We start from the raw sequence: 57,671 nt of genomic DNA, 5'->3' as shown, positions 1-57,671 counted from the left end.
GTTGTGACGGACAAGCCTGCCACCAGGCCACCAAGGGCCAGCGAGCCGGTATCACCCATGAAGATCTTCGCGGGAGCCGCATTCCACCATAGGAAGCCCAGGCAGGCACCCAGACCGGCGGAGGCGAGCATCGACAGGTCCAACGGGTCACGCACCGCATAGCAGGCGGCCTGTGCACTGACGGCACAGGAGTTACGGAACTGCCAGAAGGTAATCAGCACGTAGGTGCCCATGACCATCGCGGTCACGCCGCTGGCCAGACCATCCAGGCCGTCGGTCAGGTTCACTGCGTTAGACCAGGCGGAGATGATCACGTAGATGAAGATCAGGAACAGAACCATGCCCACGATGGCCGGCCCGATGGCGATGTCGAACGTCGCAATATCGCGGACAAACGACAGGTGCGTGGAGCCCGGGGTGAGTCCGTGCGCGTTCGGGAACTGCAGGATCAGCAGGCCAAAGACAATCGCGGTTACCAGCTGCCCCACGAGCTTCGCCTTCGCGTTCAGGCCCAGGTTCCGGCCCTTGACCAGCTTGATGTAGTCATCGGCAAAACCCAGCCCGCCCAAGGCAAGCGTCAGCCCCAGCACCAGCCAGCCGCTGACGCCCGGCCCGGCGCCGGTGGTTATAAGACCCACCAGCACGGCCACCAGGTAGCCGAACACGATGCCCGCCAGCACGGCGATGCCGCCCATGGTCGGGGTGCCGCGCTTCTTGAAGTGCGACTTCGGGCCTTCCTCGCGGATCTCCTGGCCCAGTCCTTCGGCGGAAAACCAACGGATCAGCACCGGAGTCAGCAGTACGGACACAAGGAAAGCGACCGCACCTGCGATAAAGATTTGCAACATGGGATTTTTAAGCTCCTTGGTCCTCGCCGATCAGCAGTCCTTCTGCCACGGCCCATAGTCCGTCCGAATACGATGCCTTGATCAGCACCACATCCTGCGGGTTCAAACTCATGTCTAGATAGTTCACCGCGCCGTCGATGTTCTCAACAACGTGGGTTTCCACTCCACTCTCCCGGGCGGCGTTGGCCAGCGCACGCTGGTTCACCCCGTTGCCCACGATCACTGCGTGGTCGATGCGCCGCTGCGCCAACACGTGGCCGAGTTCGGCATGCTCGTCGCTCGCGTCCTCGCCCAGCTCGCCCATCTGCCCCAGCACGGCCCAGCTTTCCGCCTCGCGGCGCCCCTTGGCCGTGTAAGCCAGCGCATCGATTCCCGCGCGCATGGATTCGGGGTTGGCATTGTAGGAATCGTTGATGATGGTCACCCCGTCGGATTCGCGGGTGCGCACGTCCATGCGGTTCACGCTGGCGGCGACGTGAGAGCTCAGCAGAGATGCCACCGTGGCGGCGTCAATACCCAACTCGATACCAACCGCCGCGGCGGCGAGCGCGTTCGAGACCTGGTGGGCGCCGAACACCGAAAGCTCCACGCGCACCGGCTGACCTGCCGGGTGGTGCAGCATAAAGCTGGCGCGGGCCACGGCATCGAGCTCGATGTCGGTAGCGTAGTAATCCGCCGGGACACCCGCGGCACCCGTCGCGCCCTCCGTGGAGAAGCGCACAACGCGCGCCGCGGTGCGCTTATCCATCGCCGCGACCTTGTCGTCGTCGGCGTTCAGTACGGCCAGGCCACCCTCGGCGGCGGCTGGCAGTGCCTCCACGAGCTCGCCCTTCGCCTGCGCGATGGCCTGGCGGGAACCGAACTCGCCCAGGTGGGCGCTGCCGACGTTCAGCACCACGCCCACGCGCGGTGGAGTGACGGTCGTCAGGTGCTGGATGTGGCCCACGCCACGGGCAGACATCTCACTGACGAGAAAGCGCGTGTCGCGGCTGGCACGCAGGGCGGTGTACGGCAGGCCGATCTCGTTGTTGAAGCTGCCGGGCGGGGCGACGGTCTCCCCCGCCTCGCGCAGCACCGCGCCGATCAGGTCCTTAGTGGAGGTCTTGCCCGCGGAACCAGTAACGCCGACGACGACCATGCCTTCCTCGGCGGCCAGTACGTCGGTGTTGTAGCGCGCGAGCTTGTCCACGGCAGCCAGCACTGCGGCGCCGTGGCCTTCCACGTCGAATTCGAAGGCGGTGGCGTTGGAGGTCTGCTCGTTGACCTCTACCGGAGCCGCCAGCAGCGCGGGCTGCTCCACCTGACGGCCGACGATCAGTAGCGCGGCGCCGTTCTGCAATGCAGCGTCGGCGAAGTCGTGCCCGTCGGCGCGGGCTCCGGGCAAGGCCATGAAGATCGCGCCCGGGGTGATCTTGCGCGAATCGAACTCCGCAGGGCCGGTCACTACGGCCTGCGGATCCACGTCGTTAATCAGTGTGCTGCCCGTTACCTCGGCGATTCTCTGGGTTGTTAGTTCAATCATCGCTTCTGCCTACCTTCACCATTATCTGCCTCGCGCTCTTGCCGCACCCGGTTCTGCAGAGCTGCCGCCAGCTCCTCCACATCGTCGAAGGGGTGCATCGTGCCGGCCACCAGCTGCCCCTTTTCGTGCCCCTTACCGGCCACGACCACCGCGTCTCCGGGGCGTGCCCACGCCACAGCCGCGGCGATTGCCTCTGCACGGTCGGGCACGATCTCGCACACGGTCTCGCCGTTTGTTGGTTGTTCTTGTTCTTTCTTCTGGACGCCCTCTCGCGCCCCCGCGTAAATAGCCTCTCTAATCGCGGAAGGTTCCTCATCCCGGGGATTGTCATCCGTGACGAACACCGCATCGGCCAGCTCCGCGGCGATGCGGCCCATGATCGCGCGCTTGTCGTGATCGCGGTTTCCACCGGCCCCGAGAACGATTCCGATGCGGGCTTCCGGATCCGGCAGGTAGTCGTGCAGGCTACCCAGCACGGCCTGAACCGCGCCCGGCTTGTGCGCATAATCAACCATAGCCAGGAAGTCCTGGCCCTCCTCGACCAGCTGCATGCGGCCGGGCACCTGCACGTCTTGCAGGGCCTGTACGGCGGCGCTGTCGCTGGTCAGCGCGTCTCCCGTAGCTGCCTCGATGCAGGCCAGCGCCACCAAGCTGTTGGCCTGGTTGAAGGAGCCCGCCATGCCGATGCTGTAATCCAGCTCGCGGGGTTCGGCGCCGCCTGCGATGTCCAGGCGAATGTGCTGGCGGCCGCTGGGGGTCACTTCGGCGGAGGCAATGGACCATACCGGGCCGCCTGCTTCGGTCGTGTGGTCACCGCCCTGGGGGTACAGCGCCACGGTCGGCGAGTGCTTCGCGGCGATGGCGCGCATGCGCTCGCCCCACTCGTCCTCGCAGCAGATCACAGCGGTGCCCGGAACCCTCCCGTCCTCAACGCGCTCGAATAGCAGCGCCTTCGCCTGGAAGTAGTCCTCCATCGTCGGGTGGAAATCCAGGTGGTCCTGGCTCAGGTTCGTAAACGCCACCACGTCGAAGTGCACTCCGCGCACCCGGCCTAGCTGCAGGGCGTGGCTGGAAACCTCCATCACTAGGTGCGTGGCACCCTCGGCAACCATGCGCGCCAGCAGCGCCTGCAGCGTGGGTGCCTCCGGGGTGGTCAGCGAGGTCGGAATCGGCTGGCCGTTGATGCGGGTGCCGGTGGTGCCGATCAGCCCCACCTGCAGCCCCGAATCCAGCAGAGCCTTCTCCACCAGGTAGCTGGTGGTGGTCTTGCCAGACGTGCCGGTGATGCCAATGGTCTTCAGCTGGCGTGCCGGGTGGCCATAAACCTCCGCAGACACCGCGCCCATCCACTCGCGAACGTCGTCCACGACAATGCACGGTAGCGGCGTAGGGGCGTCATCAATAATGCGCTGGCCTGCGGCGTCGGTAAGAACGGCGGCCGCCTTGCTATCCGCGGCGAAGGTCGCGCCGTGGACCTTCGAACCAGGAACAGCACAGAAAAGGCCGTCCGGCTGCACATCATTAGAGCCGATCGCGGCAGAGGTCACCTCCACACCCTCCCAGGGGCCGGTGAGGGTTCCTCCGCAGATTTCGGCGAGCTGCTTCAGCGATGTCATTGATTTGCCTCCAGCATCAGCTTTGGTCCTGCTTCCTTGGACAGCGGCACGTTGTAGTGGTCGAGCATCCACGCCATGATGTCGTGGAACAGAGGCGCCGCGCTGCCACCCGCGCCCCCGTCAGTACCGCGCTCGGGGTCATCCAGCATGATGCCAACCACGAAGCGGGGCTTGTCGGCGGGTGCGATACCCGCGAAGTTGATCCAGTACTTGGAGTTCGAATAGGCGCCCGTGTCCGGGTCGACTTGCTGGGCCGTGCCCGTCTTGCCGGAAACCTGGTAACCGTCGATGGCCGCCGGCGCACCAGAGCCCTGCTGAACTCCGGTTTCGTCCTTCTGCGTCACCGCACGGAACATGTCCACGGTCGTGCGGGCAGTCTCCGGGGAGACCACGCGGGTCTCCTTCGCCGGGTCGGAATCCAGCTCCGCGCCGTCGGACGTGGTGATCTTGTTGATCAGCCTGGGCTCCACGCGCACGCCGTCGTTGGCCAGCGCCTGGTAGATGCTGGTCATCTGCAGCAGGCTCATGGACATGCCCTGGCCGATCGGCAGGTTGGCGAAAGTGCCGCCGGACCACTGGTTCAGCTCCGGCATGTAGCCGGCAACCTCGTACGGCAACCCCACGCCCGCAGTCTGGCCTACACCGAACTTGCGGAAGTATTCGTACATCTTCTCCTCACCCACGCGCTCGGCGAGCATCAGGGTGCCGACGTTCGAGGACTTACCGAAGATGCCGGTGGTGGTGTACGGAACCTCGCCGTGGTCCCATGCATCCTTCACTGTCACGCCGGACATCTCGATGCTGCCGGGGACCTTAAGCACCTCATCCGGGGTAGTCTTGCCCTCCTGGATGGCTGCCGCGGCGGTCATGATCTTGGCCACGGAGCCCGGCTCGAAGGAATCCGCCGTGGCGCGATCGCCGAAGACCTTCTTGCGCTTCAGCTGCTTTTCGATGTCCCCGTTCGGGTCAATGGAATCGCTAGAGCCCATGGCGATGATCTCGCCGGTCTTCGAATCCAGCACGACGGCCGAGGCGGATTTTGCGCCCGACTTCTCGCGCGCCTGTTGCAGTGCCTGCTGTACATAGGTCTGCGCGTCCAGGTCGATGGTCAGCTCGTAGGAATCGCCGTTGACGGCCGGGTGCACATCGCGGGTGGAGCCCGGAATCTGGTAGCCATCGCCTCCAATGTCCACGGTGCGCGAACCGTTGATGCCCTGCAGGCGCGCATCCTGGGACAGCTCCAGGCCGAACTGCCCCTGGTTATCGGTACTGATCTTGCCGATCATGTTCTGCGCCACCGCGCCGTTGGGGTATTGACGCAGGTCCTGGCGTTCGACGGTGATCTCGGGGAACTCCTCGCCAACCTTCTCAGCAACGTCCGGGTCGACGTTGCGCACCAGCACCTCGTAACTTCTATCGCTGGTCAGTTTGTCGCGGATATCGTCTTCCTCGATATCGTCGCCTTCTTTATTGATCATCTCGGGCAGACGCTTGGCGATCTCTTCGATGCGCTGCTTGGGCTCGGGGTTCTCCTCGGGATTTTCTTCATAACTTTCCTGCATGAGCTTTTCGGCCTGCTTCGGGAGCACAGCGAGGCTGCGTGCGTCCATGGTGTAGGCCAGCACCTGGCCATTGCGATCCGTAATGCCTCCGCGCAGAGCCGGTTCGGTAATCACCGAGGTACGCTGCAGCTGCGCTTGATTAGACAGCGTTGGGCCGGCGACCAGTTGTACCCAGGCGAGGCGCAGCAGCAGGGCGAAAACCGTCAGGAAAATGACTAGGAACACAAGGCGTACGCGCTTGTTAAAGCGCGCGAAGGAGGTATCCAGGATCAACCACGAGTTAGAGTCAACCGTCCGCGGGGAGCGGCGGTCGTTGGGTGTGGACACGTGGTTGCCCTCCTTTCTATTCACTCTTGGTTATTGTCCCCGTAAATACGAAAACAGGCCGGGGTTGGCCCCGGCGTGTCTGAAGTTTTCGGTTTGCTGTCCGCGGTGACCTAGCTCGGCGCCGGGGCCGGCGCCTCCGCCGCGGGCGCTGGAGCAGGAGCCGGTGCTGGAGCAGGTGCTGCCGGAGCCGGCGCGGGCGCCGGTGCAGGCGCCTGACCCGCCGGGCCGCCGGAGTACGGAAGACCACCGTTGCCCTGTGGGTTGTTGCGAGGACCGCTGACGTCTACATCTGGGGCGCGGTCACCTGCAAGGACCGGGTGGTCCGGGTGCAGCCCCTCGACGCGTTCGGTCTTGTTCGGATCACTGGTTGCGCCACGACGCTTAGTTTCGCCGTTGACGTCGACGACTTCCTTGCCATCTTCAGCGTTGGCCGGGCGGGTTTCCTCGATCTTGCCGCCGCGATCCTCCAGAATGCCGGACTGCTTCGGGGTAACCATGCCCATCTCGCTGGCTTCCTTGGCGATGTTGGCGGAGGACTTCGCGTTGGCGACGTCCCGGTTCAGACTCTCGATCTCGTTTTCCAACGTGGTGCTTCGAGACTGCGCATCGGAGATCTGGAACGACTGCTTAGTCGTGACGGCGGACAGCGCCATGATGGAAACCACGCCGAGGATGAAAACAGTAACCGCCAGCACGATGCGGCGGGTGAGCTTCGGGTTCCCGCGCTCCAGGGCAATGATGCGCCGCCCGCGGACCGAGACCTGCTGGCGCGAGCCCACCCGGCTACCGCCGAAGCGGCGAGTACTGCGCCCCGGGGCGCTGGTGCGGTTGGCATCCCAGGCACTTCCGCGGCGGGTCGGCTCGGCGGTGCGCTGGCTAGAGCGCGCCGGGCGAACCTTGGCGCGTGAGCGGTCGGCAACGCCGCGACCGGCTACGGTGGTGCGATCGCGGTCGGTGTGCTGGCCTCGGGTGCGGATGGTGCCTGGTGCTGTCATGTGATTCCTTCCGAATTATCGGAGGTCCGGGTTTGTTTCTATCAGTGGTTCTAAGGTGTTTTGTCTAGCTAACTGGGCGTGTCCAGCGGAAATGTTGTTTTCCCTCTGTCGCTGACCCTGCTGTAGGCCCTCACCCTCACGGGGGCGGCCCGGGAGTTCTGCTCGATCTCCGCCTCGCTGGCCTTCTCTGCCCCGCGGGTTTTGAGCTCGAACTCGGCTTCCATGCCGGGCAGCTCCATCGGCAACCCCGGCGGGGTCTTCGAGGTGCTGAGCTGCACCAATGCCTTCTTGACGATCTTGTCCTCCAGCGACTGGTAGCTCATGAACACGCCGACGGCGCCGACATGTAGCCAGCGGGAGATCTCCGGGATCAGGTTCTCCAGCGACTCAAGCTCCGCGTTCACCTCGACGCGCAGCGCTTGGAAGGTGCGCTTCGCCGGGTGGCCGCCGGTGCGGCGCGATGCCGCCGGGATGGTTGCGTACAGCAGCTCCACCAGCCGCGCGGAGTTCTCGAAGGGTTGCTTCTCGCGCTCGCGGACGACCGCGGAGGCGATCTTGCCCGCGAAGCGCTCGTCGCCGTAGGTCTTCAGGATGCGCGCGATCTCGCCGTGGCTGTAGGTGTTGAGGATCTCGGCGGCGGTCAGCGGGCTGCTGGGATCCATGCGCATATCCAGCGGCGCGTCTACCGCGTAGGCGAATCCGCGTTCCGGCTGGTCCAGCTGCATGGAGGACACTCCGAGGTCGAACAGAAACCCGGAGATGCCGTGCTCCCGCACGCTGGCCGGGAGTTTGCCCTGTTCCATCAGGTCCTCCAGCGCTTCGGTTACTCCATCGAAGCGGGTCTGGTAGGAAACGAAGCGGTCCCCGAAGCGCACCAGGCGCTCATTGGCCTCCGCCAGTGCGTTGGGGTCGCGGTCTAGGCCGACGACGGTTGCGTGGGGAAAGGCGTCCAAAAAGGCCTCGCTGTGACCGCCTGCGCCGAGGGTCCCATCGACGATGACCGGGTGGGCGGGCGCGTTTTCGCTGTTTACGCCCAGCCCCACGAGCTCGACCATGCGGTCGCGCATGACTGGGGTGTGGCCGTGCTCTTCGCGCTGCTCGGCTCCACGTTCTTCGTTCATCGGTGTTCCCTCCTTCCCTCACTGCGTTTCTTGGGGTGCTATGCAGTTCATGTGCCACATAGCTACTTATGTGACTCAAAAGCTAAAGGAGTGCGTACAGGGCCTCACCTGCGTGGGTGCGGGCTTGACATTGGGGAAGTACGTCAAGATTCCGCGTCGTCCACGCAGGTAAGGGCCTGCGCACACTCCGTTTTCACTATGAATTTGTCTTATCTGGTCAAGCGCTAAGGCCTTCGGGGCTACAGGAATGTCGCCAGCACTTCATCGTCGCCGTCCGAGAAATCCTCTTCGTGCTCCGCGCTGTACTCGGCCCAGCTTTCGGCATCCCAGATCTCGATGAAGTCGACGTTGCCGATCACAACACATTCTTTCGTGAGACCCGCGTAGCTTCGGTGCATCGCCGAGACCGAGATGCGCCCCTGCGAATCGAGGGTTTGCTCGTCGGCGCTGGCCGCCAGGTTGCGCACGAAGGCGCGAGCTTTCGGGTTCGTGCGCGAGGCTTCAGCCGCCTTCTTCGCCCGTACCAGAAACTCTGCCTTGGGGTACACAGCCAGGCTGCGATCCTGCCCTTTCACGACCATCAGGCCGTCACCGAGCTCCTCCCGAAACTTTGCCGGCAGGGTCAGTCGACCCTTGTCGTCCAGCTTCGGCGTGAAGGTGCCGAAAAACATGCATCGGCCCCTTTCCGTTGGAAGATCTCTTGTTTCGTTTTGCCGTCTATGTCGTGGATGGCGGGCGATTTCTTGCCCTGACCAGTGGTTTCGCTATGAAGTTTGGAGTTGTTGGCACAGCTTTGCTCCAACGAGCCCCACTTTACCCCACTCTCCCCCACAAACTCCACAACACGAGGTGTTTTTGCGCACCTTTTCTCAATATTTTTCACATCAACAACGTTCAAGCTGGACTTTACCCCTTCGCCCCTCGCCCCTTCACACACAGCCCCTCACCCTTCTTTCTTTGTGACGCCACCATTCCCCCACCCCCTTATCTCAGCCAACTGAGCCATTTGCGCAGGTAGGAATATTCAAGCCACCCCTCCTCCGACGCTTGGATGCGCGCGCCCGCAACACCAGAGGGATCAAAAGGGCTTGAGGTGGGGCGAAGTGGGGAGGCTCCCCCTAGTTTCGACTAGATACGACAAAACCACCGTCCTCCATGCGTGGAGGACGGTGGTTCCTTAAGTTAGATCTAACTGGTGGGCTTGACTAGCGCTCGAAGCGGCGACGGAAGCTATCTTCCATCTTGTCGCCGATGCCACCGGAGTGGCCCGAGCCAGCCTTCTTCGCCGCACCGGGCTTGCCACTCTTGGAAGACTTGGAGCGCTTGATAGCTGCGGTCTCCGGATCATCGTTGGACTGGAATGCCAGAAGGCCGCCGCCGAACATGATCAGGAACCCGAGCACGCTCAACGCTACGAACCACAGCGAAAGCTGGGCCGCAGCAATGCCGCCGACCATCACCGCAAGACCGAGGACAATGAGCGCAATCGAGCGGATGTTGAAGCTGATCGTCTGTTCGCCGCTATTGGAAGCCTGCTTTGCCAAGCGTGGATCCTCGGCGATCAACGCCCGTTCGATCTCCGCGAGCATCCTCTGCTCTTGCTCCGATAGAGCCATCGCGACCTCCCAAATGTTTGCGGCTACTCTTCCTAACGCTTTAGGCGTAAAGAAAGTTTCCAGCCTGGGCGAACTCCGCCCACTTCTCACCCATCCACCCTACATCAACCTGCGGTTTTCAAACAACGCCCACTTTTCGCCCTAGGCAACCTCCGGCAGGTAATTTACTGCCCCGCGGGCGAAATCCACCAGATCGCAGGCATCGCGATAGATCGCGCCACGCGCATTCTCCGGCAGTCCTCGGTTAAGCCCCAACCCCGCCCTACTCGCTACCCGCGCGTGCACCTCAAAGGTCTCTGCCCAACCCTCCAAGTCGGGGCGCAAAACCCGCAGCTTCGCCCACGCACTCCCGGAAGGGCGACGCTTTCGCGTGGCCATCTCCCACTCAATCAACGCACCTGCCGCCCGCAGGGCAGCTCGGTAGGCATAGACGATCGCCTCGGGCTCACGTAGTTCCGATCGAGATAGCTCCAATTGGCGCTCCGCCTCGTCCAGGAACCCCCGCGCCCCGCGACTGAGACTGTAACGAGCCCGCGCCCCCAGCTGCTTGGGTTGGGCCAGCATGTTCTCGTTCATGGTCTTGTCCCCTCTTCCTTTTGGCCTATCGCCTTGACTATTAGACCTCACTCTAGGAAGCGCCTCGGACATCCCACCGAGAACACAACTCAAAATAGAACACCTGTTCTAACTGGCATCTTTCGCGCCAATCTTCCTCCAACGCCTCCCCCGGCAGTGGCACTATTGAAGCCATGCCCCAGGACACGCCCCGCACACCCTCCGCCGCCGATTCCCCCATGCGCGTGTCCGTGGTTCCCGCCACCAATCGCCACTTCATCACCCGGCTCGACGAGCTCATCGATATTCACCTGGCGGCCATGGACTATCCAAACGAGACGCACGCCCAGCGCAAGTCGCTGTGGTTCTACAACGGATCCCAGCCGGACTTCACCTGCAGCATGGCCCTCCTCCACCGCGCGGAGGAACAGCCGGATCCGGGTAACGCCCGCCAGCGCTGCGTGGGCATCGGCTTTACCTTCCGCGGCTCCCCGAACACCTGGTGGTATCGCCAAGTCGCCCGCGGCCTAGTGCTTAACGGGCACTCCCGCGCGGAGGCCACCCGGATACTGCATGCCTACGCCGAATTATCCGAAATACATGTGCTTCCACCGGCGCAGGGTGAGGGCGTCGGCACCACAATCCTGAACGACCTGCTAGAGCGAACGCCACAGAACACGGTGATGCTCTCCACACCCGAGGTGGAAGGCGAGGCCAACGCAGCCTGGCAGCTTTATCGCAAGGCCGGGTTCACCGATGTGCTGCGGAACTTTAAGTTCCCGGCGGACCCCCGGCCGTTCGGGATCTTGCAGCGCACACGCAGCTAACGCACCATGTCGTGCCCCAGCCCCGGCCCCCACGCCGGAGCCATGCCCAGGTTGTGCAGGACCTCCTGGGTGGCGCGCACGTTATTCATCGTCATGAAGTGCAGGTCCGGAACCCCCTCGGCAATGAGGCGCTCGGCCATCTCGGTGGTCACCTCGATGCCGACCTCGCGGATGGCGTCGCGGTTTGCGACCTCGTCGCCGGCTGCAGCATCCAGCAGGCGCTTCTCCAGCTTCGGTGGCAGAGCAGCACCCGCCAGCTCCATCTGGCGGCGCACACTCCGCAGGGATGTGATCGGCATCAGCCCCGGAATGATCGGCTTCTGCCCATGCTCCGGATCCGCCTTCGCCAGACGATCGCGTAAGCGCAGGTAGTGGTCCACATCGAAGAACATCTGCGTAATCGAGTACTGCGCCCCGGCGCGGAGCTTGGCCAGAGTGTATTCCGTGTCCTGTTCCAAAGAACCCGTGCGGTAGTGGCCTTCGGGGAAGCTGGCGATGCCGATATCGAAGTCGGCGCATTCGGGCATCTCGCGGATCATGTCGATCAGTTCCACCGCATAGTTCAAGCCACCGGGGGTGGGCACCCACTCGGCATTTGGATCCCCCGGCGGGTCGCCGCGCAGCGCCAGCAGATTCGTCAGCCCCAGCAAGGCATAGGTGCGCAGCATGTCTTGCAGCTCTTCCTTGGTGTGCTGCACCAGCGTCATGTGCACCAGGGTTGTCAGCGGCTTCGTGCCCAGGCGCTCGGCGACACGCAGGGTGCGCTCGCGGGTACTGCCGCCGGCGCCATAAGTTACCGAGGCGAAGCTCACACCGAGGTCGTGGAATGCCTCGGCCGCGTTCCACAGGCGCTCTTCGGCCGCGTCGTCGCGCGGCGGCATGAACTCCACGGAGAACGGAACGCGCCCGGGAGTGTAGAGCGAAAGGGACTGGGATACGGCAACCTGCCTGCGGATACTAGCCATACCCAAAGATCATATAGACAGAGCTGTCCATTTCAAGACTTTGGCCTACATTTGGCATTTTCCCTGCGCGCGATCACCCCCGCGGCCTGTCCGTTCGCTCACCCGTTCCGCCCGCCCGCCACGGTGGCGTCACCCCAGCACTACCGTTGTTCGCACTTGTCGCGCGAGCCCTTAGAATAGAGAGCCATGAGTACCGATGAGCTGGCCGCGCACCCCTGGCGCCTCGATTCCCCACTGTCCGCAGTTCCGTCCGCCGTCGATGCCCAACTAAAGGAGTACCTGAACCGCTCCCAGGAGGAGTTCTCCCACATCGGTCCCCTCGTCGGCGGCGCCATCACGGTGCTGCGCGACTTCATCGTCAACGGCGGCAAGCGCGTCCGCCCGACTTTCGCCTGGGCAGGCATCCGCGCGGCGCTCGAAGGCGGTGGCGGTTCATCGCCGGCTGCGGGTATCGACCAGGGCGCCATCTTGAATGCGCTGTCCGCCTTCGAGTTCATCCAGGCCTGCGCCCTCATCCACGACGACATCATCGACCGCTCCGATACCCGGCGCGGCTTCCCCACCGCCCACCGCACCTTTGAATCGAAGCACCACGAACGCGGCTGGCTGGGTTCCTCCGAGCACTACGGGATCAGCCAGGCAATTCTCATCGGCGACCTCGCCTTTGCCTGGGCGGACGACCTGTACAACGGCTCGGGGCTGAGCACCACCGCGCTGCAGCGGGCACGCCCGGCCTGGCGGGCAATGCGCACCGAGGTGATCGGGGGCCAGATCCTGGACATTGCCCTGGAAGCCAACGGCAGCGAAGACGTTGCGGATTCCTTTGCCGTGATCAAGTACAAGACGGCCTCCTACACCGTCGCCCGCCCGCTGCACATCGGCGCCGCACTGGCGGGCGCCAACGAACAGACTCAGACCATGCTCCGCAATGTGGGCCAGGACATCGGTGAGGCCTTCCAGCTGCGCGACGATCAGCTGGGAGTTTTCGGCGACCCGGAGGTCACCGGCAAGCCCTCCGGCGACGATCTGCGCACCGGCAAGCGCACCACCCTCATCAACGAGGCATTGCAGCGGGGCGACGAATCCCAGGTCGCGGCCCTCCGCGAGGGGCTGGGCAAGGGCGAGGAGTCCGCGGAGACGGACATCGAACGCCTCCGCGACATCATCTACGACACCGGCGCGCAGGCCGAAGTGGAGAAGCTGATCGAGGCGCGCACGCAGCGGGCCATCGAGTCCCTGCGCGCGGGTGGTTTGGGTGCCGACATCACTGCGGAGCTGACCCAGCTGGCGGAAGAACTAACGCACCGGAGGTTTTAAATGAAGCTATCCACCCGCTCTGCCGACGGTCGCCGTCACCTGAGCCTGCCCAGCCCCTTGGTTCCCATGACGCGCCCCACGATGCGCAAGCGCCTGCCCGGCAACGGCGAGCGCGTGGTCGTGATCGGCGCCGGGCTGGCAGGGCTCTCCGCTGCCCTGCGGTTGCGTTCCGCGGGGCGCGAGGTCACCGTCATCGAGGCCGCCAACGCCGTGGGCGGCCGCTGCCGTAGCGAGCAGCTGACCAGCGCACACGGGGACTTCGTGGCCGACACCGGTGCCACCGTGCTGACGATGCCCGGCCTCATCGAATCCGCCGTGGCCTCCGTGGGCATCGACTTGCGTTCCGAGACCGCCGCCGAGCAGCTGGGCCTGGAGCGCCCGTGGGCACCCCAGCGCCTGGCCCCGGCCTATCACGCGCAGTTCGCCAGCGGCCGCCACGCCGAAGTCTTCGCCGACCGCGATGCGATGGTGGCGGAGATCCGCCGCTTCGCGGATTCCAAGGGTCTGGATCGCACCGCCACAGACGAGCTGGCCGCCGGTTATCTGGCTCACCGCGAATGGTCGCAGAATGTCTTCAGCGCCAGCTTCGAGAACTTCCTAGCCGCCGACTTCGACGGTGCGCTGGATTTGCTGTCCACGCCCGCTGCGGCGTCCGACCTTAGCCACCTCGGCTCCCTCGGCGCCTTCGGCAGCCTCGGCAAGGCCGCGGCACGGCACATCCCCGACGCAGAGCTACAGCGGTTGTTTACCTTCCAGGCGCTGTACGCGGGCGTGGCGCCGAAGAATGCGCGTGCGGTCTACACCGTCATTTCACACATGGATACCTCCATGGGCGTGTTCTACCCAGGCTTTTCCATGAGCGAAGTGCCGGAGGTCATGGCCGCGGCGCTGCGGGCCGCCGGCGGACGCATCATCACCTCGGACGCAGTCGAGCACGTGGACTTCTCGGAGAACCTCATCACGGGCGTGCGCACCAGCTCCGGCGAATACATCGACTGCGACGCAGTCGTGGCCACCCCGGACCTGCCGGTGGTGGGCGAGCTGCTCACCCGTTCCGGCCGGGAAAGCGCGCTGATCTCCCGCTCCTTCGCCCGCCGCATGTGGCGCAAGGTCGCCCCGCTGCGCTGGTCCCCTTCTGCCGTGGTGATTCACGGCAGCATTCCGACGGAAGTCTCCGGCCAGTGGGAGTCGCAGCGCCACCACACCATCAGCTTCGGCGAGGCATGGGACGAAACCTTCCGCGAGATCACCGCCCCGCACGGTCGCGGCAAGCTAATGAGCGACCCGTCGTTGCTGCTTACTCGCCCGGCGCGCACCGTTGCCGGCCGTACCTTCGGCGGTGTTGTTGAGGGTGACGCCACGTCTCCCCGCGCGGGCGTGAGTACGTGCACTGGCACGGGCGCCTACGAACCGCTGAGCATCCTCGCCCCGGCGCCGAACCTGCGTTCGGCGGATATCGACTGGGAGAACGTCACGGATCCGTACGTCCAGGAGCTCCTGGGGGTGTTGGAGGCCCGCGGCTACTCGGGCATTGCCGAGCACTTCCGCGCCGCCCGGGTGGATACCCCGGCCTCGTGGCAGGACGACCACGGTTTCGGCGCGGGCAGTCCGTTCGCGTTGGCGCATTCCTTTACCCAGACTGGCCCCTTCCGGCCTCGTAATGCCCGCGCGTTCGGTGTGGATAACTTGGTGCTCGCCGGTTCTTCGACCACACCGGGCGTGGGTGTGCCTACTGTCATCCTCTCCGGCGCTCTGGCCGCCCGCCGCATCACCGGCGGTGGTGTGTTGTGACGGCGGCTGCGGAGGGCTTTGTGGACAAGGCTCGTTCCTGGCTGCAGTCGGTGGGCTACAGCCGCGCCGTCTGGATGGGGCTTATCGGCAGCATCGTTTTGACGATCACCTCCCACAGCGTCGGTGCCGTGCGCTCGCGCGGTGGCATCATGCAGGTCATCGGCCTGAGCTCCTTTACCTTCGGCCATGCCGCAGGCATGGTGACGGTCGTGATGTGGTTCGCCTTGGCGGCGATGGTGCTCAGTTGGATCATCGTCGGGCGGCACATCCTCGTGCGTGGTGAGCCGCTGCGCCGCTCTGCCATCGCCGCCTGGATCGGCCCATTGGTGCTGGCCGGGCCACTAATGTCGCGGGACATTTACTCCTACCTCATGCAGGGCACGCTGGCCCGCGATGGCTTCAACGCCTACGAGGTCGGCGCGGCGGCCAACCCCGGCCCCCTGCTGTTCGAGGTCAGCGCCGACTGGCGCAACACCACCACGCCCTACGGCCCGCTGCACATGGGAGTGGGCCAGGCCATCACTTCCGTCACCGGCGATAACATCACCGCCGGCATTTTCGCCTTCAAGTTGCTCTCCATCGCGTCCGTGCTGGTGATGGCCTGGGCAGTAGCGAAGCTCGCTACGCATCTGGGCATCCGGCCGGACGTGGCCGTCTGGCTGGGTGTGTTTAACCCGCTGAGCGTGCTGCACCTGATCGGTGGCATGCACACCGAGAACATGATGATGGCTTTGGTGCTTCTCGGCTGCCTGTGCGCGGTGAAGCTGCAGCCGGTTCATGGTGCCCTGGCCGCATCGGCGCTGATCGGTGTGGCGACTGCCCTGAAGGCCACGGCGTTTATCGCCCTGCCGTTCGTCGTGTGGATTCTGGTCGCCCGGGTGGCAGGGGCACTGCCCTACTCCGCGGGTAAGGCCCGCTGGCTGCGCCTTGCAGATACGTGGCGCCGCTTCGGCACGCTGGTGTGGGCGGGGCTGGTCAGCGTGCTGGCATGCGTTGGCATGCTGGCGCTCGTGACCATCCTGACCAACCAGACGTGGGGCTGGGTCACGGAGGTCACCGGCAACTCCAAGGTCATCAACCCCCTGGCTCTGCCGTCCTTTATCGCCTCCTCATTGGAGCCAGTACTGTCGCGCATCAACGACGACCTGACTTTCAACGTGTTGGTGGATGCGATCCGCCCGGTCAGTAGCGCCCTGATGCTCCTCGGCCTGGTCGCCACCTGGTGGCTGTTCCGCCACGACGAGCGCACAGCGTTTACCGGCATGGCCGTCGCCTATGCGATCACCTGCGTGCTCAACACGGTGACGCTGCCGTGGTACTACACCGCGCCCCTGGCGCTGGTGGTGCTGGCCAGCCAATCGCGCATGGTCATCTACCTCACCAGCGTGTTCTGCATGTGGGTGACCTTCATGTTCGACGGCGGCGGCAACAACCGCTTGTACGCACTGTGGTGGGTGCTCGCCTTCGCGGCGATTTTCGCCTGGGTGGTACAGGCCTGTCTGGAATTCCCACCCCGTCGCCAGCCGCAGGCTAAGCAGAGTCAGCAGCAGGCTAAGCAGAGCCAGCAGCAGACACAGTGGGCTATAGAATTGCCATCGCTTGCGCCCGACGCATCACCTCGCGGGCAAGGTGGCCGTGCAGAGCGTCCACCGGGCGCCCCGGCAGAGAGTCGTCCTCAGTAAAGAGGTAATCCAGAATCTCCGCGTCGGAGTAGCCGCCGTCGCTCAACAGGGCGATCGCCCCGGGGACGAAGCGGTTCAGCTGCCCGTCCTCGTCCAGGAAGCGGGCGGGAACGTGCCGCACGCGGTCGATCTCGACTGCCAGCAGCTGCTTCTTGCCCAGCATGTCCATGACCTTGGTGACGACCAAGTTCATTCGCTCCGCGACTTCTGGTAGGGTCAGAACCTCTTCACCAGCGGGAACGCCGTTCACTGGCTCCGCGAGCACGCGCCCCTGACCCTCCTGGCCAGGGCGTGCGCCAGAGCGTGTAAAGGTGCCGTGATCTTCTGCGTGCTTGTTTTCTTTACTCACGGTGGCCACTGTAGCGCGTGGGCGTCAATAAGAGTCAATAGGAAACGAGTAGGGCGCGCACCAGGCTAAACGTATAATGATACGAGTACCACTAGAATAATTCCGTAACACTGAGCACAACTACACACAAGAACATCTCTTGTAACCCCACGCTTAGACCGAAAAACCGCTAGACAACCGCTAGAAAACGAGGCTGAAACTAGACGTGAGCGAGCTACACCCCGGAGACCTGCTGGAGTGGCGCTACCGCATCGGCGCCCAGATCGCCCGCGGTGGCATGTCCACAGTCTATGCAGCCATCGACACGCGCCTGGACCGTGAAGTGGCGGTCAAGGTGATGGATCCGACGCTCGCCCGCGAACCCGCCTTCCGCACCCGCTTCGAGCGCGAGGCCCGCGCGGTGGCGAAGCTCAGCGACCCGTCGCTCGTGAATGTCTTCGACCAGGGCGTGGACGACGACTACGTCTTCCTGGTGATGGAGCTGGTCGAAGGCGGATCGCTCCGCGAACTGCTGAAAGAGCGCGGCCCCATGCCGCCCCACGCCGCCATCGCCGTGATGCGGCCGGTGCTCACCGCGCTATCGATCGCCCATGCCAAGGGCATGATCCACCGCGACATCAAGCCGGACAACGTGCTGATCAGCGACCGGAACCAGGTCAAGCTCGCGGACTTCGGGCTGGTGCGCGCCATCAACAAGGCGATGGGCGACCCCACCAACGCCACCACATCCGTCAACGGGCAGGTCATCGGCACCGTCGGCTACCTCTCCCCGGAGCAGGTGCGCGGCGAGAATCTGACCCAAGCCAGCGACGTGTACTCCGCCGGCATCCTGCTGTTCGAGCTACTCACCGGGCGCACGCCGTTCAAGGGCGGCACGCCCATCGAGACAGCCATGGCGCGCATCAACCGCCCCGTCCCCGCCCCCAGCACGCTGATGCCCGACATCCCGCCGGAGATCGACGAGCTGGTCTTGCGCGCTTGCCACCGCGACCCCACGCAACGCTTCGTGGACGGCGCCGAGTTCCTGGAAGCCGTGGAGCAGGCCGCCGAGGACCTCGACGTGCCTGATTTCCAGGTGCCCGCCCCCACCGAGTCCGCCGTGCGGAGCGCACTGGCGGGAACCGACTTCGGCGAGCGCACCCCGTGGGACGACGAATCCATGTCCACCCGCGCGGTCGTCCTGCCCCAGGAGGATCGCGCCCGGCCGGGGACGCACCACACTGCCGTCACGCAGTTCCAGCCGGAAGGCCGGCCGGGGTACGCGGAGCGGCCGGGCGAACCGGGCGAGGGGCTGCTCCCCCACAACGCCAACGCCCCGCACACCAACCCGACGCGCACGCAACACCAGCCGCACGCGCCGTATGCACAGCATGGCCCTGCGTCACATAACCCGGCGCCGCACGCGCAAAACCGTCACGCACCGCACCGCCCGGGGCCAGCACGGCAGGTGCCGAAGCTCAGCAACAAGTCCCCGGTGGCGACGGTCTTCTGGATCGTCCTCCTCATCGCACTGGTCATTGGCATGGCTCTGGGCGGATGGTGGTTCACCACGGGCCGCTACGGCGAGATCCCGACTGTCATCGGCATGGATCAAGCTACCGCGCAGGCCACCGTCGAAGAAGCCGGCTTCAGCTCCACCTTGGACGAGCGCTACGACAACCAGGCGGAGAAGAACACCGTCATGGGCACCGATCCCGCCAAGGGACAGAAGGCCGTGCGGGGCTCCGAGGTGGCGGTGCTGCTTTCCCTCGGCAAGCCGACAGTGCCGGACCCGGGCACCAACTCGAGCCTGCAGTACTACACGAATAAGCTCACCGACCGCACTCTCAAGGTGAAGAAGGGCGACGACGTCTACTCCGACAAAATCGCAAAAGGCCACGTCGCGGAGGTTCAACCCGCCGCCGGAACCGAGGTGAACACCGGCTCCACCGTCGAGGTACGCATGAGCAAGGGCAAGCGCCCCGTCACCGTGCCTGGCGTGAAGGGCCAGGAGCGCGACCGCGCGAAGAAGACCCTGGAGAAAGCCGGGCTGCAGGTCGCGGAGGAAACCGAGGAGTTCAACAAGGACGTCCCCGCCGGCCAGGCCATCCGCACCGACCCGAAGGAGGGCGCGGAGGTCGAGTCCGGATCGGAGGTGACTCTGGTGCTCTCGAACGCGATCGAGGTGCCGGACGTTAAGGGTCTTTCTGTTGATGACGCCCGTAAGGCTCTGCGGGAGGCCGGCCTCAACCCGGTCGATGGCGCTCCCGTGGAGGACTCTTCCGAGGATTCCGGCGACGTGGCAGAGCAATCGCCTGGCGCAGGGGAACTCTTGGATCCATCGAAGAACACGGACGTGGAGATCCGCGAGTCCACATCCCAGCGCGTGCCGTGGGTTCTGGGCCTCACTGGGGAAAGGGCTCGGGAGAAGCTGGAAGACGCGGGCTTCGAGGTGGAGATCAAGGGGGATCCCAACGGCTTGGTTCTGGGTCAATCCCCCGGCCCCAGCTCTCGTAGCCACCGCGGTGCCGTGGTCACGCTGACCACGGTCTAAAAGCTCGCGCGCGGCCGGCGCGTGCACGCAGGCCGGGTGCTGGCTTGGGCACGCCCCGGGGCTGATACCGGCGCCCGGGCGCTTAGCGCTTTAGTTGCGCAGCATCTCCGCAACCAGGAACGCCAGCTCCAGCGACTGCTGGGTGTTCAGGCGCGGGTCCACGGTGGTGGCGTAGCGCTCCGGCAGATCCAGGTCCGTGATGGACTGGCCGCCGCCGACTACCTCGGTGACGTCCTCGCCGGTCAGCTCCACGTGGATGCCGCCCGGGTGCGAGCCGATCTTGCGGTGCACCTCGAAGAAGCCCTGAACCTCGTCGATGATGCGGTCGAAGTCGCGGGTCTTGTAACCGTTGTTGGAGGTGTAGGTGTTGCCGTGCATCGGGTCGCACTGCCAGATGACCTTGTGGCCGGTGGCCTCCACTGCCTCGACAATGGGCGGCAATGCCGTGCGGATCTTGTCGTAGCCCATGCGGGTGATCAAGGTCAGGCGCCCCGGGGTGTTGTTCGGGTCCAGCTGGCGGACGTAGCCGACGGCCTCCTCCGGGGTGGTCGTCGGGCCGATCTTCACGCCCACCGGGTTGGCGATCAGGGAGGCGAAGCGGATGTGCGCGTCGTCCAGGCCGCGGGTGCGCTCGCCGATCCACACCTGGTGTGCGGACAGGTTGTACAGCGCGTCGTTGCCCTCTTCGTCGTGGGCCAGGCGCAGCATTGCGCGCTCGTAATCCAGCACCAGCGCCTCGTGGGAGGCGAAGATGTCCGCGGAACGCAGGCTCTCGGAGGTCACACCGCAGGCGGACATGAATTCCAGGCCGCGGTCGATCTCGGTGGCCAGGGCCTCGTAGCGGGCACCCGCCGGGGAGTTCGTCACGAACTCGCGGTTCCACTCGTGCAGCTTGTACAGGTCGGCGGTGCCGGAGTTGGTCAGCGCACGCACCAGGTTCATCGCCGCGGAGGAGTTTGCGTAGGCGCGCACCATGCGGGACGGGTCGTGGGCGCGGGCTTCCTCGGTGGCCTCCACGCCGTTGACCAGGTCGCCACGGTAGTTCAGCAGACCGTTGGAGTCGCGGTCCGCGGAGCGCGGCTTCGCGTACTGGCCGGCGATGCGGCCCATCTTCACCACAGGGGTGGAGGCGCCGTAGGTCAGCACGACCGCCATCTGCAGCAGGGTCTTAACGTTGCCGCGCAGGTGCGGCTCAGTGTTCGTCTCGAAGGTTTCGGCGCAGTCGCCGCCCTGCAGCAGGAAGGCCTTGCCCAAGGCCACGTCTGCCAGCTGCTTCTTCAGCTTCTTAACTTCCGGGGCCACCACGATCGGCGGCACGGATTCCAGGATCTTGCGCACGCGACCCGCGTGGTCCGGATCCCAGCTGGGCTGCTGCTTCGCGTCGCGGGACAGCGCGTCTTCTAATTTCTCCGCCATGTCCGCGGGCAGCGGCGGCAGATCGGGGAGTTCATCTAACGGTGCATCAATAGTCCAAGCCATAGGCAGATCATACTGTATGTGGCCTGTTTCATTGCCATTTAGGTCCCTTTCAGCTGCGCGGGGCGCCACGGCTGCGGCCCTTGCGCTGAAGCCCCGACGGCGCGATTAGGACTGCAGGGCCTCCATGGACAGGCGGTACTTCACCACGTTGAAGCGGGCGTCCGCCAGCGCGTCGTGCGCGTTGCTCGGGCTCTCGGGTAGCCGCGGGCGCCCGGCCATCTCCCACAGTTGCTTGAGCTCGTGGGTAAAGCGCGGCAGGTCGGAGGGCAGGCCCGTCATGTCGCCCCACAGCTGAGCCAAGGCAACGTGGTCGTAGGCGCCCACCCAGGCCCACAGTTCGGGCCGGTCACTGGGCTTAGTGCGCCCGCGGCCAGCACGCTCGGGCACCAGGAATTCGTGCAGCTTAGTGCGCAGCGTCGCGCGATCCATCCACGCCTTGTCGGAGCGCGGCGGCAGCAGTGGCAGCACGTTCTTCTTCACCCACTGCCCCGCCCGGTGTTCGTTGAATTCGGTGGAGACCGCGTAGAACTCGCGGCCGTCCTCCGCCACCACGCCGATGGAGATCAGGTCGATCGTGGAGCCGTCTTCGATGAATTCTGTGTCGTAGAAGTAGCGCACGATTGTCCAGTTTAGATCCCTTTGACCCGCGCTAGGCCGATGGGGCTCGGTCGCCGCCTGCGGGTGCACTGTTGCGAGATTGTTGCTGCTTTTCTTGTGGACGCCGCAGTGCCGGCGGGAACAGTACCCAGCCCAGGTAGGGAGTCTTGCCGATCGCATAGCCGATTGCGGAGGCCACCACGCAGGCGCCAATGCCCCACCACAGCTGACCGGCCACGGTGCCCAGGAAGGACAGGGTTTCCGGGTGCGCCTCGGCCAGTGAGCCTGCAATTCCGCCCAGCAGGAACAGGCCCAAGGGGTGGAAGACGTAGACCTGCAGGGTATTGCGGCCGACGAACAGGAACAGGCGGTTGACGTACGGGATGGCGCAGATCCAGACGGCAACCACAATGGCAAACGGCAAGGCAGCCAGGGAGCTCACGAAGCCCGTACCCAGGGTCTGGGCCGCAACCGTGGGCGTCCACTCGCTAAAGATCGTCTTGGACAGCGCGCGCGACAAGAACTCGGAGCCGAAGAACAGTGCCGCGCTGCCAATAACCACCCAGGGGCGGAAGGCCTCTCGGGCGAGGCGGAAGAAGAAGTCACGGCAGTGTAGGCCGATGAAGAACATCGGGGCGTACGTCAGCACCTGGCGGAAGAAGATGTCCTCTCCGCCGCCCAGGAAGGCTCCGACGACCAGCGGGATGCAGGAGACCAGGATCGCCAGCCACGGTGGCTGCTTGCGCAGCGTCCAGGCGAAGATGTTGTAGAGCATCAAGGCGTAGAGGAACCAGAGACCCACGTTGCCCAGCACCATAGCTTTGACCAGGCCGAACCAGGAGAAGTTGTTGTCGATGCTCATGCGCGTTAGCGCGTGGAACGGGTTGAAGACCAGGTAGGGCACCAGCAGGAACCACAGTCGGCGGTACCACAGGTCAGCGAAAGAACGTTCTAGGATGCGGTGCGCGAAGAGCCCGGAGACCAGGAAGAACAGCGGCATCCGCAGTGGGTCGAAGAAACTAGAGAAATGGCCGAGTCCCGTGTCCTGGCCACCGGGAACACCGGTGACGACGTGCATGATGCACACGCCAATGATGGACAAACCCTTGGCTGCATCAGCCCATTCGACTCTCGCTTTAGTTGCCATAATTCTTATAACAGAATCAGGTTCACGCCTGTGAAGTCAAACCAATGAGGGGCGCAAACGCCTGGTGAAAGCCCTACCGAGTAGCTACCGAGTAGCTATCTAGCAGCTACTGAATAGCTAGCTGCGGGGTTCGGAGCCCGGCGGGTAGCCCTTACCGGCCTCGAGAGACTTCTTCACGTCGGCGGCGTAAAAGTCCTTGACGTACTCCTGGCCGGACAGCTCGTGGAGAGCCTCCATAATCGCGTCGGTCAGAGCCCTGGCCTGCGCGTAATCGTCGCCGGCATCGCGGAAATCATCCGGGTCGATCGGGGCGCCGACGTACACCCCACAGCGGGCCGGGCGCGGGATCCAGGTGCCGATCGGGTTGGCCTTGTTCGTGTTGATCATGGCCACCGGGTAGACCTTCTGGCCGGATTCCAGGGCGATGCGGGCCAGGCCGGTCTTGCCGCGGTATAGGCGCCCATCCGGGGAGCGGGTGCCCTCCGGGTACATGCCCAGCAAATCCCCGCGCTCCAGCACCTTCAGGGCGGTGCCCATGGCGGCGTTTTGGGATTCCTTATCCTCGCGGTCGATCGGCACCTGGCCGACAGAGCTGAAGAAGAACTTCTGGATGCCACCGACCAGGCCTGGGGTGGTGAAGTACTCCTTCTTAGCCAAGAAGGTCAGCTGGCGCTTGGATACCAGTGGCAAATAAAACGAGTCCATTACCGCCAGGTGGTTGGAGGCCAGGATGCCCGCCCCCTCCTTCGGCAGCTTATCCAACCCCTTGGTGAAGGGGCGATTGTACACGCGCAGCCACGGGCCGATGAGGATGTACTTGAAAAACCAATACGCCTTGTTCTGCATGTTCTAAAACTTACCGTCCCTTGATGGCTTCCCTATTCAGCGCCACGCTCAAGCTGCTTGCGCGCCAGCAGCGCCACGCCGATCATACCGGCATCGCCACCTAGCTGCGCGGTTTTCACCTCTGCTACCGGGCGGTGGCCTGCGCCGACGATGCTGTAGTTCATCATCGATTCCGCCTGGTCCAGGAACAGGTCCGCGTCGGAGCTGACTCCCCCGCCGATCACAATCAGCTCCGGGTCCAGCACGTCCTGCACCAGAGACAGGCCGCGCCCCAGCCACAGCCCCATGTCCTCGATGGCGGCGCGAGCCAACGGATCACCCTCCCGGGCCAGGCGCACGATCGCCCGGCCGGAAATCTCCTCCGGGTGCTGCGCAAACTCGCGGGTGATGGCCGAATCCGGGTAGCGGCCGGTTGCAATCAGATCCTGCGCCGTCAGCGCCAGCGCCGAGCCGGAACAGTAGCGCTCCAGGCAGCCCTGCTTGCCGCAGGGGCACGCCCGCCCGCCGGGCATGACGGTCAGGTGCCCAAACTCCGGGGCGGTGCCGAAAGCTCCGCGGTAGATCTCCCCGTCCACCATCACGGCACCACCGATGCCGGTACCCAGTGCGAACAGGACCCACGTCCCCGCGTTCTGCGCTGCCCCCAGGTAGTACTCCCCCAGCGCGGCCGAGTTTGCGTCGTGCTCCAGCTCCACCGGCAGCCCCAGCTTCGCGCTCAGTCGCTCGGTGACCTTCGCGTTGCGCCACGGCAGGTGCGGGGCGAAGCGGACCGTATCGCGCTGGGAGTTAATGAACCCCGCCACGGCCAGACCCACCGCCACGATCCCCTCGTTGCGGCGTTGCAGGCAGCCGATGGCATGCACCAGCGCGGTTTCCAGCGCGTACACGTTAGAGGGAGTGGGCAGCTTCTCGATGTCCAGGATCTGCCCGTCCGCGTCCACTACGGCGGCGCGCAGGTTCGTGCCACCGATGTCCACGCCCACGGTTAGGGTCCCAGTCACTAGGCGTTCCACCCTCTCTAGCTTCTTCTGTACCGATTAACCCCCTCATTCTAGCCAGCCGGGCAGCGCATAGAAATTCTGCCGCCGCCATCCCCCGGGCCGCATGCGTATCAGGCGAAGCTGTGGCGCGGCGGAATGCCGCCGGTTCCGGCCATCACCGCACGGCACTGGTGGCCAAGGACTTCCCAGGTCCACTTCCCCGTCACGTACTCCCTCGCTGCGGTCGATAGGCGCTGGCGCGTGGGGGCGTCACCAAGCAAAGAAGAGATACGCCCCGCAACGTCGTCCAAGTTTCGAGAGTCCACGACCAGCCCGGTCTCCCCGTCGATCACCGTCTCGGGTGCACCGCCGCCATTGCCGGCGACAGTGGCCACGCCGGCGGCCTGCGCCTCCAGGAACACGATGCCGAGGCCTTCCACCGACAACCCACCCAGCTGCGTGCGCACCGGCAACGCAAACACGTCGCCGGCCACGAAATGGCCCGGTAGCTCCTCTACATCGACGGCGCCAGTAAAGGTTGTGTTCTTTAGGACGCCCAGCCGACGCGCCAATTTCTCCAACTTCCCGCGGTACGTGCCGGGTCCGACGATTAGCAGGTGCGCATCCGGGTGCTCGCGCAGGATGGCGGGCATGGCTCTTACCAGCGTGTCCTGGCCTTTGCGCGGAACCAGGCGGGAAACGGCGACGACGACCTTCTTGTCCTCCAAGCCATAGCGGGCGCGCAGGGTGTTCCGCATGTCAGGATCCGGGCGGAACAGGTCGGTGTTCACCCCGCCGGGCATGGGTTCCCAGGCAACAGTGGGGCCGAACGCGGCGGCCATGCGGTTGCGGGCGTAGTGGGACACGTAAGTCAGGCAGTCCACTGTGTTGCCGATGCGCCGCAGCACCTGGCGGGAGCCCGGGAACATCGACCAGCCGACCTCGTGGCCGTGCGTGGAGGCGACCACGCGCCGAGCGCCCGCCGCACGTGCGGCCTTCGCCATCAGCGCCAGCGGCGCGGCGGCGCCGAACCAGACGGTGTGGATGTTGTGCTCGCGGATCAGCTGCTGCATCTTCCGCGCGGTGGCCGGGGTGGGCAGCATCACGCTGCGCGGCCAGCGCACCACCTGGTAGGGCTGCTGCGCGTCGAAGGCGCGCGCGTCCTCTGTGTTTTGCGTGGAGGCGAAGACAACGACGTTCTCCGGGTTCAGTGTGGAGAGGTAGTCGCGCACGTAGGTCTGAATTCCGCCGAGGGTCGGCGGGAAGTCGTTAGTTACGACGAGGACGCGCGGGTGGCTCTGCCGGTTTTCTTGGGGCTGGTCTTCCTTTGGCATACGCAAGGATGCTACCGCACGCGCCGGTGCAGACAGGCGGCCTAGTAGCGCGCCGCGCCCTGGATCGGCATGGAGTCCACCGGAACAACCTGGACAGGGATGCCGTAGTCGGAGGCGTGGACGATCTTGCCGTCGCCAATGTACATGCCGACGTGGGTCACGCCCGGGTAGTAGCCGACGATGTCGCCCGGCTGGAGGTCGTTGATGGAGACCGACTGACCGCCCGCGATTTGAGCGGAGGAGGTACGCGGAATGGACTTGCCCTCCTGCTGGTATGCCCAGAACATCAGGCCGGAGCAGTCAAAGGCGTCCGGACCGGTGGCGCCCCAGGAGTACGGAGCGCCCAGCTTGGACAGGGCGGCCGCAACCACGCCGGTGGCGTTCACCGGACCGTCGGAGCCGGCCTTCTTCTTCAGGTCGCCGAGGAACTGCTCCACGTCCACGTCGATCGGGCCATTGCGGTCGACCCAGCGGCGACGATCCTCCGGGCTCAAGCCGTCGACGGCCTTCATGACCTTGTCCTTCAGAGCATCCAGCTGATCGTTGCGCTCTTCCAGGTCCTTCTTACGGTCGTTCAGAGTGCGCAGCTGGAAGTCGGCGGTGGCCTTGGAACGGCTGGCCTTGTTCTTCTCGCTGGCGGCTTCCTTGAGCTGTCGGGTCAGGGCGGTAACGGTCTCTGCACGCTTGTCGCCGATGGATGCCAGGTAGGAGGAACGCTCAACGGCTGCCTGCGGCCCCTGCGAGCCAACGAAGGCGGAGACGGGATCCACGGTTGCGCCACGGTACATGGCCTTGGACACGCCGGAGACGTTCTTGCGGGAAGCCTCTACGTCGATGTTGAGCTTGTCGGCCTTCTTCTGCGCATCTTCGGCGGACTTGTTGGCCTTGTCCAGGTTCCCCTGTGCCTGGTCGATGTCGATCTTCAGCTGCTCGACCTCGTCGGAGGTCTCGGAGGCGAAGCCGGAGATCTTGTCCACGTGAGCCAGCAGGCCGTCCACGTCCTCCGGGATCGGCGCGTCCAGCAGGCGGCGGATCTCGTCGGCGCGCTTCTGCTCAGCCTTCTCGTCGTCCTTCTTCTCTTCACGCTGCTGCGGGTTGCCCTGCTGCTGTTCCTGCTGCGGATCCGCCGCGGCCTGCGGGAGGGAGGCGCCAACGGCGAGGGTTAGCAGAGCCGCGGTGGCAGCCTTAGCGACGGTGCGGGTGCCGACGAGGCGATCACGGGAAGAGGAAGACAACACGTTCACGACTGGACTTTCTTTAATTCTCAACTAATCTAGGCCGCCGAACGGCCAGGCAACGTTTATCAACGTTTGATAACGATAGACATTCTGCCACAAGAAAGGGCAAAAGTGGGACTGGCCCCAACCGGGTTCCAGCCCCACTTAATCACATGCTCACCAGCTGTAACACCAGCCCCGATTACATCTGTCGAGCTGGCGAAACGCCGGGTGGGCGTCACTAAGAAATTTAGAAACGCACCGCGTTGTAAACCGGCATCATGTGCAGGTTGTCGATACGCACCGGGTTGGAGGAGTTCAGTGCGTGGACGATCTTGCCGTTGCCGATGTAGATAGCAACGTGGGAAGCACCGCCGTAGTAGGAGATGACGTCGCCCGGCTGCAGAGCGTTCAGGGAGACCTTCTTGCCTGCGTTAGCCTGTGCGGAGGAGGTACGCGGGATGTTCTTGCCAACCTGGCGGTGAGCCCAGGAGGTCAGGCCGGAGCAGTCGAAAGCGTTCGGGCCGGATGCGCCCCAGGAGTACGGAGCGCCAACCTTGGACTTCGCGATATTAGCGATGCGCTGGCCGACGGAGGAAGCAGCAGGCTTCTTCTTAGCAGCCGGCTTAGCTGCAGGCGCCGGAGCGTTGTTGCCACCGGTGGTCAGGTTTGCCTGCTTGAAGTAGGGCTTGATGGTCGGCAGCAGGTGGTCCGGAACGTCAACGGTGACGCCGGACGGGGTGTGGGTAACCGGAGCAGCCTGGGCTGCAGCGGGGTTCAGTACAGCGGCACCCACACCGACAGCGGCGATCATTGCTGCGTTGCGGGGTGCGTTGTTCTTCTTCAGGCTGTGCTTGCCCATATAAGTCCTCAATTACCTTTCAATCCGTTGTCTGGGGTTCGGAACTCTTCCTTCTCCCCTCGCCCGGTAGCTCCTGTGCGCTACCGCGGTGCGGTGAACTCTTTGTCGCTCACCCTTAAGGTCTCGAAAAGATTACGAAATGAACACAAGCCGTGTCCAGCTCTTCACCAAATATCCTGCGATTCAGTCGCCGACGTGCCGTTGTTATGAAGCTGAGATTTTCTAAACCCTAAAGGCGAACGTGAAAGTTACCAAAGCTTTATAATTCGTTGACCTGCGAATTTGGAGAACGCGGCCCTAGCGACTGTCAAAGAAGCTCGTTTAGGGACTTTTAAGGAACACATTTATGTGATCCTCCTCACATACGCCGTTTCTGGCGTGTTTCTGTCCTGTTATTGACGCCCCTACGACCCCGCGGCGCACCACTTCAGCCACCGCTGCCCTACCCGCCCGCTAGACTTACTCCCCGTGTCCCCTACCCAGCCTCACTCTCCAGATGAATCATCAGGTCTGCACAGCGGCAAGCTGCGCCTAGACCTGCAGCAGACCCTTGAAAACTGCATCGTCATCGACATTGAAACCACGGGGCTACGGCCGCAGGATGAGCGAATCATTGAGATCGCCGCCTTGCGCATCTGCGACGGCGAACTCCAGGATCAGTTCACAACCCTGCTCAACCCGCATCGCGACGTGCCTCAGGAAATCACAGACCTCACGGGCATCTCCGACGGTCTGCTGGCCGACAAGCCCAGCTTCGCCGAGATTCTGCCGGGCTTGCTGGCTTTCCTCCGGGATACGCCGGGCCTGGAGGCTCCGCGCCTTGTGGGGCACAATGTCTCCTTCGACTTCTCCTTCCTCCAACACGAGATCCTCCGCGCCCAGCTGGGCGATGTCGCCCTAGCCCCGGACCCCGTAAGCCCTCCATACACCCCGCGCCTGGTTTGCACAGCGGAGGCTTCCCGCGCGCTCATCCCTAGAGAGTCGGTGGGGCGCTATCGGCTGGGAAACGTGGCGTCATACCTTAAAGTCCCCCACCGCCCGTTACACCGCGCAATGAGCGACGCCCTAGCCACCTACGACGTCCTGCGGGCGCTGTCGACGCACTAAAGCCTTCCGGGCGCTGCGGGCAGCTACCTAACTTCTAACAGCAAAAATCCCGCCCACCGGATGGTGGACGGGATTTTCTCGAGCCTTATGTGAGAGCAGTTGAGTTAGCTCGAACGGAGACTACTTGTCGAGCTCCTCGTGGCGGCGACGGTTCTCCTCGTTCAGACGCTCGAACATTTCCTTCTGCTCCGCGTGGTTGGCCTTCTCGATGTGCTCCGCCTTCTCCGCGATCTCCGGGGAATCCGGAGTGAAGAAGCTACCGCGACCAGGCTGGCCGGCTGCGCCGAGCTCGTTCATGGTCTTCGGAACGTATGCACCCTGGTACTCCAGCGGGATCGGGTGGCCGTGCTCGTCGACCGGGCCCAGCGGCTGGTGAACCTCGATGAAGCCACCGGAAGGCAACTGGCGGATGGTACCGGTCTCGATACCGTGCTCCAGAACCTCACGGTCGTTGCGCTGCAGGGAGATGCACAGGTGGTAGGTGATGAAGTACGCCAGCGGCGGCAGCAGCACCAGGCCAATACGGCCAACCCAGGTCATCAGGTTCAGCGAGATCGTGAAGTGCAGTGCAACCAGGTCGTTACCACCGGAGATGGTCAGCAGCACGTAGAAGACCAGTGCCATGACACCCAGTGCGGTACGAACCGGCACGTCGCGCGGACGCTGCAGCAGGTTATGGTGGGCGTCATCGCCCGTCATCTTCTGCTCGATCCACGGGTAAGCGAACAGCAGCACAACCAGGAGGCCCAGCAGCAGAGCTACCCAGAACACAGCCGGAATGGTGTAGTTACCGAGGTAGAGCTCCCATGCTGGCATGACACGTGCAGCACCGTCAGTCCACAGCATGTAGATATCCGGCTGGGAACCAGCGGAGACCTGCGACGGGTTGTACGGGCCCAGGTTCCAGATTGCGTTGATCTGGAAGATGCCGGCCATCAGGGCGACGACACCGAAGGTGATCAGGCCAAAGGAAGCAGCCTTCAGACCGAAGACCGGCAGAATACGAACGCCGACGACGTTGTTCTCCGTGCGACCAGGTCCGGGGAACTGTGTGTGCTTCTGGTACCAAACCAGTGCCAGGTGAGCGGCGATCAGGGCCAGCAGGATACCCGGGATCAGCAGCACGTGGGCGATGTACAGGCGAGGAATGATGATCTCACCCGGGAAGTCACCAGCGAACATGATCCAGTGCAGCCAGGTACCGATGATCGGCAGACCAACGATGATGGCGGACATAATGCGCAGACCAACACCGGAGAGCAGGTCGTCCGGCAGGGAGTAACCCATGAAGCCCTCTGCGACGGACAGCAGCAGCAGGACGCAACCGATGACCCAGTTAGCCTCACGCGGCTTGCGGAATGCACCGGTGAAGAAGATGCGCATCATGTGAACCATGATGGACACTGCGAACAGCAGTGCAGCCCAGTGGTGGACCTGGCGGATGAACAGGCCACCGCGAACCTCGAACGAGATGTCCAGTGCGGTGTGGTAAGCGGCGGACATCTCCACACCGTTGAGCGGTGCGTAAGCGCCGTCGTAGATCACCTTCGACATGGACGGATCGAAGAACAGCGTCAGGTAGACACCGGACAGGATCAGGATGATGAAGGAGTACAGCGCGATCTCACCGAGCATGAAGGACCAGTGAGTCGGGAATACCTTGTTGATTTGCGGGCGGATCAGGCCGGAGGCAGTGTACCGCTCGTCGATGTTGTTGGCCGCTTTAGCAGCGCGGCTCTGTTGTTTAGTGGTCATGAACGACGCTCCCAGAATGCCGGGCCGACAGGCTCGATGAAGTTACGGTCGGCGTACATGTATCCCTCTTCGTCCACCGAGATCGACAACTCGGGCAGTGCGCGGGCTGCCGGTCCGAAGATCGGCTTACCGTACTGCAGTGCGTCGAACTGGGACTGGTGGCACGGGCAGAGGATGCGGTTAGTTTGCTGCTCATACAGGGACGTAGGGCAACCGATGTGGGTACAGATCTTCGAGTAGGCGAAGTAGTCGCCGTAGTGGAAGTCCTCCTGGCCCTCGCGCAGGATAGCCTTGTCGCCATCCTCCGGGCGCAGACGGATCAGCATGACTGCGTTACGCGAGCCGTGGATGGAGTGCATGTGCTCCTCGTAGACGTCGCGGTCCTTGTCGAACTTGTCGCCATCGTTGACCATGTCCTCGGTCAGCGGGAAGACGGTCTCCATGGAAGCTGCGTCCAGATCCTCCGGGCGCATGCGGATCAGGCGAGACACGCCCTTGGTGCTGTAGTGGCCGTCGTGCTCTTCGGCGATAGCGCCGGTGTCGCGACCCAGGTAGACCTTCTCGCCCTGCTCCACCAGCGTCCAGCCGGTGGTCCAGAGGGTACCGTCACCCTGAATGCCCATTGCCTTGGCCTTCCAGGGGTTCTTCACGATGCCGCCCAGCGGCAGAGCGATAACCAGACCAGCCAGGACCGCACCGGTGCCAGCCAGGCCGGCGATAACCGGGCGGCGGCCCAGGGTGGAAGTCTTCCAGGAGTCGTTCAGCAGAGCGACCAGGGTACGGCGGTCAACTTCCTCGGACGGGCCGTCGTGACGGGCCTGAACCGAAATCTCTTCCGGAACGAAGTTCTTGGTGTAGGCAACGATGGCCGCACCGAGCAGGGTGATGCTCAGGCCGGACGTGATGCCCAGCAGCGGGGTGTAGACCGAGTAGAGCCACAGGCCGTCCTCTTCCAGCCCCTTGTGCTCCCAGGGCCAGAACAGGTAGACACCGATGAAAGCGATGCCGAACAGAATCGACAGGGCCAGCAGAATGGTGACCTTGCGGCTCGCACGCTTCTCAGCGGGATCGTTAGCGATCGGGAAGCGCTCCTTGCGGTATGCAACCGTCACGCCGTCGAGCTCGGTACCCAGGCGGGCGAGCTCGTCGTTATTCATCTTCGACAGCTCTTCGTTGCTGTACTTCTTGTTGTTCTCACTCATGACCGCGATCCAATCCACATAGCGAAGGCAACGAGAACCACGATGCCGATAAACCACATGACCATGCCTTCAGTCACCGGGCCGATACCGCCCAGACCCCAGCCACCCGGGTTCGGGGATTCCTCAGCCGACTTGATGTAGGCAATGATGTCCTTCTTCTCGTCAGCAGTCAGCTGGCGATCGGAGAACTTAGGCATGTTCTGCGGGCCGGTCAGCATGGCCTGGTAGATCTCCTGCTCGTTGGCCGGAGCCAGCGGCGGAGCGTACTTACCACTGGACAGTGCGCCACCCTTACCGGTGAAGTTGTGGCAAGATGCACAGTTCAGACGGAACAGATCGGAACCACGGGCAACGTCGGCCGGGTCGATCTTGCCATCCTTGTTGTTGGCGCCACGCAGGGACTCCATGGCGATCTCGCCGTTAGCATCTCGGACGATGCCCGGGCCGCCACCGTTAGCGTTAACGTATGCGGCCAGTGCCAGAGCCTGCTGCTCGGAGTAACGCGGAGGCTTACGGCCTGCCTGCGCCTCGTTGCGCAGCATCGGCATGCGGCCGGAGTGCACCTGGAAGTACACGGAGCCCTCACCGACGCCGATCAGGGAAGGACCGCGGTCCTTCACGCCCTGCAGGTTTGCACCGTGGCAGGTGATACAAGCAACTTCGTAGATTTCCTTACCCTGCTGTGCCAGATCCTCCGCGCTCTGCTCTGCAACGGCGTTCTGTGCATCGGGGGTCAATGCGTTGGCGAGGAAGCCCGCGCCCGTGAGCGCGAACAGCAAAGCCAACGCGCCGGCGAAGGCCTTGCGGACCTTCCGGCGGCGGCGTGCCTTAGCGGCACTGCCCTTCGAACCACTGGAGACTTGCTCCGTGGTTGCGTTGGTGGAGTTGATATCCATCTTGTTCCCTTATTTGTTAGTCAATGGAATTGCGATGGGCTGTAGGCCGACTCTCTTCTTGGGGGAGAAGAACCGACCTGGCCGGCCTACTGAATGAAGTAAATGGTGATCCACAGGCCGATCCACACGACGTCGACGAAGTGCCAGTAGTAGGACACAACGACGGCGGCGGTGGCCTGTGCCGGGGTGAACTTCGACTTCGCGGTCCTCAGCAGCACCACGAGGAAGGCGATAACACCGGCGAGCACGTGCGCGCCGTGGAAGCCTGTCGTGATGAAGAAGACCGATCCGTAGACGGATCCGGGGATGGTGGTTCCGTGCTGCACCAAGTGGACATACTCGTAGCCCTGGCCGATGAGGAAGATAGTTCCCAGCAGCGCGGACAGTGCGTACCACTTGCGTAGCGCGAAGACGTCACCCCTCTCCGCTGCGAAGACGCCCCACTGAGCAGTGAACGAAGAACTGATCAGGATGACCGTAATCGTTGCCGCGAAGGGCACGTTCAGCTCGGTGGGCTCAGACGGCCAATTGCCGCCAGAGTTGGCCTTGGACACGAAGTACATCGCGAACAGGCCAGCGAAAAACATCAATTCCTGAGACAGGAACACAATCGTGCCGACACTGACCATGTTGGGTCGGTTCAGTGTCGCAACACGTTGTGGTGCTGCCATACCTGGGTTTTCAACTGCGCTCGTCACGCATAACAGTATGGCCGTTTAAAGCTCGATAGTCGATTCACTTCGGCGGTTTTCTGGCAGCAATCTGTAAAATCGCAGGTGAAACCTTGGATAAACCTGAAAGCCAACCCCGTTAGGGGTTAGTGGGAACTTTTCCAGCCCCGTATCCGACGAGTCACATAACGACAGGTCACATGCCACTTTCGTCAAGGGCTGACACACCAAGCACCCCACTATGGGGTTAGCCACCCGGTATCCCCGGGAACTCCCCCGACGGCCAATCTCTCGGAGCCGATCCCTAGGGGCGTCACTACCCAAAGGCTTCCGAGCTCCTCCGCACCTAATAGACTGGTTAGTACAGCAACCATTTGCAACCATCTACTTCATTGTGCCGATGCGCGGCACAGGTCCCTGACAGAGAGGTGCGTCGAAGCAGCCATGTCCCCCACTACCCCACGTCCCGCAGAAACCAGCGGCCTTAGCCCCGAGCAGCTACCGCCGAGCTACTTCACCTGGCCCGGCCTGCTCGGGCGACTCGGCAAGGGCCAGGAGCTCAGCGAGGCTCAGGTTCGCTGGGCGATGAACGAGATCATGGAGGGCAACGCTACCGACGCGCAGATCGCCGCCTTTGCCTTCGGCATCCGCGTGCGTGGCATCACCGCCGCCGAGCTGGCCGCCGCCGCCGAGACGATGACGAGCTTCGCCACCCCGGTTGACTTCTCGGACGTCCCCAACTGTGTGGACATCGTGGGCACGGGCGGCGACGGCCACCACACTGTCAACATTTCCACCATGGCTTCCTTCGTGGTCAGCGCCGCGGGCGTGCCGGTGGTTAAGCACGGCAACCGCGCCGCCAGCTCCAAGTGCGGCGGTGCAGACATGTTGGAGGCCCTGGGCTTGGACATCGAGCGCTCCCCCGAGGCCATCCGCCAAGATGCGCACGAGACGGGCTTCGCCTTCATGTTTGCAAAGACTTACCACCCGGCGATGCGCTTCGCCGGCCCCGTGCGCAGCCAGCTGGGCGCCCCCACCATCTTCAACCTGCTGGGCCCCATGACCAACCCCGCGTACCCGAAGTTCGGCCTGATCGGCTGCGCTTTCAAGGAGTTCATGCCCATCATGGGCGGCGCGTTCGCCCGCCAAGGCAGCCGCGTTCTCGTGGTGCGGGGCATGGATGGCATGGACGAGATCTCTGTGTGCACTCCTACCGAGGTCGTTACTGTGGACGCCAACGGCCGCACCGGCGAGGAGGTCATTAACCCTCGCAACGTCGGCCTCGACTTCTACGAGGACGGCAGCCTGGTCGGCGGCGACGCACAGTACAACGCGGACGTGGCCGTGCGCCTGATGAAGGGCGAGATCTCCGGCGCTATCAAGGATGCTGTCTTGATCAACGCCGCTGGCGCCCTGACGGCCGTGCGAGGCTGGGAGGAGAAGGGCTTCCAGGAGACTCTGCGCGAGCAGGTGCAAATCGCCCGCGAGGCTTTGGAATCCGGTGCCGCCCTCAAGCAAATGGAAAAGATCGTAGGCAAAGAGTTCTAGCCAGGTGGCGCCCGAGGGCGTCACCAAATAGAAAAAGAACTCCCCCTCCGTTCCCAGTCCTAAAGACTGGCGGAGGGGGAGTTTCTAGTGAAGTGTGAAGTTTTAGTGCTTCTCCGGCGGCAGGCCGTACTGCAGGTTCAGCATCGTGGTTGCCCAGATCAGCATGACCGCGCCGAAGGCAACCAGCCACAGGTGCCACCAGGCCAGGCCGGCGCCCATCACGACGATGGAGACGGTCATCCAGAAAGGCCAGATGGAGCTTGCGGAGAAGAAGCCCAGCACGCCAGCGCCGTCCTCGATCTCTGCCTCTTCCCAGTCGTCCGGGCCGATGTCGGTCTTGGAGGCGGTCAGGTGGAGGTAACCACCGAGCATGAAGGCCAGCAGGGTGGCCATGACCAGGCCGGTGCCACCAGCCCACTCAACGCCCATCACGTTGCCCGCGTCCTTCACGGAGGAGGTGACGATGAAGTAGAACACCGTGACCACAACGAAGAAGGTACCGAGGCCGTAGAAAAGCTTTGCACCAGAGTTCATTTGCTTATCTCTCTTCCTTAATTAACCTTGCGCTCCGCTTCCTAAGCGGCGTTGCGGTCCTTGTAGTTCTCGTTCGGAGTACGGGTGCCGGTGCGGTCGGACTCGAACGGGTGGGTGGAGGTTGCGTAGCCTTCCTCGCCGATGGCCTTCAGAGCCTCAGAGTTCGGAGCCTCCGGGTTGTCCTTGCGGAACTGGATGTACTGCTCGAACTTCTCCGGGGAGACGACGCGCAGCTCGAAGTTCATCATTGCGTGGTAGGTACCGCACATTTCAGCACAGCGGCCGACGTATGCGCCTTCCTCGTCGATGGACTCAACCTGGAAGCGACGCTCGGAACGGTTCTCGCTCGGGTGCGGGAACACGTCACGCTTGAACAGGAACTCCGGGATCCAGAAGGAGTGGACAACGTCAGCGGAAGCCAGATCGAACTCGATGGCGGTGCCGGACGGAACGACCAGAACCGGGATCTCCTGAGTGGTGCCCACGGTCTCGATCTTGTTGTAGTTCAGGTAGCTGAGGTCATCCTTGGAGTTGCCGTGGATCGGGCCCGGGATCTGGTCGCCGTGCTCGTCCAGGTTCTCCGCAGGCTTCTTGGACTCCTCTGCGCGAGCCTGTGCCTTCTCGTCGACACCCTTGTACTCCTGGCCACCGTTCAGCTCTGCAGCGATCTCCCGGTAGCCGAACTTCCAGTTCCACTGGTAGCCGGTCACGTCGACGACGACCTTCGGATCCTTGTCCAGAGCCGTTGCGCGGTCCTGCGCCTGAACGTTGAAGAAGAAGAGGCCACAGACGATCAGAACCGGCAGGGTGGTCAGAACCAGCTCCAGCGGAACGTTGTAGCCGGTCTGGCGCGGGAACTCGTCCTCGCCGCGCTTCTCAGCCTTCTTGGCGCTAGACCTACCCATGTTCACAAACAGCAGCACCCACATGATGATGCCGATGATCCAGGCGACGACCCAGACCCACACCCACAGGTTGCCCATTTCCTTGGACTCCGGGGTGATGCCCTTCGGCCAGCCCATGCGCAAGAAGTTAAAGAAACCGTTCTCCGGCGGGGCGACAGTACAGCCGGAGAGAACCAGGCCAGCTAGGCCCAGTACACCGGCGAGGCCAATACGGCGAGTCAAACCGTGCTTATTTCGCTGTTCCACGCGAGTTTGCCTTCCTCATTCACACGTCACTTTGCGTTGTAGGCCTTGAGGTCTGCCGCGCGCCTGCAGTTCGCGCGCGATAGATAGACCTACAACCACTTCACTTAAAGAACCTTAGACCATTAACAGGACATTGCCACCATCGCGGAAGCGGAATTTCCCTTTTCGGGGTTGGCAGCTACCCACATTGCCCCCACACGGGTTAGGCGGGAGCCCGCGCAGTGCGTGACTCCCGCCTTTGTGGGGGTTTTGGGGTGTTCTAGAACTTGTTCATCTCGATCACTCCGGCACCACCGATGTTGCGCAGGTTGGCGCGGGCCAGGTCGACCATGCGCCCCACGCCACCCTCGAATACGGTGCGCGTTGCGGAGCGGGAGAAGCCCATCATCATTTCCCAGGTGATGTTCGGCGGCAGGCTCAGCGCGTTCGGGTCGGTAACCACGTCCACCAGCACCGGGCCGTCGTAGGCCAGAGCTTCCTTAATGCCACTCTCCACGTCCGCCGGATCCTCAATGCGGATCGCCTTAATTCCGATGGCTTCCGCGATCTTGGCGAAGTTCACGTGCTCGTGGTCGGTTTCGTGCTCGGGCAGGCCGGCGACCATCATCTCCAGCTTCACCATGCCCAGCGAGGAGTTATTAAAGACCACAATGTTGACCGGCAGGTCGTGCAGCTTGGCGGTCAGCAGCTCGCCCATGAGCATCCCCAGGCCGCCATCGCCGGAGAAGGAGATCACCTGTCGGTCGCGGTCCGCGGCCTGCGCACCCAGTGCCTGCGGCAGCGCATTGGCCATGGTGCCGTGGCGGAAGGAGCCAATTTCTTCACGCTTGCCGTTCGGCGTGATGTAGCGGGCACCCCAGACGTTGCACATGCCGGTATCGATGGTGAAGATGGCATCCTCGGCGGCCAGGCGGTCGATCGTGTCCGCCACGTATTCCGGGTGGATGGGCTTCGACTTGCCCGCCTTCTTGGTGTAGGCGTCCACCACGTGGTTCAGCGCCCGCGCATGGTTGCGCAGCTGCTTATCCAGGAAGCTGCGGTCGGTCTTCTCCTCGATGTGCGGCAGGATCGTGTCGATCACCGCCCCGACGTCGCCGACCACCGGGTAGTTGATGGTGGTGCGGCGGCCGATGTGGGAGCCGTCGATGTCGACCTGCGCGACGTTGCCAGTAGGCAGGAAGTCGGTGTACGGGAAGTCGGTTCCCAGCAGAATCAGCAGGTCAGCGTCGTACATCGCCTCGCGCGCCGCACCGTAGCCCAGCAGCCCGGACATGCCGACGTCGAACGGGTTGTCGTATTGGATGTGCATCTTGCCGCCGAAGGCGTGGCCGACCGGGGACTTAATCTTCTCTGCGAGCTCGAGCACTTGCTCTCGAGAATTTTTGACGCCCTCACCGCAGAACAAAGTGACGGTCTCGGCATCATTGATGGCCTTCGCCAGGCGGGCTGCTTCCTCGGCATCCGGGTACAGCACGGGGCGCCCCTTGGCGTACACCGAGTCGATGAAGCCTTCCTCCTCGATTTCCTGGGAGGATACGTCGCCGGGAATGACCAGCACGCTAACGCCGTTGCCGGCCAGCGTGGACTGGATGGCGTGGTGCAGCACCTTTGGCCCCTGTGCTGCGGAGTTCACCATCTCGCAGTAACCGGAGCACTCCTGGAAGATCTGCTCCGGGTGGGTCTCCTGGAAGAACTGGCTGCCGATCTGCACGCTCGGGATGTGGGAGGCAATGGCCAGCACCTTCGCACCGTTGCGGTGGGAATCATAGAGGCCCTGGATCAGGTGGGTATTGCCCGGGCCGCAGGAGGCGGCGCATACGGCCAGTTCGCCGGTGACGAGGGATTCCGCACCGGCGGCGAAGGCCGCGGCTTCCTCGTTGCGAACGTGGATCCATTCAATGGAGGACTGGCGAACCTCGTCGACGATCGGGTTAAGGCTATCGCCCACCAGCCCGAAGATTCGCTTGACGCCCTGCTTCTCTAGAGTCTTTACCAGCTGTGATGCGAAATTTTTTGCCATGGCTCCCAGGCTACGCGGAGCTACGGACCAGCGCATGGATCGCTGTACAGTCTCACAGAAGCGGATTTATGTAATGCACATCACTCAGTCGCTAGATGGCCCGTGTGCTCAATAACCCCGTGTGCTCAATAACTCAGTCTTAAAACGGTCTGCTCCCCGCCGTGGCAACTAGCCCACCTCTACCCCTCCCGCGTAAAGTCAGAACGCATGTGTGGATTGCTTGGAATCATTGCGGCGAACGGCGCCGCGGAAAATTTCGTTGAGGCTGTAGAGGGCGCACTCCCCTGCATGCACCACCGTGGCCCGGACGACAGTGGCACGTGGCACGACCAAGACGTCGTGTTCGGCTTCAACCGACTATCCATCATCGACTTGGAGCACTCGCATCAGCCCCTGCAGTGGGGCCCGGAGGGCGAGGCGGACCGCTACGCGCTGACCTTCAATGGCGAGATCTACAACTACGTCGAGCTGCGCGAGGAGCTCAAGGAAGCTGGCTATACCTTTAATACTGAGGGCGACGGCGAGACCATCGTGGTGGGCTTCCACCACTGGGGCGCCGACGTGGTGAACCACCTGCGCGGCATGTTCGCCTTCGCGGTGTGGGATTCCAAGGAAAAGAAGCTGTTCCTGGCCCGCGATCAGTTCGGCATCAAGCCGATGTACGTCGCCACCACCGAGGCGGGCACCGTCTTCGCCTCGGAGAAGAAGTGCATCCTGTCGATGGCGGAAGAGCTGGGTCTGAACCTGGATCTGGATATCCGCGCCATTGCGCACTACACGGATCTGCAGTACGTCCCGGAGCCGGAGAGCCTGCATAAGCACATTCGCCGCCTGGAATCCGGCAGCTACGGCTTTGTAACCCCCGGCGGGAAGATCGAGGAAACCCGCTGGTTCGAGCCGCGCTTCCCGGTCAAGAAGGTCGCGGCCGGCGACGAGGAAGCCGTGTTCCAGCGCATCGCCGAGGCCCTGGAGGACTCCGTGGCCAAGCACATGCGCGCGGACGTCACGGTCGGTTCCTTCCTCTCCGGCGGCATCGACTCCACCGCCATCGCCGCGCTGGCCAAGCGTCACAACCCGGATCTGCTGACCTTCACCACCGGCTTCGAGCGCGAGGGCTACTCCGAGGTCGACGTGGCCGCGGAGTCCGCCGCCGCCATCGGCGCCGAGCACATCGTTAAGGTGGTCAGCCCGGAGGAATACGCCGAGGCAATCCCGAAGATCATCTGGTACCTGGACGATCCGGTGGCCGACCCGTCGCTGGTTCCGCTGTACTTCGTGGCGCAGGAGGCCCGCAAGCACGTCAAGGTGGTGCTCTCCGGCGAGGGCGCCGACGAGCTCTTCGGCGGCTACACCATCTACAAGGAACCACTGAGCCTGGCGCCTTTCGACAAGATCCCCTCCCCGCTGAAGCGCGTGCTGTCCAGCGTGGGCAACGCGCTGCCCGAGGGCATGCGCGGTAAGTCCCTGCTGCAGCGCGGCACCATGCCGATGGAGGATCGCTACTACGGCAACGCGCGCTCTTTCAACTACCAGCAGCTGGAGCGCGTGCTGCGCGAGATCCGCCCCGAGTGGGATCACCGCGAGGTCACGGCGCCGATCTACGCGAAGTCCAAGGACATGGACCCGGTCGCCCGCATGCAGCACCTGGATCTGTTCACCTGGATGCGCGGCGACATCCTGGTGAAGGCCGACAAGATCAACATGGCAAACTCCCTGGAACTGCGCGTGCCGTTCCTGGATAAGGTCGTCTTCGACGTGGCGGAAACCCTCCCCCACGAGCTCAAGATCTCCCACGGCACCACCAAGTACGCTCTGCGCAAGGCACTGGAGCGCATCGTTCCCCCGCACGTTCTGCACCGCAAGAAGCTGGGCTTCCCGGTGCCGATGCGCCACTGGCTGGCCGGCGACGAGCTCTACGACTGGGCCAAGGAGAACATCGAGGCCTCGCAGACCGACCACATCTTCAACAAGGCAGAGGTCCTGAAGATGCTGGACGAGCACCGCGTGGCGATGAATACCGGCTCCGGCCCGGACCACTCCCGCCGACTGTGGACCGTCATCGCATTCATGGTCTGGCACGGCATCTTCGTCGAGGATCGCATCGATCCGCAGATCGACCAGCGCCAGTACCCGGTCAACCTTTAGAGCCCGCCCCTAGAGCCCACGTCTAGAGCCCGCCGCCCCGCTCTAGACGCTAGAGACCCGAAAACGCCCCCGAGGGAATTCATCCCTAGGGGGCGTCACTAACTAAAAGGGCTCAGTTCCGCTCGATCCGCTAGAACTGCGAGAGCCGCTTAGCTGAAGGAATCGCCGCAGGCACAGGAGCCGGAAGCGTTCGGGTTGTCGATGGTGAAGCCCTGAGACTCGATGGTGTCCGCGAAGTCGATCTTCGCACCCATCAGGTACGGGGAGGACATGCGATCCACAACCAGGTTCACACCCTCGTACTCGTCCACCAGATCGCCGTCCAGGGAACGATCATCGAAAAACAGCTGGTAGCGCAGGCCAGCACAACCGCCCGGCTGCACTGCGATGCGCAGGGAAAGATCGTCGCGGCCTTCCTGTGCCAGCAGGGCGCTTGCCTTCTGCTGGGCGGCCTCGGTCAGCTCCACACCGGTGACCTTCTCTGGAGCAGTCATGTTGGTCCTCCTCAATAAATGACCGAATTCTTGAAATGGCTTTGCTCACAAGCTACGCCTCATTGTTCCACAACGCCACTGCCCTCTTGGGTTATTCCCGCGCCAACGATTTTTCTCCGCGTTCCCGCGCCAGCGTTGTTAGTTTTGTTCCCCTGCCCTCCTGCTCTAGCCTGTTACATGTGAAAATGCCATGGAAGAAGCAGGAAACGGTCGCCGACTCAGCCGAGGATCAGGCCTCGCCGCAGGATGCCAATGCGTCGGCTGAGGTAGACAGCGACGCAGACGGTGGCGTCACTAAGGAAAAGAACTCCAAGGCCTTTACCCCGAAGAAGGGCAAGGCCACCCCGAAGCGCAACGAGCAGGAGCGCAAGCACGGCGTGCGCCGCAGCGCCTACACCGCTCCCGCCACCCCGGGCGAGGCGCGCAAGCAGCGCAAGGAGCTCAAGGCCTCCATGTCCAAGGAAGAATACAAGGCCATGAAGCAGCGCAAGAAGGACGAGGCGAACCGCGAGCGGCGCCGCGCCAACCAGCGCATGATGGCCGGCGACGAGGATTACCTCATGGATCGCGACAAGGGGCCGGAGAAGCGCTTCGTCCGCGACTGGATTGATTCCCGCCGCTACATGATGAACTTCTTCCTGCCGCTGGCGCTGCTGGTCATCGTCATCATGATCTTCGGCATGTCCAACCCGAACATCGCCAACCTGGCTTCGCTGGTGATGATGGTCGTGTTCCTCATCATGATCGGTGAGGGCATTTGGCTCGGCCGCCGCATTAACCGCGAGGTCAACGAGCGCTTCCCGAACAACCCGCACGGCAAGTTCAGCCTGGGTCTGTATGCGTTCACCCGCGCCACGATGATCCGTCGCCTGCGCACCCCTGCCCCGCAGAAGCAGATCGGCGACAGCGTTTAGACTAAACCCCATGGCTTCTACGACCTCCGCCCCGAACTTCCCGTCTATCGTCCCGCCGGACGAGGCCACGCGCAGTCGAGCCGAGCAGCTCCGCACCACCGCGCCGACGAAGGCCGGCATTCCGGTTGGCTCGCTGGGCAGGCTGGAAGAGGTCGCCACCTGGATCGCCGCCTGCCAGGGTTCCGCCCCCGCCGACGTTTTGAACGCGGCGCGGATGGTTGTGGTTACCGGCGAGCACGGGGTGGCCGAGGCGCACCCGGAGATCTCCGCCCTGCCCGCCGACTTCAATGCCCAGGTGCGCCAGAACCTGGCCGATGCCGCCGCCCCGGTTGTGGATGCCTGCAGGTCGGCACGGGTTTCTCTTTCTATTATTGACGCCACGTTGGGCACCCCCTCCGGTTCCATCGACACCGCGGACGCCTTAAGCCCCGAGGACTATGTAAGGCACCTGCAGCGCGGCATGCGTTTCGCCGACCAGGAGGCGGACAAGGGCACGCAGGTGCTGCTGCTGGGTGATCTGGGGCGTGGGCTGACCACGGTGGCCGCTGCGGTGATCGGCAGCGTGTGCAGCGTGGAGCCGGTGAAAATCATCGGCCGGGGTTCCGGCATCGACGACGAGGCGTGGAAGACGAAGGTGGCGGTGATCCGCGATGCGATGTTCCGCGTGCGCGATGACAAGGCGGTGGCCTCGCGGGTGCTGCAGCAGATCGGCTCGGCCGACCTGGTGGTGATGGCGGGGATTCTGGCGCAGGCGGCGGTGCGCCGCACGCCTGTGATTTTCGACGGCGTGGGGGCGGCTGCGGCGGCACTGTGCGCGCAGATGCTGGCGCCGGGGGCCGCCGCGTGGTGGCTGGCGGCTTCGGCGGGCACGGAGCCCGCTGCCCTCCCGGCGCTCAATGCGCTGGGCCTGGAGCCACTGCTGGATTTGCAGCTCGGCACCGGCCAGGGGCTGGGCGCCGTCCTGGCCTTGCCGATGGTGCGTTACGCGGTGGCTGCCTGCTCCACCAGCGTGTAGAGCCAGCCGTGCTTGTCGGCGACGCGGCCGTTCTGGATGCCCGTCAGCTGCTCGCGCAGGCGCATGGTCACCGGACCGGTCTGGCCGCCGTTGACCTGGAATTCGCCGGACTCGTCCTTCACAGTGCCGACCGGGGTGACGACGGCTGCGGTGCCGCAGGCGAAGGCCTCGGTCATGGCGCCGGACTGTGCGGCTTCCTTCCACTCGTCAGTGGAGATGCGGCGCTCCTCCACCTTGTAGCCCAGGTCGCGCGCCAATTCCAGCAGGGAGAGGCGGGTAACGCCCGGCAGTAGCGAGCCGGAGAGTTCCGGGGTGACTAGCGTGACATTTTCGGCGCCTGCGCCGGCTGCCTCGCCTTCGCCCCCGTTTTCGCTGCCGAAGACGAACGCCAGGTTCATGCCGCCCATCTCCTCGATGTACTTGTGCTCGGTTGCGTCCAGCCAGACAACCTGGTCGCAACCTTCCTTCTCCGCGGAGGCCTGCGCCGCCAGGGAGGCCGCGTAGTTACCGGCGAACTTCGCAGCGCCGGTGCCGCCGGGGGCTGCGCGAGTGTAGTCGGTGGACAGCCACACGCTCACCGGGTTGATGCCGCCGGAGAAGTAGGCGCCCGCCGGGGAGGCGATCACGAAGAAGGTGTAGCTGCTGGCCGGGTGCACGCCCAGGCCGACTTCGCGGGAGATCATGAACGGGCGCAGGTACAGGGATTCCTCGCCGCCGCCCTGCGGAACCCAACGCTGGTCGATGTCCACGATCTGGCGGAGGGATTCCAGGAACAGCTCTTCCGGCAGCTCCGGCATGGCCATGCGGGCGGCGGAGTTCTGGAAGCGGCGGGCGTTCTGCTCCGGGCGGAAGGTGACGATCTTGCCACCTTCACCGCGATATGCCTTCAGACCCTCAAAGATGGCTTGGCCGTAGTGGAACACGCTGGATGCTGGGTCCATCTGGATCTGCTGGTAGGGCTCCACGCGGGCGTTGTGCCAGCCCTCTTCTGTGTTCCAGTCGATGGCGACCATGTGGTCAGTGAAGTACTTGCCGAAGCCGGGTGCAGAGAGAATCTCAGCGATCTTGTCGTCGGTCACCGGGTTCTGGGTGCGGGTGACGCTGAACTCCACCTGGGAGCTCTGCTGGGCCTTTGGGGTCTGGGGGTTTGCCTCTGGAGTAGTCATGTGTCCCAGACTACTCTGCCGTTCCACAAAAGTGTGAGGGGGCTAACAATTTCTCGGGGGGATCACTCCCGCCGGTCTGCCAGCAGGCGAATCTGGGTAGAGTGAAACCAGCGAACGACCATTTTAGAAGGAGCAGTCGATACCCCTATGACCGCCACCAACTCTTCCTCCCCCATCGCCGGCCTGCCGTCCCGCGGTTTCGTCCCGCAGATGTCGCTGGTCCACACCGATTCCACTCTCGAGGACAGCGGCACCGCCACCCCGTCGGTCATCGACACGCTGGTCATCCCGGTCTTCGAAGGTGAGGCTGGTCTGGAGCTCACTGGTGCTCCTATTGACGCCCTCACGGCCGAGCAGCAGCTGGAAATGTGGAAGCTGCTTATCTCCGTCGGCGCCAAGGGCACTGCTGGCGAGGTGACGGTGGTTCCTAACCTCTCGGCCGAGCGCCGCAGCGAGGTCGTCTCCACCGGCAACCTCTCCGCCCAGGTGCAGGAATCCACCGTGGAGCCGGAGACCGCCGAGGGGCTCGTCGAGGCCGGCGCTGGATCCACCGGCCCGGAGAAGATCCTGGCAATCGGTATGGGGCCGGCCGATGAGGTGTCGGCGGAGGACGTCCGCGTGGCCGCAGGCGTGGCGTCCCGAAGCATCAAGAAGCCCGAACAACAAGAGGGCCAAGATAAGGGCGAGGCGCGCGGCGCCCGAGTGGTGAGCGCCCTGGGTCTGCTGGGTGCGGAGGCCGCGCTGGTCGGCCACGCGCTGGGCGCCTACGAGTACCGGGGGCTGAAGACGGCCGAGCACACCCCGGCGATCGAGTCGATTGAGGTGCTGACCGGCGAGGATCCGGCAGACACCCTGGAGCACGCGCAGGCCACCGTGCGGGCAGTGGCGCTGGCACGTGACCTGGTGAACACCCCGTCGAACGTGCTGTACCCGGAAAGCTACGCGGGCATTATCGCGGAGGCTGCACAGCACACGGACGTGACGGTGGAGGTGCTCGACGAGGCCGCTTTGGAGGAGCAGGGCTTCGGCGGAATCCTGGGCGTGGGTCAGGGTTCGGCGCGCGGGCCGCGCCTGGTGCGCCTGGACTACAATCCGGACAAGATCGCCGAGGATTCCCCGCACGTGGCGCTGGTCGGCAAGGGAATCACCTTCGATACCGGCGGAATTTCCCTGAAGCCGCCGGCGAAGATGTGGAACATGATCTCCGACATGGGTGGCTCCGCGGCCGTCGTCGCAGCGGTGATCGCCGCAGCTGAGCTAAACATTCCGGTGCGGGTGACGGCCACCGTCCCGCTGGCGGAGAACATGCCCGGCGGGGAGGCAACCCGCCCTGGCGACGTGCTGCGCCACTACGGCGGCACCACCACCGAGGTGCTGAACACCGACGCGGAGGGCCGCCTGGTGCTGGCCGATGCCATCGTCCGCGCCTGCGAGGACAACCCGGACTATCTGATCGAAACCGCCACCTTGACTGGTGCGCAGATGGTGGCTCTGGGCGACCGCACGCCGGGCATCATGGGCTCGATGGATTTCCGCGACCGCGTGGCGATGATCTCCCAGCGCGTGGGCGATGCCGGCTGGCCGATGCCGCTGCCCGCGGAGCTGGGCGAGGCGCTGAAGTCGGACGTGGCGGACATCAAGAACATCTCCGGCAACCGCTGGGGTGGCATGTCCGTGGCAGGCCACTACCTGAAGAACTTCGTGGCCGAGGGCGTGCAGTGGGTGCACATTGACGTCGCTGGCCCGGCCTACAACGACGGCGCGGCGTACGGCTACACCCCGAAGCGGGCCACCGGCTCGCCGGTGCGCACCATCATCGCCGCGCTGGAGGATATTGCGCTGAAGGGCTAGGCGAGCCGGGCCGCGCTTGCCCGCGGCTCGCGCTCACCTGCGCGGGGCGGGCCGGGGCTAGGCGCTACTCCCCCTGCTCGGCGCGGCGTTGCTCAAACTGCGCGCGCCGTTCGCGCTGCTCCAGGCGCTTCTTGATCAACCGATCCCGCTCGATGCGATCCCGCATGCGCTGCGGGTATCCGGTCTCCTCCGCGAAATACAGGGGAATGCCGACCGACTGGGCCACCTTGTCGATACCCTTCGGCCCGCCGATGCGGCGGCGCGTCCACTCCCCCTCGCTGTCGACCAGCACCACGGACATCTCGTTGACGATGGTTTCCGGCTCCACAAAACCCTCCACACCCTTGCGGGTTCCGGCCCACTGCTGCAGGTAGGCCAGGTCCTTGGAGCGGATGGTCTCCCCCGGCGCACGCGGCGGTCGGGTGGAAGTATTCTTGTTCCGGCCGAAAAGATTAAACACGTTAGCCAATTCTAGTTCACATACCCGGCGGTTCCCCAAAGGTGCGCGGAGGCGGTGAGGGGGCGTCATAAATAGATAAGGGCGAGGGGGCGCTCGGCGGAGCGACGGCAAGGCGCGTAGACTTATGTAGTATTTCAACCAAATAACCACAGCTGATTTCCGTTTAGCTTGAGGAGCTTCAAACACCATGGCGTACTCCGTCGAAATGCCCGAACTGGGCGAGTCCGTAACCGAGGGCACCGTTACTCAGTGGCTGAAGAAGGTCGGAGACAAGGTCTCCGTCGACGAACCGTTGCTGGAGGTATCGACCGACAAGGTTGATACGGAGATCCCGTCCCCCGCAAGTGGTGTGCTGCTGAAGATCATCGCCGAGGAAGACGACACTGTGGACGTCGGCGCCGTCATCGCCGAGATCGGTGAGGAGGGCGAAGAGCCTTCTGGTTCTGACGCCGACAGCTCCAGCGACGACGATTCCAGCAACGCTGCCGAGGAGTCCGGTTCTGCGGAGTCCGAGTCCGGCTCCGATGACTCTGAGTCTGAGTCCTCTGACAACTCTGGCTCCGGTTCCGGTTCTGGTTCCGGCGAGGCCGAGGACGTCACCATGCCGGAGCTGGGCGAGTCCGTCACCGAGGGCACCATCACCCAGTGGCTGAAGAGCGTCGGCGACAAGGTTGAGGTCGACGAACCGCTGCTCGAGGTCTCCACCGACAAGGTCGACACCGAGATCCCGTCCCCGGTCGCTGGCACCCTGGTGGAGATCCTGGCCAACGAGGACGACACGGTCGACGTCGGCGAGGTCATCGCCCGCATCGGCGACGAGAACGCCGCTACTTCCGGTTCCTCCGACTCCGGTTCCGATTCTTCCGAGTCCGATGAGTCCGCTGATTCCTCCGATTCCAGCGAGTCCGAGTCCGACTCCAGCGAGTCTGACTCCTCCGACGACTCTGAGTCCAAGTCCTCTGACAACTCTGGTTCTGGCTCCGCTTCCGGCGAGGCCGAGGACGTCACCATGCCGGAGCTGGGCGAGTCCGTCACCGAGGGCACCATCACCCAGTGGCTGAAGAGCGTCGGCGACAAGGTTGAGGTCGACGAGCCTCTGCTGGAGGTCTCCACCGACAAGGTCGACACCGAGATCCCGTCCCCGGTCGCTGGCACCCTGGTGGAGATCCTGGCCAACGAGGACGACACGGTCGACGTCGGCGAGGTCATCGCCCGCATCGGCGACGAGAACGCCGCCAAGTCCGGCTCCTCCGATTCCTCCGACTCCGGTTCCTCCAAGTCCGACGAGTCCGCCTCCGAGGACAAGACCGAGAAGTCTGAGAAGTCCGAGGACAAGGCCGAGCCGAAGGCGGAGGAAAAGAAGGCTGAGGCTAAGCAGGCCGAGGAGAAGGCCGAGGTCAAGACTGAGGCAAAGTCCGAGTCCAAGTCTGACTCCAAGTCCTCCAAGCCGGCTGCAAAGCAGTCGAAGCCTGCCGAGGGCAACCTCCCCTACGTCACTCCGCTGGTACGCAAGCTGGCTGATAAGCATGGCGTCGATCTGTCGAGCGTCGAGGGAACCGGCGTCGGCGGCCGTATCCGTAAGCAGGACATCCTGGCCGCAGCAGAAGGCACCTCCGCTTCCGGCTCCTCCGCGAAGTCCGCTTCCCCGGCTGGCCCGCGCGCATCTTCCTACAAGGTGGACCCGGCCAAGCAGGAGCTGCGCGGCACCGTCAAGAAGGTGAACCGCATCCGCGAGATCACTGCGAAGACCACCCTGGATTCCCTGCACGCTGCAGCTCAGCTGACGCAGGTCCACGAGGTCGACATGACTCGCGTTGCCGAACTGCGCAAGGCCAACAAGCAGGCCTTCGCCGACAAGCACGGTGTGAACCTGACCTACCTGCCGTTCTTCGCGAAGGCAGCGGTCGAGGCTCTGATCTCCCACCCGAACGTCAACGCTTCCTACAACGCGAAGACCAAGGAGATGACCTACCACGAGCAGGTCAACCTGGGCATTGCTGTCGACACGGAGGCTGGCCTGCTGAGCCCGGTCATCCACGATGCGCAGGACATGTCCCTGCCGGAGCTGGCCAAGGCCATCGTCGACATTGCTGACCGCGCGCGCAACAAGAAGCTGAAGCCGAACGACCTGTCCGGCGGCACCTTCACCATCACCAACATCGGTTCCGAGGGCGCCCTGACCGACACCCCGATTCTGGTTCCGCCGCAGGCTGCCATGATCGGCACCGGCGCCATCGTGAAGCGCCCGGTGGTGCTGAGTGAGGACGAGGGCGAGGCTATCGCCATCCGCCAGATGGTCTTCCTGCCGATGACCTACGATCACCAGGTCATCGACGGCGCCGACGCAGGCCGCTTCATGTCCACCCTGCGTGACCGCCTGGAGAACTCGGACTTCACCGAGGACCTGGAGCTCTAAGTTAGGTTCTAGCTGCAGCCAGGCTGGCTGGCAATACTGGCTGCAGCCGGCTAATACCAGTCGCCAACTGACCAGGCGAAACGCCGACCCCGCTTCCCGCGGGGTCGGCGTTCTGTGTTGTTGGGTGCAGTAGCCCCAGGCAGGAGCTCCGGATATTATCCCCGGGCAGCGGCTCCGGATATCCCCCCCCCGGAGGCTTCCATTCCACCAGCCTCAAACCCAATACCCGTCTCCAAGCCGCCCTCTCACCTCAAAAATCCCTCTCGAGCAGCCTCCCAGTCCCTCAAATGTCGCTAGATCGAGAAGACGTTAAAGACAATGAGTTGCATCTGCACAAAAATGCAGGTCAGAGAGTTTCGCCAAAGCTGATTCCGGCTTCAGTTTTGACTAATTCCCGATTCAGCGACATTCGAGGGTATTTGGCGCGCGCCAGCCGCCGGAGGCACCAGTATCAACGTCACCACCTGACACATCCAGCACCATCAGAAACTTCAACCTCAGCGGCGGTAGCGCCCGGAGGCTGCGGAACAGCGCCCAGCACCACCATCTGGCACCGGGGCGCCAGCATCAGCACCACCATCTGGCACCCGGCAGCACCCAGCAGCACCACAGAACCACTGGAGTATCATCGTCACCATGGGATTCCAGCAAGGCAGCATCCGCAAAGCAAACATTGGCGCCAACACCAGCACCCCAGCCGCAGACATCGACATCCGTGACCTCGGCACCGTGGACTACGAGGACACTTGGCACCTCCAGGCGGACCTCGCCGCCCAGCGCGCCGAAGAGAAAATCCCAGACACCATCCTCCTACTCCAGCACCCGCCGACGTACACTGCCGGCAAGCGCACCGAGGATTCCGACCGCCCCACCAACGGCCTGCCAGTCGTCGACGTCGACCGCGGAGGCCGCATCACCTGGCATGGTCCTGGCCAGCTGGTCGCATACCCCATCATCAAGCTGGCCGACCCGGTGGACGTGGTCGATTATGTCCGCCGCCTGGAGCAGGCGCTGATCCAGACTTGTGAAGATCTTGGTCTGCACGGCACCGGCCGCGTAGAGGGGCGTTCGGGAGTGTGGCTGCCTGCGGGCGTCATTAATAACGAGCTTAAGCCCGCACGTAAGATCGCCGCGATCGGCATTCGCGTGACGCGCGGCGTGACCATGCACGGAGTGTCCCTGAACTGCGACAACACCATGGATTATTACGACCACATTGTGCCTTGTGGGTTGGCGGACGCGGGTGTCACGACGCTCACCGAGGAGCTGGGGCGCGATGTTAGTGTTTCTGACGCCTACTCGTCCCTCGCCCGCAATCTCGTTGATGCTTTGAACGGCGACTTGCCGGTGCATTCTTAGGTGCATTCCTAGGGAAAAACCCGAGGTGGATTCCTATGCGGCACCCAGCGTAGGCTAGTCGGCATGAGTGTGACCGCAGATGGACGCCGGATGCTCCGCATCGAGGCGAAGAATGCCGAAACCCCCATCGAGTCGAAGCCTCGGTGGATCCGCACGACCGCGAAGGTCGGCCCGGAGTATCGGGATATTAAGAATCGCGTGAAGGGCGCTGGCCTGCACACCGTGTGCCAGGAGGCTGGCTGCCCGAACATCAACGAGTGCTGGGAGGACCGCGAGGCGACGTTCCTCATCGGCGGCGATACGTGTTCCCGCCGTTGTGACTTCTGCCAGATTAAGTCCGGCCGCCCGTCCCCGCTGGATATGGACGAGCCGCGTCGCGTGGCGGAGAATGTCCGCGAGATGGGCCTGCGCTACGCCACCATCACCGGCGTGACGCGCGACGACCTGGATGATGAGGGCGCGTGGCTGTACGCCGAGGTTGTGAAGAAGATTCACGAGCTGAACCCGAACACTGGTGTGGAGAATCTGACGCCCGATTTTTCCAACCGCCCGGAGCTGCTGAAGGTCGTCTTTGATTCTCAGCCGGAGGTGTTTGCCCACAACTTGGAGACGGTTCCGCGCATCTTTAAGCGCATCCGCCCGGCCTTCAAGTACGACCGTTCCCTGGAGGTCATTCAGGCAGCGCACGATTACGGCCTGGTGACGAAGTCCAACCTGATCCTGGGCATGGGCGAGGAAAAGGAAGAGGTCCGCGCTGCCATTAAGGACCTGGCGGACGCTGGCGCCGACATTCTGACGATTACCCAGTACCTGCGCCCGTCCTCCATGCACCACCCGATTGAGCGTTGGGTGAAGCCGGAGGAGTTCATGGAGCACTCCGACGCAGCCTACGAGCTGGGCATCAAGGCTGTTATGTCCGGCCCGTTGGTGCGTTCCTCTTACCGCGCTGGTCGCCTGTACGCGCAGGCAAAGCAGGCTCGCGGCGAGGCTATTCCGGAGAACCTGAAGCACCTGGAGGAGACTCTGGATTCCACCACGTCGCAGGAGGCCTCTACCCTGCTGGAGCGCTACGGCGCTTCGGAGGACACGCCGGTCACCGCGTCGCGCCGCTAACGCGGCGGGGCACTTTCGCCCCGCCTTTATTCATGCCTTATTGTTGAATCCATGGCGAAGGATAAAAAGGACGTAAGGGTCAAGGAAGAAAAGAAGGCAGCTAAGGCCGCGAAGAAGGAGCAGCGCAAGCAGACGCGCTCCCAGCTGTGGCAGGCCTTCAAGCTGCAGAAGGGCCGGGATAAGAAGCTTATCCCGTTCATGGTTCTGGCCTTCCTGATTCCCGTAGTGCTGATGCTGCTGCTCAGCCTGGTTTTCGGCTGGTGGTGGCTGAACCTGATCGTGGGCATCTTGATCGGCGCGATGACGGCGATGTGGGTGTTCTCCCGCCGCTTGCAGTCCGGCGTGTATGACCAGATTGAGGGCGAGGCCGGAGCCGCCGCATGGGCTTTGTCCAACATGCGTGACGGTGTGGGCATGAAGTGGATTACGGAGAACGGCGTGGCGTCCAACACCCACATGGACGCAGTGCACCGCGTGGTAGGCACCCCCGGCATTGTGCTGGTCGGCGAGGGTGCACCGCACCGCCTGAAGCCGATGATGGCGCAGGAGCGCAAGAAGCTCGCGCGCATTGTGGGCAAGACCCCGATCTACGACGTGGTCGTCGGCGACGGCGAGGGCCAGGTGCCGGTGAAGAAGCTGCAGAACCACCTGATGCGCCTGCCGCGTAACATCAAGAAGAATGAGGTGGACGCCCTCAATTCCCGCGTCGAATCGATCTCGCGGCTAAACAACCCGAGCAACAACATGCCGAAGGGTCCGATGCCGAAGGGCGCGAAGATGTCCGGCATGAACCGCCGCGCCCGCCGTGCGGCACAGCGCGGAAAGAAGTAACGCTTAGCGGCTGCGGATGACGGCCGTGCCGGTGGCGCGATCGTGCATTCCGCGGCCGTCAGTGTCTTGAATAATCGGGGGGAAGAGGAAGACCGTCAGCAGCGTGCGGACGACCGAGCGCCACAGGCCCACGCGCTCGTCGGGCTTGTCGATGCGCGCCACGCCGATGCCCACGATGGCGTGCCCCGGCGACTGGGCGAATAGCCAGACGGTCAGGATGCGCCAGATGATGAAGAAGATCATCGAGGCGCTGGCGGTATCACCAAGCGCGTCAGTCATGGAGACGGTGAACCAGGCCAGGCCGTAGCAGGCCAGCCAGTCGATCAGTAGTGCACCCAGCCGGGGGAACAAGGGGGACAGTGAGCCCGAGCCTTCTTTGGGCAACCCCAAGCGGGCGCCGGGGTACGGACTGAGGTCGGCGAGGTCTTCGTTTTCGCCTGGTACAAGGGGGCCTTCAAGCCAGCTACGCGATTCACTCATGATGGTCTAGAGCCTAGCTGGCTGTTAGTTTGTGGCACAATTTTGTAAATTTTTACCTGAATCGTCGCCCAGTATGCGTAGGATCGATTGTGTTGCTTTTATATATTGTCGCAACGGTTTGAGATTCCAACTGCAAGGAACGGAAGAAATACAGTGTCATTTAAGACCGCAGAAGAAGTTGCCAAGTACATCAAGGACAACGACGTCGAGTTCGTGGACGTTCGCTTTACCGATGTGCCCGGTATCGAGCAGCACTTCACCATTCCGGCTTCGGAATTCGATGAGGATGCTATGGAAGAGGGCCTGGCTTTCGACGGCTCTTCTATCCGTGGCTTTACCACCATCGAAGAGTCGGATATGAACCTGCTGCCGGACCTGGCGACCGCCAAGATCGATCCGTTCCGCAAGGCCAAGACGCTGAACGTGAAGTTCTTCGTTCACGACCCTTTTACCCGCGAGCCGTTCTCCCGCGACCCGCGTAACGTTGCCCGCAAGGCGGAGCAGTATCTGGCCTCCACGGGCATTGCGGATACCTGCTTCTTCGGTGCGGAGGCAGAGTTCTACCTCTTCGACTCCGTCCGCTACGAGGCGGAGACCAACCGTGCTTTCTACGAGCTGGATTCCGTCGAGGGCTGGTGGAACCGTGGCGCAGAGGTCAACCCGGATGGCTCCACCAACCTGGGCTACAAGACCCGCATGAAGGGTGGCTACTTCCCTGTCGCTCCGTACGACCACTACCAGGATCTGCGCGACGATATGTCCCGCAACCTGACGAACGCTGGTTTCAAGCTGGAGCGCGCGCACCACGAGGTCGGCACCGGCGGCCAGCAGGAGATCAACTACGAGTTCAACACCCTGCTGCACGCTGCGGATGACCTGCAGTCCTTCAAGTACATCATCAAGAACACCGCTTGGCAGGCCGGCAAGTCCGCGACCTTCATGCCGAAGCCGCTGGCTGGCGACAATGGTTCGGGTATGCACGCTCACCAGTCCCTGTGGAAGGACGGCGAGCCGCTGTTCTACGACGAGTCCGGTTACGCCGGCCTGTCCGACATTGCCCGCTACTACATCGGCGGCATCCTGAAGCACGCTGGCGCTGTGCTGGCCTTCACGAACCCGACGCTGAACTCCTACCACCGTCTGGTTCCGGGCTTCGAGGCTCCGATTAACCTGGTGTACTCGCAGCGTAACCGTTCCGCTGCCGTGCGCATCCCGATCACGGGCTCCAACGCGAAGGCGAAGCGCATTGAGTTCCGCGCTCCGGACCCGAGCGGTAACCCGTACTTCGGCTTCGCTGCGATGATGCTGGCTGGCCTGGACGGTGTGAAGAACCGCATCGAGCCGCACGCTCCGGTCGACAAGGACCTGTACGAGCTGCCGCCGGAGGAGGCTAAGGACATTCCGCAGGCTCCGACCAGCCTGGAGGCTTCCCTGAAGGCTCTGGAGGAGGACAACGAGTTCCTGACTGAGGGTGGCGTGTTCACCGACGACCTGATCGACACCTACATCGCCTACAAGTACGACAACGAGATCGCACCTGTTCGCCTGCGCCCGACGCCGCAGGAGTTCGAGATGTACTACGACTGCTAGGGGCTGCTTTTAGCTGCTCTAGTTTTTGACGCCGTCGGCTGTTCTTTGGCTGGTGGCACAAAGCAAGCGGTGATGACCTGTTAGTTCGCAGGTTGTCACCGCTTTCTTTTTATGACGCCACCTCGTGGATGTCGCTCGAGGGAAGTGATTCACTCGCCCTCTCCCCTGCTTAACAGAACCGGTTGACTTGAAAGCCTCGGCGAGGGACCGATTGCGTCGAACTGAAAATCAAGATGAGAAGTGGTGGGTGAGACCTTAGACTGTGCTTGTCACTCAACGAAAGGCACCACGTGATCACCACTCGTCGTCGCACACTCCTCGCTCCAGTTTTCGCCCTCAGCCTCATCAGTCTTTTCGGCCTCACCGCTTGCGGCAGCGAGGACACAACTGCTGAACCGTCCACCACTACTGTCACCAGCGCTCCTCCCAGCGAGTCCGAAAGCACAGAACCAGAGACCGCCACGGTCACCAGTGCTCCCGAGGACACACCGCCCCCGCCCACCACAGTCACCAGTACGCCGGAGCCCACGCAGCAGAGCAGCCCTGCTGCCGAAGAAAACACGCCGCCAGAGCAGCAGGCTCCAGCTAATCAACCCAGAGCCACTTCTCCAGCGCAGAAGCAGCCACCGATGGGTAATCAGGGTGCGAGCCCCGACTGCCCCGCCTACCTCTGTGGCTACGGTACTGCTCCTAATGGGGCGCCGAACTTAACCAGTGGCGAGACACAACTGCTGGCTCGCTGTAACTCGGGCGAGTACAACGCTCCCCAGGTCTGTGCAAATCTGCGTCTCAAGGCCCAGCGGGCAGGACAGAACTAGCTCGGCACGGCGCCCGATACCCTCCCCCGCTGCAGGTACCCCCGTGAGCTACTCGAAGAAATCCTCATCGATCTCGACGATCTGAACCGTCCGCTTCGTCTGGACGCCAACGCCGTACTTGATCATCAGCTTGGCAAGTAGAGAACCGTCGATAAGCACCACTCGGGACTGGACGGAGTTCGCATAGCTGATTGCCCCGGAACTAAACGACGCGGTTGTGAGGAAAACTCCCTGGGATGCCTGCGCTCCGTGGAGCGCACCGACGAATGCCTGCACGTCCGGGCGACCGATGGCTTTAGACAACTCGTAGCGCTTCGCCTGCACGTAGATGCGAGATAGCCCCAGTGCGTCTTGGTCAATCACACCGTCGATACCGCCATCATTGGATAACTGTGTTCGTGTGGCGCTGCCGAAGGACCCTCCGTAGCCCATAGCCATGAGCAGGTCTAGGACTGCCTGCTCGAAGAAGGCAGGCTCGCGTTGGTGCAAGCGCTTGAGTAGCTCTTCGGCCACCATTTCTTCATTACGCCGCTGCCCCTCCTCCACTTGCTCGAGTGGGGTTAGCTCGGATTCAGTCTGTTCTGGTTCCACGTTAGGCGCTGCAGGATCATGCTGCCTGGGAGTATGAGATCGGAACTTCCGATAGAGCTCCCCGCTTTCAGAACTCAACTCTGCTTCGGTCATGCCATTCGGGTATTTCTCCAGCAATCTGCGCCCTTTATCGGTAATTTTCCAGTGCGCTCTTGCAGGGGAGGAAATCGCTTCTGCTTTGGAGAGGTGGGTGATCGCCCAGTTTCCACGATTTAGATAGCGAGCTTCACCCGATGAAATGGTTACTGCTCGCTCCTCGTCACTGATCTTCATATTGTCGGCCGCCGCCAAGAGGATCTCCCTCCGCTGACGGGTTTCTCCATTCGCTAGCGCCGACAGACAGGGGGTCAGAAACTCATCCCAAGTTCTCGATTTCATTCTTGTTACTCTCCCCTATTTCTCATTCAAAGAGTCGACGATGCGTACTGTCTCCATCGCCACGCGGGTCACACGGCCTATGAGGTCCACGATGTAACGCGGGTTGCCAACTTCGTCTGCCCAGTCGTTAGGGTCATTGACAATGCCGGAAGCCTTATCCTTCTTCACCTGGTAGCGGTCGATCAGCCACGCGATTGCAGAACGAGAACCCAGCATGTACTCATCAGCTTCCGCCGGAATACCGCTAATAGTGACCTGCTTGTTGTAGATCAGCTTGGTGACATCATCGATGTTCTTGCCGGTCTCCGGGTCTCTGCGCTTAGCCCACTTCATCTTGAGCACCCGCCAGGTCTCGCGGTCGGATTCATCACCCTTAACTTGGACATCCAATGGCCATGGCTCGACGTCCTCGTAGTGAACGTGCAGATCCATGAGTTTCTGCCCGGCTGCCGTGAATTTATCGAACTCAGCTCGGGAGCTGGGAGTCTCGATATGCGGCAGCATCTTCTTCAGGTCCGCCGCATACCTGGTGCGGTATTCAGGGTCGTGCAGTTTCCCGTAAACAAAATGGAAGATGTCATCGCCCGTAATGTCTGTACCCAACGCATCACGGTAGATCTTCTTGATCTCGTCGGTGATGTTGTCCTCGCGCACGTAGCCATCGACAACCTCACCAACCTGGCCGTAGATACTGCTTTCACCGTTTACCACAGCGACGCCTTTACCAAACAGTCCGTCATCGGTGGCCTCAACATCACCCCAGGTGAAACGCGGGGAAAACACGCCGTTCTGACCCGCTCCGACCATCTGCACATCCGGGACGAATGCAGTCGATAGCAAGCTAAAATCGGCGGTAGCTCCCACCCCAAGAGAATAGAATCCGATATTCCGGTGCGTCGGCGTTGGAAACACTGACGGCAACAGAGAACGTTCGTGATTCAGCAATGCGTCATAGTAGACATACTGTGCGCAAAATGGCCGGTAGCTTCCCCTCACCACTTTTCCTGTATCAAGCTCAAACTTCTCATTACGGTAAAGCGAGCTTCTTAATGAACGACTCCATTTGATTCGTTGAGTA

48 protein-coding genes and 1 pseudogene (1 of these 49 running past the window's edge) are annotated in these 57,671 nt (G+C 63.3%); 16 read left to right on the top strand and 33 right to left on the bottom strand.

Translation table 11 applies throughout. The features are described 5' to 3' along the window. The 9 genes from mraY to L8V00_RS07310 form a co-directional block, all read right to left on the bottom strand. Window positions 1–848, bottom strand: partial view of a phospho-N-acetylmuramoyl-pentapeptide-transferase gene (mraY, locus tag L8V00_RS07350; RefSeq protein WP_269944643.1) — the 5' portion only. 253 nt of this gene lie to the left of the window's left edge; only the first 848 of its 1,101 coding nucleotides appear in the window; the start codon lies at window positions 846–848; its stop codon lies off the left edge, out of view. 7 nt (window positions 849–855) lie between these two features. Then, window positions 856–2,370, bottom strand: coding sequence for a UDP-N-acetylmuramoyl-tripeptide--D-alanyl-D-alanine ligase (locus L8V00_RS07345; RefSeq protein WP_269944642.1), 1,515 nt, complete (start codon window positions 2,368–2,370; stop codon window positions 856–858). After that, window positions 2,367–3,986: a UDP-N-acetylmuramoyl-L-alanyl-D-glutamate--2,6-diaminopimelate ligase gene (locus L8V00_RS07340; protein ID WP_269944641.1), complete on the bottom strand. Its 1,620-nt coding sequence runs from the start codon at window positions 3,984–3,986 to the stop codon at window positions 2,367–2,369. The genes L8V00_RS07345 and L8V00_RS07340 overlap by 4 nt, the downstream gene beginning before the upstream one ends. Next, window positions 3,983–5,875 (bottom strand): peptidoglycan D,D-transpeptidase FtsI family protein, encoded by a 1,893-nt coding sequence (locus L8V00_RS07335; RefSeq protein WP_269944640.1) that lies wholly within the window; start codon window positions 5,873–5,875, stop codon window positions 3,983–3,985. The genes L8V00_RS07340 and L8V00_RS07335 overlap by 4 nt, the downstream gene beginning before the upstream one ends. A gap of 110 nt (window positions 5,876–5,985) precedes the next feature. Continuing rightward, window positions 5,986–6,870, bottom strand: a complete 885-nt coding sequence (gene ftsL / locus L8V00_RS07330) for a cell division protein FtsL (protein WP_269944639.1) — start codon at window positions 6,868–6,870, stop codon at window positions 5,986–5,988. Window positions 6,871–6,938: 68 nt separating this feature from the next. Further along, window positions 6,939–7,991, bottom strand: a complete 1,053-nt coding sequence (gene rsmH, locus L8V00_RS07325) for a 16S rRNA (cytosine(1402)-N(4))-methyltransferase RsmH (protein WP_269944638.1) — start codon at window positions 7,989–7,991, stop codon at window positions 6,939–6,941. 239 nt (window positions 7,992–8,230) lie between these two features. After that, entirely contained in the window at window positions 8,231–8,662 is a 432-nt protein-coding gene (mraZ, locus tag L8V00_RS07320; RefSeq protein WP_034986508.1) for a division/cell wall cluster transcriptional repressor MraZ, read from the bottom strand. Between the two features lie 534 nt (window positions 8,663–9,196). Then, on the bottom strand, window positions 9,197–9,607 hold the full coding sequence (locus L8V00_RS07315) for a DUF3040 domain-containing protein (protein ID WP_269944637.1): 411 nt from the start codon (window positions 9,605–9,607) through the stop codon (window positions 9,197–9,199). Between the two features lie 141 nt (window positions 9,608–9,748). Then, on the bottom strand, window positions 9,749–10,183 hold the full coding sequence (locus L8V00_RS07310; RefSeq protein ID WP_269944636.1) for an SAV_6107 family HEPN domain-containing protein: 435 nt from the start codon (window positions 10,181–10,183) through the stop codon (window positions 9,749–9,751). Between the two features lie 173 nt (window positions 10,184–10,356). Between L8V00_RS07310 and L8V00_RS07305 the strand changes: the two genes are divergently transcribed. Next, the gene (locus L8V00_RS07305) at window positions 10,357–10,989 is read left to right on the top strand and encodes a GNAT family N-acetyltransferase (RefSeq protein WP_051876276.1); all 633 of its coding nucleotides are present in this window, start codon (window positions 10,357–10,359) and stop codon (window positions 10,987–10,989) included. Here L8V00_RS07305 and metF read toward each other — a convergent pair. Then, on the bottom strand, window positions 10,986–11,954 hold the full coding sequence (gene metF / locus L8V00_RS07300) for a methylenetetrahydrofolate reductase [NAD(P)H] (RefSeq protein ID WP_269944635.1): 969 nt from the start codon (window positions 11,952–11,954) through the stop codon (window positions 10,986–10,988). The two genes, L8V00_RS07305 and metF, sit on opposite strands and share 4 nt — an antisense overlap. 186 nt (window positions 11,955–12,140) lie before the next feature. Here metF and L8V00_RS07295 point away from each other — a divergent pair, with 186 nt between their 5' ends. The 3 genes from L8V00_RS07295 to L8V00_RS07285 are packed head-to-tail and all read left to right on the top strand — an operon-like array spanning window position 12,141 to window position 16,744. Then, entirely contained in the window at window positions 12,141–13,271 is a 1,131-nt protein-coding gene (locus tag L8V00_RS07295) for a polyprenyl synthetase family protein (protein WP_269944634.1), read from the top strand. Then, the gene (gene crtI / locus L8V00_RS07290; protein ID WP_269944633.1) at window positions 13,272–15,062 is read left to right on the top strand and encodes a phytoene desaturase family protein; all 1,791 of its coding nucleotides are present in this window, start codon (window positions 13,272–13,274) and stop codon (window positions 15,060–15,062) included. Beyond that, window positions 15,059–16,744, top strand: a complete 1,686-nt coding sequence (locus L8V00_RS07285) for an alpha-(1->6)-mannopyranosyltransferase A (protein WP_269944632.1) — start codon at window positions 15,059–15,061, stop codon at window positions 16,742–16,744. The genes crtI and L8V00_RS07285 overlap by 4 nt, the downstream gene beginning before the upstream one ends. Here the strand turns inward: L8V00_RS07285 and L8V00_RS07280 are convergent. After that, window positions 16,644–17,009, bottom strand: a complete 366-nt coding sequence (locus L8V00_RS07280) for an Rv2175c family DNA-binding protein (RefSeq protein WP_049049577.1) — start codon at window positions 17,007–17,009, stop codon at window positions 16,644–16,646. The genes L8V00_RS07285 and L8V00_RS07280 overlap by 101 nt on opposite strands. A gap of 289 nt (window positions 17,010–17,298) precedes the next feature. Here L8V00_RS07280 and L8V00_RS07275 point away from each other — a divergent pair, with 289 nt between their 5' ends. Then, a complete protein-coding gene (locus tag L8V00_RS07275; RefSeq protein WP_269944631.1) occupies window positions 17,299–19,626 on the top strand; it encodes a PASTA domain-containing protein in 2,328 nt (775 codons plus the stop codon). A gap of 90 nt (window positions 19,627–19,716) precedes the next feature. Here L8V00_RS07275 and L8V00_RS07270 read toward each other — a convergent pair whose 3' ends face one another. The 8 genes from L8V00_RS07270 to L8V00_RS07235 all read right to left on the bottom strand — a co-directional run bounded on the left by L8V00_RS07270 (window position 19,717) and on the right by L8V00_RS07235 (window position 28,088). Continuing rightward, window positions 19,717–21,105, bottom strand: coding sequence for a class II 3-deoxy-7-phosphoheptulonate synthase (locus tag L8V00_RS07270; RefSeq protein WP_035005483.1), 1,389 nt, complete (start codon window positions 21,103–21,105; stop codon window positions 19,717–19,719). 105 nt (window positions 21,106–21,210) lie between these two features. Next, window positions 21,211–21,723 (bottom strand): polyadenylate-specific 3'-exoribonuclease AS, encoded by a 513-nt coding sequence (locus tag L8V00_RS07265; RefSeq protein ID WP_034986490.1) that lies wholly within the window; start codon window positions 21,721–21,723, stop codon window positions 21,211–21,213. Window positions 21,724–21,754: 31 nt separating this feature from the next. Further along, window positions 21,755–22,849 carry an acyltransferase family protein gene (locus L8V00_RS07260; protein WP_269944630.1) on the bottom strand — a complete coding sequence of 365 codons (1,095 nt, stop codon included), beginning with the start codon at window positions 22,847–22,849 and terminating at the stop codon, window positions 21,755–21,757. A gap of 117 nt (window positions 22,850–22,966) precedes the next feature. Next, complete coding sequence (locus tag L8V00_RS07255; protein ID WP_269944629.1) at window positions 22,967–23,695, bottom strand: lysophospholipid acyltransferase family protein; 729 nt, start codon at window positions 23,693–23,695, stop codon at window positions 22,967–22,969. 32 nt (window positions 23,696–23,727) lie between these two features. After that, entirely contained in the window at window positions 23,728–24,696 is a 969-nt protein-coding gene (locus L8V00_RS07250; RefSeq protein WP_034986484.1) for an ROK family protein, read from the bottom strand. A 110-nt stretch (window positions 24,697–24,806) separates the two neighbouring features. Continuing rightward, a complete protein-coding gene (locus L8V00_RS07245; RefSeq protein WP_269944628.1) occupies window positions 24,807–26,009 on the bottom strand; it encodes a glycosyltransferase family 4 protein in 1,203 nt (400 codons plus the stop codon). A 41-nt stretch (window positions 26,010–26,050) separates the two neighbouring features. After that, the gene (locus L8V00_RS07240; protein ID WP_034986480.1) at window positions 26,051–27,253 is read right to left on the bottom strand and encodes an NlpC/P60 family protein; all 1,203 of its coding nucleotides are present in this window, start codon (window positions 27,251–27,253) and stop codon (window positions 26,051–26,053) included. A 223-nt stretch (window positions 27,254–27,476) separates the two neighbouring features. Beyond that, entirely contained in the window at window positions 27,477–28,088 is a 612-nt protein-coding gene (locus L8V00_RS07235) for a C40 family peptidase (RefSeq protein ID WP_034986477.1), read from the bottom strand. A gap of 468 nt (window positions 28,089–28,556) precedes the next feature. On the opposite strand from L8V00_RS07235, the gene L8V00_RS07230 reads away from it, so the two are divergent. Beyond that, complete coding sequence (locus L8V00_RS07230; RefSeq protein WP_237744758.1) at window positions 28,557–29,195, top strand: 3'-5' exonuclease; 639 nt, start codon at window positions 28,557–28,559, stop codon at window positions 29,193–29,195. A 120-nt stretch (window positions 29,196–29,315) separates the two neighbouring features. On the opposite strand, the gene qcrB is transcribed toward L8V00_RS07230, so the two are convergent. The 4 genes from qcrB to ctaE all read right to left on the bottom strand — a co-directional run bounded on the left by qcrB (window position 29,316) and on the right by ctaE (window position 33,746). After that, a complete protein-coding gene (qcrB, locus tag L8V00_RS07225) occupies window positions 29,316–30,950 on the bottom strand; it encodes a cytochrome bc1 complex cytochrome b subunit (RefSeq protein ID WP_049049543.1) in 1,635 nt (544 codons plus the stop codon). Continuing rightward, window positions 30,947–32,152, bottom strand: coding sequence for a cytochrome bc1 complex Rieske iron-sulfur subunit (gene qcrA / locus L8V00_RS07220; protein ID WP_269944627.1), 1,206 nt, complete (start codon window positions 32,150–32,152; stop codon window positions 30,947–30,949). The genes qcrB and qcrA overlap by 4 nt, the downstream gene beginning before the upstream one ends. Then, window positions 32,149–33,048 (bottom strand): cytochrome bc1 complex diheme cytochrome c subunit, encoded by a 900-nt coding sequence (gene qcrC / locus L8V00_RS07215; RefSeq protein WP_049049544.1) that lies wholly within the window; start codon window positions 33,046–33,048, stop codon window positions 32,149–32,151. The genes qcrA and qcrC overlap by 4 nt, the downstream gene beginning before the upstream one ends. 86 nt (window positions 33,049–33,134) lie before the next feature. Then, on the bottom strand, window positions 33,135–33,746 hold the full coding sequence (ctaE, locus tag L8V00_RS07210) for an aa3-type cytochrome oxidase subunit III (RefSeq protein ID WP_034965190.1): 612 nt from the start codon (window positions 33,744–33,746) through the stop codon (window positions 33,135–33,137). Between the two features lie 417 nt (window positions 33,747–34,163). Between ctaE and trpD the strand changes: the two genes are divergently transcribed. After that, window positions 34,164–35,267 (top strand): anthranilate phosphoribosyltransferase, encoded by a 1,104-nt coding sequence (gene trpD, locus L8V00_RS07205; protein ID WP_034986469.1) that lies wholly within the window; start codon window positions 34,164–34,166, stop codon window positions 35,265–35,267. Between the two features lie 102 nt (window positions 35,268–35,369). Here trpD and ctaF read toward each other — a convergent pair whose 3' ends face one another. The 3 genes from ctaF to L8V00_RS07190 form a co-directional block, all read right to left on the bottom strand. Further along, a complete protein-coding gene (ctaF, locus tag L8V00_RS07200) occupies window positions 35,370–35,801 on the bottom strand; it encodes an aa3-type cytochrome oxidase subunit IV (RefSeq protein WP_034986467.1) in 432 nt (143 codons plus the stop codon). 41 nt (window positions 35,802–35,842) lie between these two features. Beyond that, a complete protein-coding gene (ctaC, locus tag L8V00_RS07195; protein ID WP_070488946.1) occupies window positions 35,843–36,952 on the bottom strand; it encodes an aa3-type cytochrome oxidase subunit II in 1,110 nt (369 codons plus the stop codon). A 259-nt stretch (window positions 36,953–37,211) separates the two neighbouring features. Continuing rightward, window positions 37,212–38,972, bottom strand: coding sequence for a pyruvate dehydrogenase (locus tag L8V00_RS07190; protein ID WP_070488944.1), 1,761 nt, complete (start codon window positions 38,970–38,972; stop codon window positions 37,212–37,214). A 207-nt stretch (window positions 38,973–39,179) separates the two neighbouring features. On the opposite strand from L8V00_RS07190, the gene asnB reads away from it, so the two are divergent. Beyond that, on the top strand, window positions 39,180–41,117 hold the full coding sequence (gene asnB / locus L8V00_RS07185; RefSeq protein WP_269944626.1) for an asparagine synthase (glutamine-hydrolyzing): 1,938 nt from the start codon (window positions 39,180–39,182) through the stop codon (window positions 41,115–41,117). A 149-nt stretch (window positions 41,118–41,266) separates the two neighbouring features. Here the strand turns inward: asnB and L8V00_RS07180 are convergent, their stop codons facing one another. Further along, window positions 41,267–41,611: a HesB/IscA family protein gene (locus L8V00_RS07180; protein ID WP_034972061.1), complete on the bottom strand. Its 345-nt coding sequence runs from the start codon at window positions 41,609–41,611 to the stop codon at window positions 41,267–41,269. 185 nt (window positions 41,612–41,796) lie between these two features. On the opposite strand from L8V00_RS07180, the gene L8V00_RS07175 reads away from it, so the two are divergent. Both L8V00_RS07175 and L8V00_RS07170 read left to right on the top strand, forming a co-directional pair. Then, entirely contained in the window at window positions 41,797–42,525 is a 729-nt protein-coding gene (locus L8V00_RS07175) for a DUF3043 domain-containing protein (RefSeq protein WP_049049551.1), read from the top strand. Between the two features lie 10 nt (window positions 42,526–42,535). After that, window positions 42,536–43,540 carry a nicotinate-nucleotide--dimethylbenzimidazole phosphoribosyltransferase gene (locus L8V00_RS07170; protein WP_070488938.1) on the top strand — a complete coding sequence of 335 codons (1,005 nt, stop codon included), beginning with the start codon at window positions 42,536–42,538 and terminating at the stop codon, window positions 43,538–43,540. Here L8V00_RS07170 and L8V00_RS07165 read toward each other — a convergent pair. Continuing rightward, complete coding sequence (locus tag L8V00_RS07165; RefSeq protein ID WP_269944625.1) at window positions 43,507–44,706, bottom strand: branched-chain amino acid aminotransferase; 1,200 nt, start codon at window positions 44,704–44,706, stop codon at window positions 43,507–43,509. The genes L8V00_RS07170 and L8V00_RS07165 overlap by 34 nt on opposite strands. Window positions 44,707–44,853: 147 nt before the next feature. Here L8V00_RS07165 and L8V00_RS07160 point away from each other — a divergent pair, with 147 nt between their 5' ends. Next, the gene (locus tag L8V00_RS07160; RefSeq protein ID WP_035006110.1) at window positions 44,854–46,557 is read left to right on the top strand and encodes a leucyl aminopeptidase; all 1,704 of its coding nucleotides are present in this window, start codon (window positions 44,854–44,856) and stop codon (window positions 46,555–46,557) included. A gap of 64 nt (window positions 46,558–46,621) precedes the next feature. On the opposite strand, the gene L8V00_RS07155 is transcribed toward L8V00_RS07160, so the two are convergent. Further along, on the bottom strand, window positions 46,622–47,017 hold the full coding sequence (locus L8V00_RS07155) for a hypothetical protein (protein WP_035006112.1): 396 nt from the start codon (window positions 47,015–47,017) through the stop codon (window positions 46,622–46,624). 187 nt (window positions 47,018–47,204) lie between these two features. Between L8V00_RS07155 and sucB the strand changes: the two genes are divergently transcribed. The 4 genes from sucB to L8V00_RS07135 all read left to right on the top strand — a co-directional run bounded on the left by sucB (window position 47,205) and on the right by L8V00_RS07135 (window position 52,736). Next, a complete protein-coding gene (gene sucB, locus L8V00_RS07150; RefSeq protein ID WP_269944624.1) occupies window positions 47,205–49,433 on the top strand; it encodes a 2-oxoglutarate dehydrogenase, E2 component, dihydrolipoamide succinyltransferase in 2,229 nt (742 codons plus the stop codon). Window positions 49,434–50,069: 636 nt separating this feature from the next. Continuing rightward, window positions 50,070–50,792: a lipoyl(octanoyl) transferase LipB gene (gene lipB, locus L8V00_RS07145; RefSeq protein WP_269944623.1), complete on the top strand. Its 723-nt coding sequence runs from the start codon at window positions 50,070–50,072 to the stop codon at window positions 50,790–50,792. 63 nt (window positions 50,793–50,855) lie between these two features. Continuing rightward, window positions 50,856–51,905 carry a lipoyl synthase gene (gene lipA / locus L8V00_RS07140; RefSeq protein WP_269944622.1) on the top strand — a complete coding sequence of 350 codons (1,050 nt, stop codon included), beginning with the start codon at window positions 50,856–50,858 and terminating at the stop codon, window positions 51,903–51,905. A gap of 51 nt (window positions 51,906–51,956) precedes the next feature. Then, window positions 51,957–52,736, top strand: a complete 780-nt coding sequence (locus L8V00_RS07135) for a DUF4191 domain-containing protein (protein ID WP_269944621.1) — start codon at window positions 51,957–51,959, stop codon at window positions 52,734–52,736. 3 nt (window positions 52,737–52,739) lie between these two features. Here the strand turns inward: L8V00_RS07135 and L8V00_RS07130 are convergent, their stop codons facing one another. Beyond that, window positions 52,740–53,216: an RDD family protein gene (locus L8V00_RS07130; protein WP_269944620.1), complete on the bottom strand. Its 477-nt coding sequence runs from the start codon at window positions 53,214–53,216 to the stop codon at window positions 52,740–52,742. Window positions 53,217–53,369: 153 nt separating this feature from the next. Between L8V00_RS07130 and glnA the strand changes: the two genes are divergently transcribed. Then, complete coding sequence (gene glnA / locus L8V00_RS07125; protein ID WP_269944619.1) at window positions 53,370–54,806, top strand: type I glutamate--ammonia ligase; 1,437 nt, start codon at window positions 53,370–53,372, stop codon at window positions 54,804–54,806. A gap of 866 nt (window positions 54,807–55,672) precedes the next feature. Here glnA and L8V00_RS10070 read toward each other — a convergent pair. The 3 genes and pseudogenes from L8V00_RS10070 to L8V00_RS07110 all read right to left on the bottom strand — a co-directional run. Next, the gene (locus L8V00_RS10070) at window positions 55,673–56,215 is read right to left on the bottom strand and encodes a restriction endonuclease (protein ID WP_237744777.1); all 543 of its coding nucleotides are present in this window, start codon (window positions 56,213–56,215) and stop codon (window positions 55,673–55,675) included. 120 nt (window positions 56,216–56,335) lie between these two features. Further along, window positions 56,336–56,593, bottom strand: a pseudogene (locus tag L8V00_RS10065) (winged helix-turn-helix domain-containing protein); the annotation flags it as partial. Between the two features lie 15 nt (window positions 56,594–56,608). After that, window positions 56,609–57,671: type ISP restriction/modification enzyme (locus tag L8V00_RS07110; protein WP_338027545.1), on the bottom strand; the 1,063-nt coding region annotated here is incomplete at its 5' end.

This window comes from Corynebacterium evansiae (assembly GCF_027570065.1).
GTDB classification, from domain to species: domain Bacteria; phylum Actinomycetota; class Actinomycetes; order Mycobacteriales; family Mycobacteriaceae; genus Corynebacterium; species Corynebacterium evansiae.
Note: the sequence above shows the minus strand (reverse complement) of the source record. Positions and strands in the feature narration are given on the sequence as shown.

What these genes read in the sequence shown, in the direction of transcription:
- L8V00_RS07295 (WP_269944634.1), top strand. Translation starts at nt 12,141, where the DNA reads ATGAGTACCGATGAGCTGGCCGCGCACCCCTGGCGCCTCGATTCCCCA.
- L8V00_RS07165 (WP_269944625.1), bottom strand. Translation starts at nt 44,706, where the DNA reads ATGACTACTCCAGAGGCAAACCCCCAGACCCCAAAGGCCCAGCAGAGC.
- sucB (WP_269944624.1), top strand. Translation starts at nt 47,205, where the DNA reads ATGGCGTACTCCGTCGAAATGCCCGAACTGGGCGAGTCCGTAACCGAG.
- L8V00_RS07245 (WP_269944628.1), bottom strand. Translation starts at nt 26,009, where the DNA reads ATGCCAAAGGAAGACCAGCCCCAAGAAAACCGGCAGAGCCACCCGCGC.
- L8V00_RS07190 (WP_070488944.1), bottom strand. Translation starts at nt 38,972, where the DNA reads ATGGCAAAAAATTTCGCATCACAGCTGGTAAAGACTCTAGAGAAGCAG.
- mraZ (WP_034986508.1), bottom strand. Translation starts at nt 8,662, where the DNA reads ATGTTTTTCGGCACCTTCACGCCGAAGCTGGACGACAAGGGTCGACTG.
- metF (WP_269944635.1), bottom strand. Translation starts at nt 11,954, where the DNA reads ATGGCTAGTATCCGCAGGCAGGTTGCCGTATCCCAGTCCCTTTCGCTC.
- crtI (WP_269944633.1), top strand. Translation starts at nt 13,272, where the DNA reads ATGAAGCTATCCACCCGCTCTGCCGACGGTCGCCGTCACCTGAGCCTG.
- qcrA (WP_269944627.1), bottom strand. Translation starts at nt 32,152, where the DNA reads ATGAGTGAGAACAACAAGAAGTACAGCAACGAAGAGCTGTCGAAGATG.
- lipA (WP_269944622.1), top strand. Translation starts at nt 50,856, where the DNA reads ATGAGTGTGACCGCAGATGGACGCCGGATGCTCCGCATCGAGGCGAAG.
- L8V00_RS07180 (WP_034972061.1), bottom strand. Translation starts at nt 41,611, where the DNA reads ATGACTGCTCCAGAGAAGGTCACCGGTGTGGAGCTGACCGAGGCCGCC.
- L8V00_RS07130 (WP_269944620.1), bottom strand. Translation starts at nt 53,216, where the DNA reads ATGAGTGAATCGCGTAGCTGGCTTGAAGGCCCCCTTGTACCAGGCGAA.
- L8V00_RS07170 (WP_070488938.1), top strand. Translation starts at nt 42,536, where the DNA reads ATGGCTTCTACGACCTCCGCCCCGAACTTCCCGTCTATCGTCCCGCCG.
- qcrC (WP_049049544.1), bottom strand. Translation starts at nt 33,048, where the DNA reads ATGGATATCAACTCCACCAACGCAACCACGGAGCAAGTCTCCAGTGGT.
- ftsL (WP_269944639.1), bottom strand. Translation starts at nt 6,870, where the DNA reads ATGACAGCACCAGGCACCATCCGCACCCGAGGCCAGCACACCGACCGC.
- ctaF (WP_034986467.1), bottom strand. Translation starts at nt 35,801, where the DNA reads ATGAACTCTGGTGCAAAGCTTTTCTACGGCCTCGGTACCTTCTTCGTT.
- L8V00_RS07305 (WP_051876276.1), top strand. Translation starts at nt 10,357, where the DNA reads ATGCCCCAGGACACGCCCCGCACACCCTCCGCCGCCGATTCCCCCATG.
- L8V00_RS07135 (WP_269944621.1), top strand. Translation starts at nt 51,957, where the DNA reads ATGGCGAAGGATAAAAAGGACGTAAGGGTCAAGGAAGAAAAGAAGGCA.
- L8V00_RS07160 (WP_035006110.1), top strand. Translation starts at nt 44,854, where the DNA reads ATGACCGCCACCAACTCTTCCTCCCCCATCGCCGGCCTGCCGTCCCGC.
- L8V00_RS07235 (WP_034986477.1), bottom strand. Translation starts at nt 28,088, where the DNA reads ATGGGCAAGCACAGCCTGAAGAAGAACAACGCACCCCGCAACGCAGCA.
- L8V00_RS07260 (WP_269944630.1), bottom strand. Translation starts at nt 22,849, where the DNA reads ATGGCAACTAAAGCGAGAGTCGAATGGGCTGATGCAGCCAAGGGTTTG.
- L8V00_RS07340 (WP_269944641.1), bottom strand. Translation starts at nt 3,986, where the DNA reads ATGACATCGCTGAAGCAGCTCGCCGAAATCTGCGGAGGAACCCTCACC.
- lipB (WP_269944623.1), top strand. Translation starts at nt 50,070, where the DNA reads ATGGGATTCCAGCAAGGCAGCATCCGCAAAGCAAACATTGGCGCCAAC.
- L8V00_RS07175 (WP_049049551.1), top strand. Translation starts at nt 41,797, where the DNA reads ATGCCATGGAAGAAGCAGGAAACGGTCGCCGACTCAGCCGAGGATCAG.
- L8V00_RS07345 (WP_269944642.1), bottom strand. Translation starts at nt 2,370, where the DNA reads ATGATTGAACTAACAACCCAGAGAATCGCCGAGGTAACGGGCAGCACA.
- L8V00_RS07315 (WP_269944637.1), bottom strand. Translation starts at nt 9,607, where the DNA reads ATGGCTCTATCGGAGCAAGAGCAGAGGATGCTCGCGGAGATCGAACGG.
- qcrB (WP_049049543.1), bottom strand. Translation starts at nt 30,950, where the DNA reads ATGACCACTAAACAACAGAGCCGCGCTGCTAAAGCGGCCAACAACATC.
- rsmH (WP_269944638.1), bottom strand. Translation starts at nt 7,991, where the DNA reads ATGAACGAAGAACGTGGAGCCGAGCAGCGCGAAGAGCACGGCCACACC.
- L8V00_RS07255 (WP_269944629.1), bottom strand. Translation starts at nt 23,695, where the DNA reads ATGCAGAACAAGGCGTATTGGTTTTTCAAGTACATCCTCATCGGCCCG.
- L8V00_RS07310 (WP_269944636.1), bottom strand. Translation starts at nt 10,183, where the DNA reads ATGAACGAGAACATGCTGGCCCAACCCAAGCAGCTGGGGGCGCGGGCT.
- trpD (WP_034986469.1), top strand. Translation starts at nt 34,164, where the DNA reads ATGTCCCCCACTACCCCACGTCCCGCAGAAACCAGCGGCCTTAGCCCC.
- L8V00_RS07270 (WP_035005483.1), bottom strand. Translation starts at nt 21,105, where the DNA reads ATGGCTTGGACTATTGATGCACCGTTAGATGAACTCCCCGATCTGCCG.
- asnB (WP_269944626.1), top strand. Translation starts at nt 39,180, where the DNA reads ATGTGTGGATTGCTTGGAATCATTGCGGCGAACGGCGCCGCGGAAAAT.